Source organism: Pseudomonas sp. ERMR1:02 (assembly GCF_002277815.1).
Taxonomy (GTDB): Bacteria; Pseudomonadota; Gammaproteobacteria; order Pseudomonadales; family Pseudomonadaceae; genus Aquipseudomonas.
The window spans coordinates 115344-164708 of record NZ_NKJI01000014.1; the positions used below are offsets into that span (position 1 = coordinate 115344).

The 49365-nt window shown below is 54.7% G+C and carries 37 protein-coding genes and 14 pseudogenes (1 of these 51 cut by a window edge); 31 read left to right on the plus strand and 20 right to left on the minus strand.

All coding sequences use genetic code 11. The features are described from left to right. Together CES87_RS22490 and CES87_RS22495 are read right to left on the minus strand one after the other, a co-directional pair. Positions 1–655, minus strand: the 5' portion of a protein-coding gene (locus CES87_RS22490; RefSeq protein ID WP_128607836.1) for a transporter substrate-binding domain-containing protein. It extends 101 nt beyond the left edge of the window; 655 of the gene's 756 nt are visible here — the first part of the coding sequence; it begins with the start codon at positions 653–655; its stop codon lies off the left edge, out of view. A 13-nt stretch (positions 656–668) separates the two neighbouring features. Next, positions 669–1544: a MurR/RpiR family transcriptional regulator gene (locus CES87_RS22495; RefSeq protein WP_128607837.1), complete on the minus strand. Its 876-nt coding sequence runs from the start codon at positions 1542–1544 to the stop codon at positions 669–671. A 563-nt stretch (positions 1545–2107) separates the two neighbouring features. Here CES87_RS22495 and CES87_RS22505 point away from each other — a divergent pair. Further along, a pseudogene (locus CES87_RS22505) lies at positions 2108–2248 on the plus strand (RidA family protein); the annotation flags it as partial. A gap of 62 nt (positions 2249–2310) precedes the next feature. Here the strand turns inward: CES87_RS22505 and CES87_RS33500 are convergent. Beyond that, positions 2311–2674, minus strand: a pseudogene (locus tag CES87_RS33500) (LysR substrate-binding domain-containing protein); the annotation flags it as partial. A gap of 65 nt (positions 2675–2739) precedes the next feature. Here CES87_RS33500 and CES87_RS22515 point away from each other — a divergent pair. From CES87_RS22515 to CES87_RS22525, 3 genes are all read left to right on the plus strand, one after another. Further along, a complete protein-coding gene (locus CES87_RS22515) occupies positions 2740–3336 on the plus strand; it encodes an alpha/beta fold hydrolase (protein ID WP_256591043.1) in 597 nt (198 codons plus the stop codon). A gap of 244 nt (positions 3337–3580) precedes the next feature. Beyond that, a complete protein-coding gene (locus CES87_RS22520; RefSeq protein WP_128607838.1) occupies positions 3581–4639 on the plus strand; it encodes an aromatic ring-hydroxylating dioxygenase subunit alpha in 1059 nt (352 codons plus the stop codon). 86 nt (positions 4640–4725) lie between these two features. After that, positions 4726–5676, plus strand: a complete 951-nt coding sequence (locus tag CES87_RS22525) for a PDR/VanB family oxidoreductase (RefSeq protein ID WP_128607839.1) — start codon at positions 4726–4728, stop codon at positions 5674–5676. A 9-nt stretch (positions 5677–5685) separates the two neighbouring features. Here CES87_RS22525 and CES87_RS22530 read toward each other — a convergent pair whose 3' ends face one another. The 3 genes from CES87_RS22530 to CES87_RS22540 all read right to left on the minus strand — a co-directional run bounded on the left by CES87_RS22530 (position 5686) and on the right by CES87_RS22540 (position 9138). After that, positions 5686–6399, minus strand: a complete 714-nt coding sequence (locus tag CES87_RS22530) for a GntR family transcriptional regulator (protein ID WP_128607840.1) — start codon at positions 6397–6399, stop codon at positions 5686–5688. A gap of 87 nt (positions 6400–6486) precedes the next feature. Next, complete coding sequence (locus CES87_RS22535; RefSeq protein WP_128607841.1) at positions 6487–7692, minus strand: OprD family porin; 1206 nt, start codon at positions 7690–7692, stop codon at positions 6487–6489. Between the two features lie 111 nt (positions 7693–7803). Beyond that, positions 7804–9138 (minus strand): MFS transporter, encoded by a 1335-nt coding sequence (locus CES87_RS22540; protein ID WP_128607842.1) that lies wholly within the window; start codon positions 9136–9138, stop codon positions 7804–7806. A 398-nt stretch (positions 9139–9536) separates the two neighbouring features. Between CES87_RS22540 and CES87_RS34505 the strand changes: the two genes are divergently transcribed. Next, the gene (locus CES87_RS34505; protein ID WP_371858250.1) at positions 9537–9647 is read left to right on the plus strand and encodes an integrase core domain-containing protein; all 111 of its coding nucleotides are present in this window, start codon (positions 9537–9539) and stop codon (positions 9645–9647) included. 62 nt (positions 9648–9709) lie between these two features. Here the strand turns inward: CES87_RS34505 and ltrA are convergent, their stop codons facing one another. The 3 genes and pseudogenes from ltrA to CES87_RS22560 all read right to left on the minus strand — a co-directional run bounded on the left by ltrA (position 9710) and on the right by CES87_RS22560 (position 13756). Then, complete coding sequence (gene ltrA / locus CES87_RS22545) at positions 9710–11002, minus strand: group II intron reverse transcriptase/maturase (protein ID WP_128606251.1); 1293 nt, start codon at positions 11000–11002, stop codon at positions 9710–9712. Between the two features lie 530 nt (positions 11003–11532). Continuing rightward, positions 11533–12689 (minus strand): annotated as a pseudogene (locus CES87_RS22555) (alpha/beta hydrolase family protein). 152 nt (positions 12690–12841) lie between these two features. After that, entirely contained in the window at positions 12842–13756 is a 915-nt protein-coding gene (locus CES87_RS22560) for a LysR family transcriptional regulator (RefSeq protein WP_128607843.1), read from the minus strand. Positions 13757–14045: 289 nt separating this feature from the next. Between CES87_RS22560 and CES87_RS22565 the strand changes: the two genes are divergently transcribed. From CES87_RS22565 to CES87_RS22625, 12 genes are all read left to right on the plus strand, one after another. Next, complete coding sequence (locus CES87_RS22565) at positions 14046–14984, plus strand: VOC family protein (protein ID WP_128607844.1); 939 nt, start codon at positions 14046–14048, stop codon at positions 14982–14984. Between the two features lie 13 nt (positions 14985–14997). Continuing rightward, entirely contained in the window at positions 14998–15354 is a 357-nt protein-coding gene (locus CES87_RS22570) for a Rieske 2Fe-2S domain-containing protein (RefSeq protein ID WP_128607845.1), read from the plus strand. 171 nt (positions 15355–15525) lie between these two features. Beyond that, entirely contained in the window at positions 15526–16650 is a 1125-nt protein-coding gene (locus tag CES87_RS22575; protein WP_128607846.1) for an FAD-dependent oxidoreductase, read from the plus strand. Between the two features lie 129 nt (positions 16651–16779). Continuing rightward, on the plus strand, positions 16780–18459 hold the full coding sequence (locus CES87_RS22580; RefSeq protein ID WP_128607847.1) for a DUF1302 domain-containing protein: 1680 nt from the start codon (positions 16780–16782) through the stop codon (positions 18457–18459). 12 nt (positions 18460–18471) lie between these two features. Next, positions 18472–19845: a DUF1329 domain-containing protein gene (locus CES87_RS22585; RefSeq protein WP_128607848.1), complete on the plus strand. Its 1374-nt coding sequence runs from the start codon at positions 18472–18474 to the stop codon at positions 19843–19845. A 71-nt stretch (positions 19846–19916) separates the two neighbouring features. Further along, the gene (locus tag CES87_RS22590) at positions 19917–21020 is read left to right on the plus strand and encodes a YCF48-related protein (protein ID WP_128607849.1); all 1104 of its coding nucleotides are present in this window, start codon (positions 19917–19919) and stop codon (positions 21018–21020) included. A 4-nt stretch (positions 21021–21024) separates the two neighbouring features. After that, positions 21025–23505 (plus strand): RND family transporter, encoded by a 2481-nt coding sequence (locus tag CES87_RS22595; protein WP_128607850.1) that lies wholly within the window; start codon positions 21025–21027, stop codon positions 23503–23505. A gap of 141 nt (positions 23506–23646) precedes the next feature. Further along, positions 23647–24846, plus strand: coding sequence for an MFS transporter (locus CES87_RS22600; RefSeq protein ID WP_128607851.1), 1200 nt, complete (start codon positions 23647–23649; stop codon positions 24844–24846). 248 nt (positions 24847–25094) lie between these two features. After that, positions 25095–26075 carry a fumarylacetoacetate hydrolase family protein gene (locus CES87_RS22610; RefSeq protein ID WP_128607852.1) on the plus strand — a complete coding sequence of 327 codons (981 nt, stop codon included), beginning with the start codon at positions 25095–25097 and terminating at the stop codon, positions 26073–26075. Positions 26076–26085: 10 nt separating this feature from the next. Beyond that, positions 26086–27087: an NAD-dependent epimerase/dehydratase family protein gene (locus CES87_RS22615; protein ID WP_128607853.1), complete on the plus strand. Its 1002-nt coding sequence runs from the start codon at positions 26086–26088 to the stop codon at positions 27085–27087. Further along, positions 27074–27859, plus strand: a complete 786-nt coding sequence (locus CES87_RS22620) for a cyclase family protein (protein ID WP_128607854.1) — start codon at positions 27074–27076, stop codon at positions 27857–27859. Before CES87_RS22615 ends, CES87_RS22620 begins: the two co-directional genes overlap by 14 nt. A 55-nt stretch (positions 27860–27914) precedes the next feature. Continuing rightward, positions 27915–29570, plus strand: a complete 1656-nt coding sequence (locus CES87_RS22625) for an arylsulfatase (protein WP_128607855.1) — start codon at positions 27915–27917, stop codon at positions 29568–29570. A gap of 380 nt (positions 29571–29950) precedes the next feature. Here the strand turns inward: CES87_RS22625 and CES87_RS22630 are convergent, their stop codons facing one another. The 3 genes and pseudogenes from CES87_RS22630 to CES87_RS22645 form a co-directional block, all read right to left on the minus strand. Then, complete coding sequence (locus CES87_RS22630) at positions 29951–30391, minus strand: nuclear transport factor 2 family protein (RefSeq protein ID WP_128607856.1); 441 nt, start codon at positions 30389–30391, stop codon at positions 29951–29953. 436 nt (positions 30392–30827) lie between these two features. After that, complete coding sequence (locus tag CES87_RS22635; protein WP_218196365.1) at positions 30828–31667, minus strand: alpha/beta fold hydrolase; 840 nt, start codon at positions 31665–31667, stop codon at positions 30828–30830. A gap of 355 nt (positions 31668–32022) precedes the next feature. Then, positions 32023–33258, minus strand: a pseudogene (locus tag CES87_RS22645) (gallate dioxygenase). A gap of 826 nt (positions 33259–34084) precedes the next feature. On the opposite strand from CES87_RS22645, the pseudogene CES87_RS33505 reads away from it, so the two are divergent. Further along, positions 34085–34204 (plus strand): annotated as a pseudogene (locus CES87_RS33505) (GntR family transcriptional regulator); the annotation flags it as partial. 15 nt (positions 34205–34219) lie between these two features. Continuing rightward, positions 34220–34681, plus strand: a complete 462-nt coding sequence (locus CES87_RS22650) for an FCD domain-containing protein (protein WP_256591051.1) — start codon at positions 34220–34222, stop codon at positions 34679–34681. A 246-nt stretch (positions 34682–34927) separates the two neighbouring features. Here the strand turns inward: CES87_RS22650 and CES87_RS22660 are convergent, their stop codons facing one another. After that, positions 34928–36130: a LysR substrate-binding domain-containing protein gene (locus CES87_RS22660; protein ID WP_128607859.1), complete on the minus strand. Its 1203-nt coding sequence runs from the start codon at positions 36128–36130 to the stop codon at positions 34928–34930. A 135-nt stretch (positions 36131–36265) separates the two neighbouring features. Here CES87_RS22660 and galB point away from each other — a divergent pair. The 5 genes and pseudogenes from galB to fdhA all read left to right on the plus strand — a co-directional run bounded on the left by galB (position 36266) and on the right by fdhA (position 40977). Beyond that, positions 36266–37002 (plus strand): annotated as a pseudogene (gene galB / locus CES87_RS22665) (4-oxalmesaconate hydratase). After that, a complete protein-coding gene (locus CES87_RS22670) occupies positions 36999–37712 on the plus strand; it encodes a 4-carboxy-4-hydroxy-2-oxoadipate aldolase/oxaloacetate decarboxylase (protein ID WP_128607860.1) in 714 nt (237 codons plus the stop codon). Before galB ends, CES87_RS22670 begins: the two are co-directional and overlap by 4 nt. Before the next feature lie 2 nt (positions 37713–37714). Then, positions 37715–38808: pseudogene (locus tag CES87_RS22675) on the plus strand (4-oxalomesaconate tautomerase). A gap of 26 nt (positions 38809–38834) precedes the next feature. Continuing rightward, positions 38835–39728: an NAD(P)-dependent oxidoreductase gene (locus CES87_RS22680; RefSeq protein WP_256591044.1), complete on the plus strand. Its 894-nt coding sequence runs from the start codon at positions 38835–38837 to the stop codon at positions 39726–39728. Positions 39729–39778: 50 nt separating this feature from the next. Then, a pseudogene (gene fdhA, locus CES87_RS22685) lies at positions 39779–40977 on the plus strand (formaldehyde dehydrogenase, glutathione-independent). Between the two features lie 9 nt (positions 40978–40986). Here fdhA and CES87_RS33510 read toward each other — a convergent pair. Continuing rightward, entirely contained in the window at positions 40987–41388 is a 402-nt protein-coding gene (locus tag CES87_RS33510; protein WP_256591045.1) for a hypothetical protein, read from the minus strand. 236 nt (positions 41389–41624) lie between these two features. On the opposite strand from CES87_RS33510, the pseudogene CES87_RS34510 reads away from it, so the two are divergent. Next, positions 41625–42027: pseudogene (locus tag CES87_RS34510) on the plus strand (DUF3597 domain-containing protein). Between the two features lie 263 nt (positions 42028–42290). Next, complete coding sequence (locus tag CES87_RS22700; protein ID WP_256591046.1) at positions 42291–42710, plus strand: VOC family protein; 420 nt, start codon at positions 42291–42293, stop codon at positions 42708–42710. A 115-nt stretch (positions 42711–42825) separates the two neighbouring features. Here the strand turns inward: CES87_RS22700 and CES87_RS22705 are convergent, their stop codons facing one another. Continuing rightward, the gene (locus tag CES87_RS22705) at positions 42826–43047 is read right to left on the minus strand and encodes a DUF2934 domain-containing protein (RefSeq protein ID WP_218196367.1); all 222 of its coding nucleotides are present in this window, start codon (positions 43045–43047) and stop codon (positions 42826–42828) included. Positions 43048–43338: 291 nt separating this feature from the next. Between CES87_RS22705 and CES87_RS33520 the strand changes: the two genes are divergently transcribed. After that, entirely contained in the window at positions 43339–43785 is a 447-nt protein-coding gene (locus tag CES87_RS33520) for a hypothetical protein (protein ID WP_256591047.1), read from the plus strand. Further along, complete coding sequence (locus CES87_RS33525) at positions 43772–44047, plus strand: hypothetical protein (protein WP_256591048.1); 276 nt, start codon at positions 43772–43774, stop codon at positions 44045–44047. The genes CES87_RS33520 and CES87_RS33525 overlap by 14 nt, the downstream gene beginning before the upstream one ends. Before the next feature lie 7 nt (positions 44048–44054). Here the strand turns inward: CES87_RS33525 and CES87_RS22715 are convergent. From CES87_RS22715 to CES87_RS22725, 3 genes and pseudogenes are all read right to left on the minus strand, one after another. Beyond that, positions 44055–44380: pseudogene (locus CES87_RS22715) on the minus strand (hypothetical protein). A 212-nt stretch (positions 44381–44592) separates the two neighbouring features. Beyond that, positions 44593–44984 (minus strand): annotated as a pseudogene (locus CES87_RS33530) (GFA family protein). An 82-nt stretch (positions 44985–45066) separates the two neighbouring features. After that, positions 45067–45312, minus strand: coding sequence for a hypothetical protein (locus CES87_RS22725; RefSeq protein WP_128607863.1), 246 nt, complete (start codon positions 45310–45312; stop codon positions 45067–45069). A gap of 404 nt (positions 45313–45716) precedes the next feature. On the opposite strand from CES87_RS22725, the gene CES87_RS22730 reads away from it, so the two are divergent. After that, the gene (locus CES87_RS22730; protein WP_128607864.1) at positions 45717–45941 is read left to right on the plus strand and encodes a hypothetical protein; all 225 of its coding nucleotides are present in this window, start codon (positions 45717–45719) and stop codon (positions 45939–45941) included. A gap of 72 nt (positions 45942–46013) precedes the next feature. Further along, the gene (locus CES87_RS22735) at positions 46014–46379 is read left to right on the plus strand and encodes a histone-like nucleoid-structuring protein, MvaT/MvaU family (RefSeq protein WP_128607865.1); all 366 of its coding nucleotides are present in this window, start codon (positions 46014–46016) and stop codon (positions 46377–46379) included. Between the two features lie 124 nt (positions 46380–46503). Here the strand turns inward: CES87_RS22735 and CES87_RS22740 are convergent. Next, a pseudogene (locus CES87_RS22740) lies at positions 46504–46863 on the minus strand (transposase); the annotation flags it as partial. On the opposite strand from CES87_RS22740, the pseudogene CES87_RS34090 reads away from it, so the two are divergent. Further along, positions 46855–47238: pseudogene (locus tag CES87_RS34090) on the plus strand (GGDEF domain-containing protein); the annotation flags it as partial. The pseudogenes CES87_RS22740 and CES87_RS34090 sit on opposite strands and share 9 nt — an antisense overlap. Before the next feature lie 187 nt (positions 47239–47425). Here CES87_RS34090 and CES87_RS22750 read toward each other — a convergent pair. Beyond that, positions 47426–49365, minus strand: a pseudogene (locus CES87_RS22750) (putative bifunctional diguanylate cyclase/phosphodiesterase); the annotation flags it as partial.

The following is a 49365-nucleotide window of genomic DNA, read 5'->3' on the forward strand; positions in this document are numbered from 1 at the left end:
CGTCGCCCTTGCGCACCGCGATGGACGCATCGGCGGTGGTGCCGTTGACGTCACCGATGATCTTGCAGCAATCCTTGCCGGCGCTTTCGGTCCAGGCCAGCAGCGGGAATTTGTCTGCAATCACCCCGTCGACGCGGCCGGCAGCCAGGTCGCTGTTGGCTTCATCCAGGGTGGGGTAGAACTTCACGTCGGCTCCTGCCGGGCCGTAATGTTCTTCGGCATAAATGGCTTGGGTCGAAGACGCCTGGGCACCGACCGAGAGGCCCTTGAAGTTGGTCTGGGCGTCGGTAATGTTCGAGTCCTTGGGCACGGCCACGGACAGGGGGGTGCGGTAGTAGTGGTGGGTGAAATCGATTTTCTGTCTGCGCTCATCGGTGGCGATCATCGAGGCCACGACCGCATCGTATTTCTTGGCCATCAGCGCCGGGATAATCCCTTCCCAGTCCTGGGCAACGATGCTGCATTGAACGTTCATGCGTTCGCACAGCGCGTTGGTGATGTCCACATCAAAACCGCGCAACTTGTTGTCCGAGTCAACGTAGTTGAACGGCGGGTAAGCCCCTTCGGTGGCGATTTTAAGTACTTCAGCCTGCGCACCGGTTGCCCCGGCCAGGACGATTGCGCATATACCGGCAAAGCGAATGACGTGTTTCATCTAGCACCTCGTTTTATTGTTTTGAGCTTGGTGACGATGTGTATCCAACGAACTCGTTGTGTAAGGCCGCAATTGCTTCAAGACGCTTTTCGACCTCCGGACCCAGCTGTTTGCAGACGTCGTTGACCAGCAGATGCACCAACGACAGCATCGCCGCCGTCGATTCCCAGAACAGGTTGAACTCAGTGGGCACGCGGAACACTTCATCGGCGTTCTGTTCGGCCCAGTCGCAAAAGGTGTCGGTGATCAGCGTCACAGGGATTCCGGCATCGCGGGCCTTGCGGCACAGGGTCAGGGCGTGGCGGGAATAGCGGCGGGCTTCGAACACCACCAGCGCACTGTCTTCGGGGGTACTGAGCAGCACGTCGGCGTAATGCCCGGCGGCACCGTCGACCCAGTGTGTGTCATCGCGCAGGTACTGCAACAGATGCACCATGGATGCAGCGATGCCACGCTCGGTCTGGAATCCGGCGACGAACACCTTGCGCCGGGTGGCCAGGCGCTGGCTGACGCTTTGCCAGGTCGGGGTGAGGCTATATTCGTAAACCTTAACCAGGGCCGCGACTTCTAACTCGAAGCTGCGCGGTAGGCCTTGCGGGCCCTGGCTGGCTTGATGGCGAAACTCCTGCAAGCGATCGCCCACCAGCCATGGGCCATCGCCTAGGTCGACCTTGAGGTCGTTTTTCAGGTCTTTGAAGTGGCTATATCCGAGGGAGCGACAGAAGCGCCCCACACTGGATTCACTGACGTTCAATTTCGCGGCAATGTCAGCGGCAGTCTGGAACGGCAGTTCATAGAGGTTGGCCAGCATATAGTTGGCAATCACCCGGCCAGAGGCAGCGGCGGTTGAAAGACTGCTTTCAAGGCGTTTTTTGATGGTCTGGCTCAAGGCTGCTTCCTGTTGTTTTTCAGCGCTTAGGAAAGAAAATGCGTGTTTTCTGGCATTAAGTCAATATATGACAGATAACTGTCACGACCGATGGTCATCACTCTGGTACGCAGCATCGACAACTCGGTTGGAGGTTCAGGATGCCCCAAGCACGACTTTGTACAGTGAGGAAGCCAAGAATCCCATGTGAGCCATCCTCTTGGTCACCTGGCACTACATCAATCATTTTCTAATGCATCGTCGGCAGGACACCTGAGGAGGGAGAAACGCAAAGTTCTGAAACGGTCAATTGTGGATGAACGTCCAGAGATCGGTATTCAGTTTGTCGATAGCGGCATTAAAGTCCTTGGCGGTGATTTGCTGACACTCGTTCTCTAGCTGGCTGCCGAATAAGCGAGGCGATCAGAAGATCGCCTGTTGAATGTTGGTGCTTGCTGTTGGCCGATTGTTGTCTGTCGCCAAGGAGTCATGACCAGAGTTGCCCGTTTATTCAAGTTGATGGCCTTTTTACAGTGGCTCCATCGTAAACAGCGGGCCGCGATGCGCCCCGAAGGAGGTATGCAATGACCAGCAAACGTGATGTCGTTTTTCCGCTTGACCGCCCTGCACTGTGCGAGCTCCACCGCTACTCGCCGGCGATTCGCTCCAACGGTTTTCTGTTCGTATCCGGTCAGGTCGGCAGCCGCAAGAATGGCACGGCCGATGCCTTTGCCCGAGTGGTGGAAACCGGCAGCTTAACCAAGGCGGCAGCTACCCGGCACATGAGCAAGACCACCGTAACGCAGTCGATAAATACCCGCACCTTTGCGCGCTGACATGACGATTCGGCGGGAATGGCAGATACATCGGCATTGGCGCCATGTGCCAGTCCTCAAACAGCGCAGCAGCTCGCCGCTGACCAGGTGCGGTTTGGCCATGTACTGCGGTAGCCAGAGCATGCCCAGACCAGCCAGGCCAGCGGCGAGATACGCATTGCCGTCGTCGACCATCATTTGCGGGCGGCCCTGAGCCTCGATGCGTTCCTCACCCCGCTGCATCGCGTAAGGCAAGGTTTTGCCTGTACGAAACCAGAGGTAGCCGACGGTACTGTGTCTGCGGAATTGATGGCCAAGCATGCGCCGGTGATCGGGCAGGTTTGAAGGTGGAAAGGGCTTTCGACTATCGGCAGAAGTGTCGGGTAGGCCAAGGGGAAACCATGACAACTCAGAACTTAACCATCAAAGGCTTGCAGTTGAACGTTTCAATCCGCGGCCAAGGCTCACCGCTGCTCTTGCTCAATGGCCTGGGTGGTTTGATCCGTACCTTCGATCCCTTGCGCGATGAACTCGTGGACTACACGACCATTACGCTGGACGTGCCCGGGGTCGGCAAATCGCAAATGCCCCGCTGGCCGATGCGTCTGCCGCGCCACGCCGACCTGATCGCCGAGATGCTCAAGCAATTGGGAATCGACCAGGTCGATGTGTTCGGCGTGAGTTGGGGCGGTGCATTGGCGCAAGAGTTCGCCCTGCGTTACCCGAGCATGGTGCGCCGGCTGATCCTCGCGGCGACCTCGGCCGGCCCGGCGATGCTGGTGAAGCCCGCCGACATTCTGGACTTTTTTGGCAGGAGCAAAAGCGCCAGACGGCGCACGCAAGAAGGCTCGCGCCATTCGATACAAACGCTGCTGCGCTTCGGTGTGGTGAACGGCATGCTCACCGTCAACCCGCGAAGCTATTATCACCAACTCAGCGCCCTGATCGGCTGGACCAGCCTGCTGCGGCTGTTCCGTCTGCGCCAGCGCAATGGCTAGGACAACGATCCTTTCATTCAAATCTTTACGCTTAACAGCGTCGAACGCGTCACTCAGTGCCCAGCGTTTATCGCGATCCCAAATACAGCCTTGGCATTTCGGACGCTAGTCACGGCACTGATCCAGGTCTTTTGTCAAATACCAATGGATCCACTAGTGTCTGTAAATAGGCGTAATGCTTGACTTTAACGCGGATATACAGATTTAATGGATCCACAAAAACAAGCCTGCGCTGGAGATCTTCATGTATCCGAGAAACACCTGGTATGTCGCCTGCACCCCGGACGAGATCACTGAAAAGCCCCTGGGGCGGCAAATTTGCGGTGAGAAAATCGTCTTCTATCGAGGCCATGAGGGGCGTGTTGCCGCCGTCGAGGATTTTTGCCCGCATCGCGGCGCCCCCTTATCGCTTGGGTATGTCGAGAATGGCAACCTGGTCTGTGGGTACCACGGTCTGGTGATGGGCTGTGACGGCAAGACTGTTGAAATGCCGGGTCAACGCGTACGGGGCTTTCCGTGCAACAAGATTTACGCGGTCGAAGAGCGTTACGGTTTTATCTGGGTCTGGCCTGGGGAGCAGGACAAGGCTGACCCCGCGCTGATTCATCACTTGGAATGGGCTGTCAGTGATGAGTGGGCCTACGGCGGTGGGTTGTTTCACATCGGCTGCGACTATCGCCTGATGATCGATAACCTGATGGACCTCACCCACGAAACCTACGTGCACGCCTCCAGCATTGGCCAGAAAGAGATCGATGAAGTGCAGCCGGTCACCACGGTTCAGGGGGACGAAGTTGTCACGGCACGCCACATGGAAAACATCATGGCGCCACCGTTCTGGCGCATGGCCCTGCGTGGCAACAACCTGGCCGACGATGTGCCGGTGGACCGTTGGCAGATCTGCCGCTTCAGCCCGCCCAGTCACGTATTGATCGAAGTGGGCGTCGCCCATGCCGGCAAGGGCGGTTACCACGCAGAGCCGCAACATAAGGCGGCGAGCATCGTGGTCGACTTCATTACCCCGGAAACCGACACCTCGATCTGGTACTTCTGGGGCATGGCGCGCAACTTCAAACCCCATGACCAGGACTTGACCGCCAGCATTCGCGAGGGCCAGGGAAAGATCTTCAGCGAAGATCTGGACATGCTCGAGCAACAGCAGAAAAACCTACTGGCCAATCCTCAACGCAACTTGCTCAAGCTCAACATCGATGCTGGTGGGGTGCAGTCCAGGCGTGTGCTGGAACGCATCATTGCCCGTGAGCGCGCACCGGAAATTGAGCTTATTACGTCGGTCAAATAGCGAAGGGGAGTTCCCTTGAACTCCGTCTGACCACTCCCATTCCTATTGTTCGCGGCTACTGCGGTAGCTGGTCCTGAAGGTGCGACATGATTGAAGTCGTCGTGACATCCCGCAACAACGAAGCATTGGATATTTGCAGCTACGAGTTGACCTGCGCACGAGGAGGGCCATTGCCCAGCTTCAGTGCGGGGGCTCATATCGACGTGCACTTGCCCAGCGGACTGATCCGCCAGTACTCACTGTGCAATCATCCGCAAGAGCGCCATCGCTACCTGATCGGCGTGCTCAAGGATGCCGCCTCGCGCGGTGGTTCTCAGAGCATGCATGAGCTGATCAACAGTGGCGATCGGCTGTTCATCAGCGAGCCACGTAACCTTTTTCCGTTGGTGGGAGAGGGAAGGCGCAGCCTGTTGTTCGCCGGCGGCATCGGCATTACCCCGATTCTGTCCATGGCCGAGCAACTGGCCCACAGCGGTGCCGATTTCGAATTGCATTACTGTGCTCGCTCCAGTGGACGTGCGGCTTTTGTCGAACGACTGAAAGGGTCATCTTTTTCCGATCGCGTGCATTTGCACTTCGATGAGGAAGTCGAGTCGCGCCTGAACGCCGCCGAGGTTTTGGCAAACCCGGCGCCGGACGTGCATCTATATGTCTGTGGCCCTTCGGGTTTCATGCAGCATGTGCTTGACAGCGCCAAAGCCCAGGGTTGGAGAGACGGACAGTTGCACCGTGAATACTTCGCTGCGGCACCGGTGGACGCCAGTGCCGATGGGGCGTTCCAGGTCAAGCTTGGCGGTAGCGGGCAGGTGTTCGACATTCCGGCCGACAAGACGGTGGTCCAGGTGCTGGAGAGCTACGGTGTAGAGATTCCTGTTTCGTGCGAGCAGGGTGTTTGTGGAACCTGCCTGACCCGTGTGCTGGAAGGGGTGCCCGATCACCGCGACCTGTTTCTCACCGAAGACGAGCAGGCCGCCAATGATCAATTCACGCCCTGCTGTTCGAGGGCCAAATCGGCGCTGTTGGTGCTGGACCTCTGAACCAGTCGTTTACTCGCCGCGCGCGATCACCTTTATCCGTTCGCTAGTGCTGCCAGCACCAAACACCTCGGCGTAGCGCAGGGTCGCATTGGCATGCTCGCGCATGATGGCTTCCGCGCGGGCGCCCTGGCGGCTGACCAGCGCATCGAACACCGAGTGGTGTTGCATGTGGGCGAAGTTGAAGCGCCGGTATTCGCGCACCATGTCTTCGCGATCGATGGCCAGCGCCGATACCGAGGCAAAGGGGCGATGGTCGTTGCGCGCCAGGGCTTCGGCGATGGCCGGGTTAGCGCTGCTTTCGACGATCACCTGATGAAAGCGCATGTTGAGGTCATGGAATACCTCAAGGTCCTCTTCTGTCACATAGCCTTTGTCGAACAGTGCGTCGCCTTGCACCAAGCACTCGCGCAGCGCCGCCTGCGCCTGTTCGCTCAATCCACGCTCGGCACTCTGCCGTGCGGCCAGCCCCTCCAATACCCCACGCACTTCCACGGCCCCGGCGATATCGTCGGCGCTCAGCGAGCGCACCTGATAACCCCGTCCGCCATGGCGCACCAGCAAGCCTTCCTGTTCGAGGGTAAGGAAAGCCATGCGTACCGGCATGCGCGAGACACCGAAGCGTTCCGCTGTAGGTATTTCCATCAGCCGCTCGCCGGCCGCCAGTTCGCCCGAGGCAATCATTTTGCGCAGTGCGACCAGCACCATTTGACCGGGTTTACTCATGCAGGCGACTTCCAGAGAGGTGGGTCGCCATAGTAACGCAAGGAGGGGCAAGCTGCAGGGGCGACGAGCGCCCCTGGAGGAAGGCGATCAGAGGGACAACGGGTAGCTGATGATCACGCGGGTCTGGTCGAGGTCGCTATTGAAACTGCGACGGTTGGTGGCATTGTTGACACGCACGCTGAGGTTTTTCAGCGGGCCACTTTGCAGGGTGTAGCTGACTTCGGTGTCACGTTCCCATTCCTTGCCATTGCTTCCAACCTTGGTGGTGGCGTTGTCGCCGTGGCCGTAGCGGGTCATCAGCAAAAGGCCGGGGATACCGATGGTGGCGAAGTCGTAGTCATAGCGAGCCTGCCAGGAGCGTTCATCGGCGTTGCTGAAATTGCCGTTGAACATGTCGTTGCCCAAAGTCCGACCGCTACTGCCATAGACCGACATCCAGCCGGTATCGCCGCTGACCTTCTGCAGGCCAAGGTACAGGGTATGACCGCCGAGCCTGGCCGAGAATAACCCGTAGGCGGTGTGGCTTTGCACATTGCCGATACGTGCGCTGCCGTCTTCCTTGTCGATGAAATACCCCAGGTTGGCGGCGAGGGCCCAGTCACCGAACGTCTGCTTATGCAGCAGGTTCAGGTAGCTTTGCTGGTAGATGTCTTCGAGTTGCGAGTGCCAGGCGCCGATCTGGGTTTGCTGGTCATTGAAGCGGTAATCGGCGCCTGCATACTTGAAACTGTTCGACGTAACGGCAGGAGCAGCCCAGGCAGAGAGGTCTTGCATGTCGGAGGAGTTGCGCAGGCTCACGGCGGTGTATCGACCCGCCTGCAGATTCAGCCCTGGAAGCTCCCGGGACACCAACTGGGTACCCCGGAAGGTCTGGGGCAGCAGGCGGCCGTCATCGTAGCGCAGCAGCGGAATGTCCGGCATGAGCTCACCGTGCAGCAGCTCGGTGGCGGATAAACGCATTTTTGCCGCCACGCCAGCGCGCCCGTAGTTGTCGGCGGAGCGCCCATCGTCGTGCACCGGCAACAGTTCCGAACCGCTGCGTTGCGGGCCGCTGTCGAGCTTAATGCCGAGCATGGCTATACCATCAAGGCCAAAGCCGAGCGTGCCAGGTGTATAGCCGGAATTGAATTTGAGGATGGCGCCTTGAGCCCATTCTTCTACCTTGCTCTTGCTGGCGCCCGGGTCCCGGAAATCACGATTGAAATAGTAATTTCGCAGCATTAGGCTGGTCTTGGAATCTTCGAAAAAACCTTCGCTTTCGGCATTGGCGCAAGGTATCAGGGCAAGCGCCATTGCACCGCCGAGCAGGGCCCGGGAGGGAGGGGGAAGCTAGTCATTATTGTTATGTTCCTGGGAGGACGTAGTCTGTAGCGGGGCGGCCCCCGCTACCTCTTTGCAAGGGTGTCAGGCCCGGCTGAGTTGGGTGTCAGGCTGTGGTTGGGCGCCTGGCCGAAGTGCCAGAAGCACAACGGCGGCGATGACGAAAACCACGGCAAACACCCCATACAGGTGCAAGGGTTGCCAGCCGCTGTCCAGCAACAGACCGGCGACGGTCGGCGAAAGAATCGCGCCAATACGCCCGATACCGATGCCCCAACCAACCCCCGTCGCGCGCACCGAAGCGTCATAGACAATCGGCGACAACGCGTACAGCCCCGCCACGCAGCCGTTGGAAAACAGGCCGATCAACAGACCCAGGCCGAGCGCCATTGACACCGATGAAGCCGAGCCGACGAACAACACCAGCAAGCCTGCGGTCATCAGCATGAACAGCGACAGCACGCGAGTCAGCCGCCAGCGCGAGGCCATGCCGCCAATCAGTGCCGCGCCGAAAATACCGCCGACGCTCAGCAACACTCCGCCGCTGATGCCTTGTTGTGCCGACAACCCTGCCGCTACCAGCAGCTTCGGCGTCCAGCTCATCACGAAGTAGAAGCCGAACATCACCAGGAAGAACAGCAACCAGATCAGCAGGGTGGTGCGCCGCGAGGCCGGTGAGAGCAACTGCGCCACGCGTCCGCGGCCCGAGGTCGGCGCTGTCGCGGCGATGGGCAAGTCGCGCAGGGCGGGCTGGCCGAGGTGGGCGGCCAGACGATTGACCCGTGCCAAGGCGTTGACGGGACGGCGGGCAATCAGAAAATCCAGCGACTCAGGCAAGTACAGCAGCACCAGGGGAATCACCGCCAGGGTCACGGCGCCACCGAAGATGAACACCGAGCGCCAGCCAAAGTGCGTCAGCAGCCACACCGACAACAAGCCCCCAAGGGTCGCGCCCAAGGCATAACCGGTAGATTGCAGGCTGACCGCCAATCCTCGCCAGCGTTTGTTGGCGTACTCACTGGCAATCACGTTGCTGCTGGCCAGGATCCCGCCAATGCCCAGCCCGGTCAGCCCGCGCAGCATCGCCAGTTGCACGGGGGTCTGGCTCAGCGCCGACAACAGCATGCCGACCCCGGAGAGCAGCAAGCAAAACAGGATCAGTGGGCGACGACCAAAGCGATCCGCCCATGGCGCAATGAACAGAGAGCCTGCCGCCATGCCAAACAATCCGGCACTCAACAACAAGCCGATCTGTGCCCCGTTCAGGCCCCATTCGGCAGACACCGAGGAGGCCGTGAAGGCCATCACCAGCACGTCGAAGCCATCAATCATGTTCAGAACAATGCAGATGCCCACGGCCAGCCACTGGAATGGCGCCATTGGCCGCTCATCCACCACGCTCTTCAGATCGACAGTCATGGTCGCCCCTCGATACGAGGTTGCGTACAGGTAAAGCTGCAATGGCACACGAAGGTGGGTACAAGCCAAGGCTTGAGCCCGATTGAGAAGTCACTCATCACGACACCCTTGTTATTTTTATGAGCGGGCAGGCGTAGTACCTGACACCGGTTGGCGCCAGTCAATCAATTTATGGATCCATTGAAAAGTACTTGCTAGAAAAAACTTATCTGTATTTTTCTATAAATAGAAGAAAACCGTTTTAAAACAATAACATACGCAAAGTTTAAATGGTTCGATTATCGAACAATGCAGAATTTATTTTTCAAAGGGATCCATTGGTTGGAGGCAAACTCGCAGGTGGCTGCTTTCATCTGGTGACCGAGTCCGTTCCGAAAAGCATTCACTGACAGTGCTCAATGCCGAGTGAGCTGGCGCAAGCGGAGCAGATGGTTCGGGAGGTGATCTTGATCTACAACCAGGAGCGCCCGCACTTGGCTTTAAATCGGCATAGGGGGCGGCCTTCATAGGCCGCTCCCCTGCCACACCACCCGGCATGCGGGTCCGCACCGGGCGGTTCGAGAGATTGAGGTTATGAGAGTCGCACCAGACCCAGTCTGTCGAACCACGCCACATTCAACACTCGATTGAGCTCAAAGCGGCTGTTACGCCACCAGCTATGAGAGTTGGCCGCCACTTTCCGAGCCGTTTGGCTGCTGGCTCCCAACCCCCGCAGTTCGCGGTAAATCGTCGGACCACGCCTCCATTGTTTAAGCTGGATCGCTCGCAATCGGTGTCGCATCCACTCGTCCAGCTCTCGCCAGATTTTCGGCGTTTGTGACAACCCGAAGTAAGTTTTCCAGCCCATAAGATAAGGGCGTAGGTTCTCGACAACTTGTCGCAGACTGCGACCGCCTGAGCGACGGGTGAGTTCGCGTATCCGTTGTTTGAACTGCTTGCGCGCCTTGACCGCCACTGCTCTTTTGACGCCTTGTGGAGAAGCCCAGAAGGCGTATCCCAGAAACTTGCGGCCAAACGCGCTCGCCACCGCACTCTTGCTCTCGTTGACGCTCAAGTGCAGCCTTTCATACAGACGCTTCAGCAAGTCCATCACCCGTTGCCCCGCCTTATGACTGCGGACATACACATTCGCATCGTCGGCATAGCGCACGAAGCAATGACCTCGACGCTCAAGCTCCCGATCCACTTCGTCCAGCAGCACATTCGCCAGCAACGGCGACAGCGGACCGCCTTGCGGCGCCCCGCAGCGGCTTTTCTCGACCACGTCATTGATCAGCGTTCCCGCATCCAGATAAGCCCGGATCAAGCGAACAACCGCCCGGTCCGCGATCCTTTTGCCTAGACGATCAATCAAAATGTCGTGATCGACCCGGTCAAAGAACTTCTCCAGATCAACATCCACCACCACTCTGCGCCCTGAAGACACATGACGCTGAGCCGCTAGAACGGCATCCTGCGCCGAGCGCCCCGGGCGAAAGCCGTAGCTATGTTCACTGAACGTCGGATCGAGTATTGGCTGCAAGACTTGCAGGAACGCTTGTTGGATCAAGCGGTCGGTGACCGTGGGAATACCCAACTCGCGCTGACCGCCGTCAGGTTTGGGAATGACCACTCGGCGTACCGGACTGGGCCGGTAGACACCTGATAGAAGCTGTTCACGAATTGTTGGCCATCGAGTCAGCAGATGCTCGGCGGTCTGTTCAATATCCAGACCGTCGACTCCCGCCGCACCTTTGTTGGCCTTGACCCGCTTCCACGCCCGTTTCAGGTTTTCTCTCGCAAAGGCCCGCTCCAGCAGCCCTTGCCCTGCGTTGTCGGGTTCATTTTGCGGGCGATTGACCTCGTCGCTGACGGAGCTTCTCACGGTTTCACCGTTCGCAGTCTCTATCCGCCCCGCGTTTGGCAGGCATCTGACTTCCGGTCGTTCGCATCAACATGGCCTATAACGCTTTCTCTCGTTCGGCCCTTCGTCAAAAAAAAGACTACTACGGCCTCTGCTGACTTCTCGCTCCGGCTTACGCCGTCGCCCTTTCAGGCACGAGGCGAGATCTCCCCAGGTAAGAACGCAATCCTTCCCCGCACAACCGCCGGATTTACGTTGCCGCCCTTTGACCACAAGAGCTTTGCGATTTATTGCCCGCTCGCCCTGGTCGGCATCGCCTTATATCCGGTTCTTGTCCATCGGCTCACGGTTTCGATTCACGCTTCCTCCCCACACTCGGTCACCCTCATGCAGTTGCGCTTCACTTCGTTCGCTGTGGTCAGCTCACGGCGGGACTTTCACCCACAAGATTGCGCCCATGCTGGGCGCACAATACAAAACGCCCGATGCGGTGCATCGAGCGTTGGGGTGAAACAGACCTGTTTCAGGACTAGGCAGCTTGTGATACTCGATCAGGAAGTGCGGCCGCCTAGTGTTTGCGCTACCCAATCAGCGATGTAGTGAGCTGCGTTGATACTGTTATCGAAACTTGCATGCTGCACGCCACCTTCGCGCTCGGTGAAAATCTTCAGCTCGCGTTTAGGGCTATTTACTAGTTGCTCGTAGGTGCGATATGCCCACTTAAGCGGAATCTGTGAGTCTTTCGAGCCGTGAGTAACCAGAAATGGCACCTTAATTCGGTCGAGCACGCCGTCGAGGTGGACGTTTTCGGCAATGCGCATGAAGTCTTCCTGATCTTTTGCGCCCCAAACCCAGCATACGTGCGCCCAATAATGGGGAACTGGGAAAGTGCCCTCATTTTCCATGCGCCGCTTCTGCACGTCACGCCAGTCGTGGTTCGCACCCCAGGAGACGCCGCACGCAAAGCGTGGTTCAAAGGCTACTGCGCGGGGCTGTAGTAGCCGCCCAGGGAGACTCCTTCCATGCCAATACGCTTTGCATCGACGTCGGCGCGGGTTTCCAGCCAGTCAACTACGCGACTTGCCCAATGCTCGCTGTCATAGCGAGCAGTCAGGTTGTGCAGACGCAACGCTTCGCCTGTGCCTGGTTGATCAATGATCAACGACGATACACCGCGCTTGGCGAGCGCCGCCGGCAGCCCTACGAGATACTTCATCTCTTTGGTGGAGTCCAAGCCATTGAGCTGCACCAGAATCGGTGCTGGACCATCAACACCTTCCGCACGCACTAGCAGGCCGCTGATGTGCGCGCCCTCATAAGGGATCTCTACGCGTTCGCAGTTTTCTCTGCCCAGATCGATCCCACGGGCAAAATTCTGCAGCGCGAGTTGGTACATTTCGGCACGGCCAGGGGCACCATGGGCTTGCAAGCGCTCGCCAGTCAGGTAGTAGTTAGACGCGCGTTTGTATTTTTCACCTGCGGACAGAAGTCGGCCTGCGGCCTGGTCTTCTTCAGCCATGCTACAAAGCTTGTTTGCCATCTTCGACCAGGTTTCGCGGAAGGCTGTAGTGCCGGCTGCATCGGGTTGTTTGGCTGCTTCAGTGAGCGGCTGGCACATCTCTTCGATCTCGCCCATTCGGGCGCCCATCTCGATAGACAGATTTACGGAGAGGTCCCAAACATAGTTTGTGGGGAAGTAACGAAACATTGTTTTTGTCCTTGTTATGAACAGTGGCTGGGTCCGTACTCATGCAGACAAGCACGAACAATCAGGACAACAACGGTATACAGCGGCATTGGTATTTGGCCAGTCGAGAGTTTGGATGGCAGGTATCAAAAATTGTGATCGTTGCTGGCTATTTAGAACTGATCGAGGTCGTTGATGAACGCACAGATGCTCTCCCGGAGCCACCGGTGTATTACGTCTTGCTCCATTGTGCGATGCCAGATCATGACTTCGCGCATGACAGGGATTTTCACTGGGGTAGGCAGGATGCGAAGTGGGAGATGTGTGGCATAAAGCTTGGCCAGCCGTTGGTGCATGGTAGCAATGCGCTGGGTTCCAACGATTAGCTGCGGGAGTGTATTGAAGTCGTTAGTGATGACCTCTAATCGCCGATTAAAACCGTATCGGCTCATAAGCCAGTCCTCGATACTTAATTCTCGAGTACGACCAAAGCCAACCGAGACGTGCCCCATCTCCATATATTGCTCCAGCGAAAGGCTGTCGCCGACCCGGTCGTTGTTTGCGCAGACTACGCAGACGTGTTCTTCCTCAAACAGAACCTGTGAAGGATGTCCATCTATGATGTATCGCTCGGGAACGATCATCAAATCAACCTCTCCGCGAACCAGGAAGTCACTTGAGTTGCCGCGAGGGCTAATCATTTCAAAAGTGATGTTTGGTGCTATTTCATGAATGCGCTGAATGACCCTCGCGAACAGTACGCTGATCAGGTAGTCCGAGGTTATTACCCGAAAGTGACGCTTGCTGCTGGCAGGGTCAAACACCTTCCTGGTGGTGATCGAGGAGCGAATAGTGAGCAGCACTTCGCGTACTGGAGCAGCCAGTTCAAGAGCATAGGGAGTGGGCTGCATTTTGCGTCCTACCGGAACCAGTAACTCGTCCTCGAAATACGTTCTCAATCGAGCCAATACGCCGCTGGTAGCGGACTGACTCATGTGCATTCGTTCTGCGGCTCGGGTGATGTTCTGCTCATCGAGCAGAATGTCGAGACCTATAAGTAAATTCAAATCCAGATGATCTAAGCGCATGGATGGGTTCCGCTTCTTCTATTTGTTTTCGCGATACCTTCGCGCGCTAGCATGGCGTCGTCAAGACCTTAGCTGGTCGCGCCAGTCCATCCGTGACACAGCTCCACATTTCTGATGGGCGTGTCGCTAGATATCGGTTTAGTCGATACGTCTCATCCGTACATGCGATTAGTCAGCAATCGCAGGTGTCAGCATTCTATGTCCCTATTCGGTCATGGCCAGCTCGTTACATATCAACGCCGCCCATCGTACTGAACCTAATAATCATAATTTTAACGGAGTGGTAGCCATGAAAATCATTGGCCTTGACGCCCTTGTATTTGGCGTCGATGACATTAAGTCTTGTACCGAGTGCCTGCTTGACTATGGATTAACCTCGGTAGATGCGGACGAGAAGGGCGGTCGTTTCGAAGCCTTGGACGGGACTTCAATCATCATTCGCTCGGCAGATGACACAAGTCTGCCGTTGGCGATGGGGCCAGGCTCATCTATTCGCGAAACCGTGTACGGGGTATCCAGCGCGGCTGACCTTGACGCCATCGAAGATGAGTTGGCGCGTGATCGACAAGTAACCCGTGACAAAAATGGTGCGTTGCATAGCGTCGATGACATGGGTTTTGCCATCGCCTTTCAAGTCAGTGTGCGTCGTGAGTTTTCGGCCCCGGCTGATCTCACCAACGCCCCAGGTAGCACGCCCCAGCGCCCGCACAATCAGCCGGGCATTAGTCTCGACATGCCCGCCATTCCGCGCACCCTGTCACATGTGGTGTATTTCGTTCCAGATGCTGCCAAGGCGGAAGCTTTTTACAAACGCCTGGGTTTTGTTACTACCGATACCTTCATTGGGGCCGGCCCGTTTATGCGTCCAGCGGGTTCGGATGACCACCACTGCCTGTTCATGATCCAGACTCCTCCCCACATGAAGGGCTGCGAGCACTTCACATTTCACCTCGGCAGTGGAACTGAAGTGCTGTTGGCGGGGCGGCGTTTTGAGCAGAAAGGTTGGACCAGCTTCTGGGGGCCTGGCCGTCACCTGTTTGGCTCTAACTGGTTTTGGTACTTCAACAGCCCACTGGGTTGTCATATCGAATACGACGCCGACATGGACAAACATGACGGCGACTGGGAGGCACGCCAAGCGCCGCTCACAGCGGATAACTCGCAGCTGTTCCTTTTCTCCTCGAAAGAGAAGTGGGCGCCGGGCGGTCCCCAGCCAAAACATGCTTAATAGGGCTGCGTGCATGGAGAAGGTGGCGCTGTGCCTGGTTAGTGAGCTCGCAGAGGGGCAGTCCCGCGGATTCGATCCGCTGGGTCTGGGGCGAGATAGCCTATTTGCTTTGGTTCATCAGGGCGAAGTGAGGCTGTACCGCAACAGCTGCCCGCATTTGGATGTGCGTTTGGAGTACCGCAAAGACCGTTTTATGTCCGCCGACGGCCAACGAGTCATTTGCTACGCGCACGGTGCACAGTTCCTTCCTGAGTCCGGTTTGTGTGTCTATGGGCCGTGCCTGGGAGAGAGTTTGAGCGCCCTTGAATATCGGATTGAGAAGGGATGGCTGATGATTTCGATCGATCAACTGCAGGTAGGTGTAGCTTGAGCTTGGTATCGGTTTTTTTGATGCCTTGCATCCTTACATGCGATTAGTCAAATCCTTGATTTGCCCCGAAACTGAAAATCAGCAAGTGCGTAGTGTGAGTTCCGCGGATGACGAAGCCTGATTCGTCAACGCGCAGCTCAATCGAATTATAAGAACAGACGTGGGAACGCCATGAATACAGTGAGCAAGGTGTTGGTAGTAGGTGGTGGTATCGGTGGTCTGTGCGCCGCCATTGCATTACGTCGTAAAGGCATTGATGTAGATCTCGTAGAGCTCAACTCAGAGTGGACTGTCTATGGGGTCGGCATCATTCAGCAGGGCAATGTAGTCCGCGAGATGTCTAAGCTGGGCGTGCTCGACGGCTATCTGGACGCCGCTTTTGCCTTTGATGACGTGACCATCAACACTGCGTCAGGCCAGCAGTTGGCACGCATTCCTGGCCAGCGGTTGGCTGGGCCACAGTACCCGGCCAACGTTGGTATTTCCCGTCTGGCTTTGCACAAGGTACTGAGCGAAACCGCTATCGAGCTGGGCACGAGTGTTCGACTTGGACTGTCTGTTGAAACCCTGAGTGAGGATGCAGAGGGCGTAGACGTGGTGTTCACCGATGGCAGCCAGGATAGTTATAGCCTGGTGGTCGGCGCAGATGGTTTGTTCTCGAAAGTTCGTGGCCTGCTGTTCAGTGACAAATATCAACCGCGCTTCACCGGTCAGTCTGTCTGGCGCTACAACTTTCCTCGTAATGCACATATTGATCACCTTGCTACCTATCAGGGCCCGGCTGGCAACGCGGGCCTGGTACCGCTGGCAGATGATCTTATGTACATGTTTGTGACCTCCCATGAACCGACTAATCCACGGATGAATAGGACCACTCTGGCTGCAGAGATGCGTCAGCGCCTGCATGGCTTCGACGGTTTGATCGGTGAGTTGCGCGAGCAAATCAACGACAGTGCAAAGGTGGTCTACAAACCGCTGGAAGTGGTGTTCGTCGATGAGCCTTGGTACCGCGGTCGGGTGCTGCTGATTGGCGATGCTGCTCACGCCACTACACCACATCTTGGGCAGGGCGCCGGCATGGCTATTGAAGATGCCGTGGTGCTCAGCGAAGAGTTGACTGCTGGCGGCAATATCGAACATCAGCTTCAGCGCTTTATGGCGCGTCGGTTTGAGCGCTGTAAGTGTATTGCGCAAAGCTCGGTCATGGTCGGTGAGAAAGAAATCGCCAAAGACCGCAGCTTTGACAGTGTTGCACTGGTCAAAAAAATACTCGCGCTCACCGCTGAACCGATCTGACTGTTTGCGGCGTCTAGCCGCTCCTCTGGAAACTTATTGAATACCCGGCCAAGGGGGGCTAAGTGCCCCTGCAAGAAGGCTGTGCCCCCTTAAGAACCACCGCATAACAATAATAATGAGGCTAAATTAATGTCATATTGCAACGTCGCTGAGCCTAGGTACGCACCGTTCATCCTGACGCTAGCGGCTCTCTTGGTACTTGGCGCGCCAACTGCTGAGGCCTTCCAAATTGATACGGGTAACCCAGATATTAGTCTTCAGTGGGATAACACCCTCAAATACAGCTCTGCTTGGCGTCTGAAGGATCAAAGCAGTCGACTGACTAAGGGGCCGGTAGCCCTTAACCAGGATGACGGTGACCGCAACTTCGATAAGGGGCTGATCTCCAACCGCCTGGATATTTTGTCCGAGTTAGATATGTCTTTTGGAGATTTCGGTGCCCGCGTCAGCGGTGCCACGTGGTACGACACCAAATACCAAGATGACAACGACAATGATGACCCCACCCGTTCCAATCAGCGCTCTGTGGCATATAACCACTTCACTGATGACGTTCGTCACCTGCATGGTGGCGATGGTGAAATTCTCGATGCTTTTATTTACTGGAACGGTGAGTTAGCGAATCGGGCAGTTTCAGTCCGTGCGGGCCGGCATGGCCTGATTTGGGGTGAAAGCTTGTTCTTCGGTGCCAACGGCATTGCTGGCGGTATGGCGCCAGTTGACGTAGTCAAGGCAGTCTCGGTACCCAACACCCAGTTCAAGGAAATCACCCGGCCGGTCAATCAGCTGTCAACTACTTATCAGCTAACCGATGACTTGTCGGTAGGTGCTTACTACCAACTTGAGTGGGAAGAGACCCGTCTGCCAGGTTCCGGTAGTTACTTCTCGACCGGTGACAACATCGGGGAAGGTAATGAACGAATAATCGTTGGAGGACCGTTCCCGTCATTTTTGGGCGGAAATCCTGACAGTCCAGCCGCGTTTTTTCATGGCAAAGACAAAGATGCTAAAAGCTCAGGCCAGGGCGGGTTGCAGCTTCGCTATTCTGCGGAAAGCGTCGATTACGGCGTGTATGCCATCCAGTACAACGACAAAACGCCCAAGCTTTACCTGAAGCCCACTGCTGGTGCGCCTGAATTTAGCACCGGCAAAATCGGTGAGTATTACTGGGTTTACCCTGAAGATATCCAAGCCTTTGGCGCTAGCTTTTCTACCACAGTTGGGAAATTCAGCTGGGCCGGCGAAACGTCGATGCGCTGGAACATGCCACTGGTATCTAACGGTGTAACCATTGCTCCTGGCCAAGCAGCGGATAACAACAATCATGCGTTGTATGCAGTGGGCCGTACTGCGCATGTCAACCTCAACTTCCTCGCATCGTTCGGTCCGTCCTTTATCGCCGAAGAGTCAGCAATGGTAGGCGAGATTGCCTGGAACCGTTTGCTCAGTGTTACCAAAAACAATGAGGCGCTTAGCCCCGATGCCACTGATGATGGTGTGGGCATGAAGTTGGTGTTTACCCCGACCTATCGGCAGATATATCCCGGCCTCGACCTGAGCGTTCCAGTCGGTATCAGCTATTTCCCGATGGGCAAATCGTCGGTAGTCGGCTCCTTCGGCCCGGACCGTGGCGGCGATATGAACATTGGAGTCAGTGGCACCTACCTGGATAGGGTGACTGTCGGGCTGACCTACACCCACTATTACGGCCCTGAGAATACCAATGTCAGTGCGGCCAGCACTTTCAATTTCGAACAGTCGCTGAAAGATCGGGACTTCCTTGCTTTTTCCGTCAAGACCACTTTTTAAGAGAGCGTGAGTATGACTATCCAGTTCAAACTTAAGTCGCTGTGCTTTGCCTTGGTCAGTGCCATGGTTATTAGTGTTTCACCCGCCATGGCGGCGACTGCACCAGAAGCTGCCCAGTTGGGCAAAACTCTGACCCCCCTGGGTGGAGAAAAAGCCGGCAACGCCGATGGCAGTATCCCTGCCTGGGACGGTGGTTATACCAAGGTGGATCCAGCCTACAGACAGGGTGGAAAACGCCTTGATCCTTTCTCCGCAGAAAAGCCTTTGTTCAGTATTACTGCCAAAAACCTGGCTCAATATGCGGACAAGCTAAACGATGGCACCAAGGCGATGTTTGCCAAGTACCCGGAAACTTATCGGGTTGATGTTTACCCTACCCACCGTACCGCAGCAGCCCCTCAATGGGTCTACGACAACTCTGCCAGGAATGCTGTCAACGCCAAGTTAATCGACAGCAGCGCGGGAGTCATCCCGGACGGTGCTTACGGCGGGATTCCGTTTCCGATTCCAAAGACCGGCGAAGAAGCTATGTGGAACCACCTGCTTTCCTGGCGTGGTACCTCGGTTTCCATGCATTTTCGTCACCACTTAATGACCGCTGATGGCGTTCAGGTAATGACCACAGACGGTAAAGCCATCCAGGAGATGCCGTACTACTACCCGGAAGGTTCTGCGGAAACTTTTGATGGCTTTTACTGGATGTTCCGCCTGCTTAATATTGGTCCGCCTATCCGAACTGGCGAGCAGGTCCTGGGCCGGGCCAACCTTAACGGCGACAAGAGCCAATCTCACGTTTACCTAGCGGGCCAGCGACGGGTCCGCAAACTACCTAACGCCTGCTGCGACACGCCTACACCGGCTACTGCTGGGGTCATGAGCTTCGATGAACTGTCGGTTTACTCGGGACGGTTGGATATCTTCAACTGGAAGTTGGTAGGCAAACAAGAAATGTACGTGCCCTATAACGGCAATAAGGTCCAGACCGCTGCCAAGCCTGAAGACTTGTTCGCCAAGCACCACATGAATCCAGATTATGTGCGATGGGAGTTGCACCGTGTCTGGGTGGTCGAAGCTAACTTGGCTCCGGGCAAGCGCCACCAACTGCCTAAAGGACGGTACTACCTGGACGAGGACAGTTGGCAAGCTCTGCTGGGCGACCGTTGGGATGCTAGTGGTCAGTTGGCAAAAACCTTGTGGGCACTGCCTGCGGTGATGCCGGATATCCCAGCTCACGCGACCTTGTCGTCCGGCTTTTATGACTTGACATCAGGTGCCTGGTTTATACAGAACGTCTATTCGGGGCTCCCGGAGCAATACGGCATCGTTGATCGATATAAAGGTTCCGAGTTTTCGCCAGCCGCCATGGCGGGGCAGGGCGTGCGTTAACGCTGTTGCTTGATGTTCTGGGGCTGGCGTAGGCCGGCCCCACTGCAAGACGCGATTTTTTGAGGCCAATAATGAAAATAACACCTCCTGCAAAAGGCTTGATGCTCGCATTGGTACTGTCAGCCAACAGCTTGATCTGCCAAGCGGCAATATCTGCTGTCGGCTCTCCTTTAAATACCCCTGCCATGCACGTAACAGTACCTAGTAAAGCTGTGCTGATTGATCTGGCACGAGCAGGGCAGCGTTTGGTCGCGGTGGGTGAGCGGGGGGTGGTGTTGCTTTCAGACGACGATGGTCAGAGCTGGCGACAAGTACCTGTTCCGGTATCGGTTAGCCTCACGGCCGTACAATTTGTCGACGCTCAGCACGGTTGGGCGCTCGGTCATGCCGGTGTGGTTCTAGCGACTGTAAATGGTGGCGAGCAGTGGGCGGTGCAACTTAGTGGACTGGCTGCAGCCAATATTGAACTGGACAATGCACGTAAAGATGAGGCTTCCGCTTTAGATATAGAGGCCGCAGATTTACGCATCCAGAATGCCGAACGTTTGATTGCCGATGGGCCGGACAAACCTTTTCTAGCACTTCACTTTAGCGATGCCAAGCGCGGCCTTATTGCAGGTGCGTATGGCATGTTATTGGAAACCACAGATGGTGGCGCCAGCTGGAATTCGCGGATGGGCAAAAGTGATAACCCTGCAGGGGCTCATTTATATGCCATCGCTAAGCAGGGGACGCATTGGTTCATTGTCGGCGAGCAAGGTTATATGGCCCGTTCCGACGATGACGGCCAGTCCTTCGTGCAACTCGAAAGCCCCTATGAGGGCAGCTTTTTTACCGCGCAGTTACGTGATGACGGCGCGCTGGTTGTGGCCGGCTTAAAAGGTCATGCTTTCCTTTCCCGCGATGCTGGGCAGAGCTTCGAGCTAATGCCAGCGCCCATGCCGGTGTCTTTCAGCGATGCCACACGCCTAGCCGATGGCCGCACGTTGCTTGTCAATCAGGCAGGGGCTTTGTTTTTCAATAACTCTCAGGCCGGAACTGCCCTGCAGTTCTATGGCAAGCCTTTGGGCAAGCCTGTCACGAGCGTGGTCCAGGCTTCCGACGGCAGTGTGGTGGTTGCTGGATTTACAGGGCTGTTGCGTATACCGCAGCTATCCACAGCAGTAGCGGAGTGAGGTTATGAAGTCCTCTAACAGTTTTAACGCCAGTGATCTTGCCCATTTTGACCCGCGCTCTGGCTCGGTGCTCGAGCGCGCACTGTTCAATCACCGTATCTGGGTGCTGGTCTTGTGCCTGCTAACCACGCTGGTGCTGGGCTTTCAGTCGAGTCGAGTAGAGCTCAATGCCAGCTTCGAGAAAATGATTCCAACGCACCATCCTTATATTGCCAACTATCTGAATCACCAACGCGAGTTGAGTGGATTGGGTAATGCTTTGCGCATCGCAGTAGCTAATAAGCACGGCGATATTTACGACGCCGAGTACCTCAAAACCCTGCAAAAATTGAGTGATCAGGTCTACCTGCTACCAGGCGTCGATCGTGCATATATGAAGTCGCTGTGGACCCCAGCAACCCGTTGGGTAGCGGTCACTGAAGAAGGGTTGGACGGTGGGCCGGTAATTCCGGATGGCTACGATGGCCAAAGCACCAGCCTTAATCAGCTCAAACGCAATGTGCAGCTATCCAACGAAATTGGTCAGCTGGTAGCTTTCGACCAGCGCTCTAGCATCATTTATGTGCCACTGCTGGCGAAAACAGCAGATGGAAAACCGCTGAACTATTCCGTGCTGTCTGAGCAACTGGAAGTGCTACGGACTCAGTATTCAAGCGACAACATCAGTATTCACATCACCGGTTTCGCCAAGAAGGTCGGCGATCTGATCGCCGGTCTCGAACAAATCGTGCTGTTCTTCGTCATGGCAATTGTGATTACCACGGCGGTGCTCTACTGGTACACGCGCTGTGTGCGTAGCACCCTGTTAGTGGTGCTCTGCTCGCTGGTAGCGGTGGTTTGGCAAATGGGCTTGTTGCCGATATTGGGCTATCAGCTTGATCCCTATTCGGTATTGGTTCCGTTCTTGGTGTTTGCCATTGGCATGAGTCACGGCGCACAGAAGATGAACGGCATCATGCAGGACATTGGCCGCGGTATGGGCCGTGTAGTGGCTGCTCGCTTTACCTTCCGACGGCTGTTCCTGGCCGGGCTTACCGCGCTACTTTGTGATGCGGTGGGCTTTGCGGTGTTGACGATCATCAAAATCCAGGTCATTCAGGATCTGGCCCTGATCGCCAGCATCGGTGTTGCGGTATTGATTTTCACCAACCTGATACTGTTGCCGGTGTTGTTGTCTTACATCGGTGTCAGCCCGCGGGCTGCCCAACTGAGCCTGAAAGGTGAGCAGGCCGAGGAGGCCGGCCGGCAGCGTCACCTATTCTGGCGTTTTTTGGATCTATTTACCCAACGCCGTTGGGCAACTGTGTGCGTGGCAGCAAGCCTGGCGTTAGCCGTATTCGGTTTCACGGTCAGCGAGCACCTCAGCATTGGTGATCTCGATACTGGAGCGCCAGAACTGCGCCCGGACTCGCGCTACAACCGTGATGATGCATTCCTCACGCAGAAGTACGGTGCGAGCAGTGATCTGTTCGCGGTAATGGTCAAAACCCCGGCCGGTGCCTGTGCCCGTTACGACATTCTCAATAAGGTTGATGCCCTTGACTGGCAATTGCGCAACCTGCCAGGCGTGGACTCGACCAACTCGCTGGCCTTGCTCAGCCGCCGCATGCTGGTTGGCCTCAGTGAAGGAAATGCGAAGTGGTATGAGCTGCAGAAAAACCAATCTATGTTGAATATGATCACTGCCGGTGCGCCGCGTGGCCTGTACAACGAAGACTGCAGCTTGCTCACTCTCTACGTCTATCTGACAGATCACAAGGCCTCGACATTAACCCTTCTGGTTGATCATGTTGAGCAGTTTGCCGCCGCCAACAACACCGAAGAGGTGCAGTTCCTGCTCGCCGCTGGCAGTGCCGGGATCGAGGCTGCTACCAATATTGTGGTTAAGCAAGCCAACCGAGAAATGCTGATCTGGGTCTACGCCGCCGTAATCTTGTTGTGCCTGATTACGTTCCGCTCTTGGCGCGCGACGGTTTGTGCAGTGATTCCACTGATGTTTACCTCTATTTTGTGCGAAGCACTAATGGTCTGGCTGAACATCGGCGTCAAGGTGGCGACGTTGCCAGTAATCGCCTTGGGTGTGGGCATCGGTGTGGACTATGCGCTGTATGTCATGAGCATTTTGCTCGGTCATATGCGCAAGGGTGAGAGCTTGTCCGAGTCTTATTACCAGGCGCTGCTATCCACGGGCAAGGTTGTGATACTGACGGGTGTGACACTGGCCATCGGTGTCGCCACCTGGGCTTTCTCACCGATCAAGTTCCAAGCCGACATGGGGATTCTGCTGGCCTTCATGTTCATCTGGAATATGGTGGGTGCTCTGGTCTTGTTACCTGCCCTGGCGTATTTCCTGATGCCTGTGTCCAGACTGCGCGAGGCTGGCTCCAATGCCTGTCATAAAGCCCAGGGCAAGCGCATCGAGCCCGTTACTACTGCCTTCGAAAAACCACAGCAGCAGAACCCAATTGCCAGTCACGCGCGGTGAGCGCGTGCCCATAACAAAAAGAGAGAACATGACGATGCCACGACTGCAGTGCTTTGGACAGAAATTCAGGTTGGCGATCAGCTTAGGCCTGATCGCCTTTGCTGCAGCATTTACCGGACTCGGCCAAGACGAGGCCAAGCGATGAGCCCGCCACGTCAGGCGGGATTGCCGCAATCCATGTTGCTGTTATTCGGTAGTTGCTTACCCGTACTAGGTGCGGTGCTTCTGGCTCCAGTACTGCCGCGCATGCAGCAGCACTATGCCGAGACGCCTGGCGCAACTGTGTTGGTACCCATTGCATTGACTTTGCCCGCGCTGGTGGTTGCCATGCTCGCACCTTTTGCCGGCATAATTGCCGATCGCCTAGGGCGCAAGCCACTGTTGTTAGTCGCGATGTTGCTCTATTCAGTATGCGGCGTCTTGCCGTTGTGGCTGGAGTCCCTGCACGCCATCGTCCTCAGCCGGGCGGGTATCGGTTTGGCAGAAGCTTCGATTATGACCTGCTGCACCACGCTAATAGGCGACTACTACAGCGGCGCTCGCCGTGATCGCATAATTGCTTTACAAATGGTAGCGACTTCCTTATCTGCCGCTGTTTTTATGGCTGTTGGCGGCGCGATGGGCGAGATCGGATGGCGCACTCCTTTTGCACTATATGCCGTGGGTCTTGTGTTTCTGCCGTTGATGGCCAAGTACTTGTGGGAGCCGGTTGCACAGCGCGCCGAAGTTAATGTCGGCGAGGTCCCCACCAAGCATTTTCCTTGGCCAGCCCTTACTCCGCTGTATGTGCTTGCTGTTTTGGCTGGACTGAGCCTATTCATTGTGCCAGTGCAGGCTGGTTACTTGCTCATTCTGTTGCATGTTGATGCGCCGCAACAGATCGGCATGACCATGGGCGCCAACCAACTTGGGGTGTTGGCTGGGGCCTTGGGTTTCCGTCTGCTGAGCGGCATGCCAGGGCGCCGTCAGTTGCTGTTGGCCTTCGTCTTGGCAGGCGCTGGTGGCTTGCTGATGGCTATGGCCGGCAACCACGCAATGGTGGTTGTTGCGGTACTGATCAATGGTATGGGCCTCGGTCTGATGCTACCGACCTTGATAACCTGGATCATGTCGCTGGTCGATTTCTCTCAACGCGGCCGTGCAGTAGGCCTATTCACGGCAACGTTTTTTGCCGGTGAGTTTTTCAGCCCTTTGGTGGTGTTAGCTATTACTCAGGGCGTGAACAGTGCTTTGCCCACTGCGCTATTCGTTATAGCTACCCTTCAGTTGTTAATTGCCTTGGCCTGTCTGCGACTGCGTAGCTCCAAGCGTGTCAGCCATCACGCCTCAGCGAATAGTTAGTTAATAGATACAGCGTTCTCCCCTAATGGCGCTGGAAAAGTAATTTCCTCTGCAGCCTTGGCTTTGGCAGTACAAATAAGTTGCGCGCGGCTGGTCCACGTCTTTCGTTCAAACAAGTCTGTCGTCTGGTATAGCCGTGTGGAGTAAAGCCATGTGCGCAGCGTTGTTTCTATTGGCAAGTTTTTGAATGTCATCCTTCTCGATGGTCAGTATTCACCCGTTATTGCGACATTACTTGGAGCACAAAAATGAAACTTGCAACACTGAAGGACGGCAGCCGTGATGGTCGTCTGGTCGTAGTCTCACGTGATCTTAGCCGTGCAGTCGCTGCAGACAATATTGCAGCCACCATGCAGTTCGCCATCGAGAACTGGGCAGCTGTAAAACCAAAGTTGGAGGTGTTATCTGGAGAATTGAATGCTGGGCGTATGCAGGGCAGCTTTGCCTTTAACCCTGCGGAGGCCATGGCGCCACTGCCCCGTGCGTATCAGTGGCTGGACGGTTCGGCCTTCCTCAATCACGGTAAATTAATGCAAAAGGCCTTCAACCTTGATCCCATAGATGGTGCAGATACTACGCCTTTGATGTACCAAGGAGCGGGCGATGACTTCCTCGGCGGGCGCGATGATATCCCTCTACCCAGCGAAAGCCTCGGTATCGATTTTGAAGGTGAATTCGGCGTGCTGGTCGATGAGGTGCCAATGGGTTGTCCCGCTGAGCAGGCGGCTGCCCATATCAAACTGATCCTGCAGATCAATGATGTCAGCTTACGTGCCTTGGCACCGCGTGAGATGAAAACAGGTTTCGGCTTTATCCAGGCCAAGTCTTCCTCAAGCTTCGCCGCCGTGGCAATTACCCCTGACGAGTTAGGCGATGCCTGGCGCGATGAGCGTGTGCAACTGCCCTTGCAGTTGAGTTGGAACAGTGAGTGGTTTGGGAACCCGAATGGCTCCGAGATGAATTTTAGCTTCGCCCAACTGATTGCCCATGCAGCGCTTACGCGCAAATTGGGGGCTGGGACGTTGATAGGCTCCGGAACCCTTTCTAACGCCGATCTTCGCGCAGGCTCAGCCTGCATTGCAGAGCGCCGGGCTATCGAAATGATTCAGCAAGGCGCACCCCAGACAGGATTCATGCGTTTTGGTGATCGCGTGCAGATGGACGTTTTCGGAGTCGATGGCCAATCGCTGTTCGGTGGTATTGATCAACAGATAGTTGCTGCCTGCTAAGGAGATTCAAATGCGGGTAATGATTACGGGGGCCAACAGTTTTGTGGGTCGTGCATTGGTTCAGCGGTTGTTAGCCGATGGCGCGTTAAGAGGCAAACGCATCGAGATATTGAGGCTACTCGATGACCAGCTGAGAGGATTTCCCGAAGATCAACGCTTGCGTTTTCACATTGGCAGTATTGCTAATGCCGCGCTCCTGCGCAGGTCCATCGCGGATGGTATTGATGTAGTGTTTCATTTAGGGAGCATTCTAGATGGCACGGCGGAAGAGGAGTACGCGCTCGGTTATCAGCTCAACTTGTTGGCCAGCCTTGAGTTACTCAATCAATTACGCGAGCAATCCGTAGCGCCTGTGATTGTCTACGCCAGCAGTGTCGCGGTGTATGGCGATAACTTGCCTGCACGCATGGACGAATGCGCGGCTCCGCGTCCAGCGCTGTCTGGTGGTTCACACAATCTGGTGGTGGAAACTGCCCTGGAAGACCTGGCACGGCGCGGTGATTTGGATGGGCGAGCCGTCCGCTTGCCCGGAATCGTTACCCTTTCGCGCGAATCTAATGGCTGGCGCTCGGCCTTCATGAGCGAGTTGATCCGCGCCTTTGTTGATGGCGAGCCTTATAGCTGCCCGGTGTCAGCAGCAGCCAACTGCTGGTGGATGTCAGTCCGTTGTTGTGTAACGAACCTGGTGCATGCAGCAGAGCTAGATAGCTCAGTGCTGATTGGCAGGCGAGTTTGGCAGTTACCTTTGCTGAAGTTAAGAATCGATCAGTTGATAGACGCTCTGGCAGCTACCTTTGGGCAAGAGCGACGCAATCTAATTAGTTTTGCCCCAGACGCGCGACTCGAAGCGTTACATGGGAACTTTCCTACCATGAGAACACCCCAGGCCCGAGCCCTTGGATTTTGCCATGACGGCTCGGCTGCCTCTCTGATTCGTCACACCCTTAACCCTGTGCCTGGCGTTAATGCACGCAAGGCCAAACGTGGAGATACTCCTCATGAAACAGACTAAACGCCGCTTGGTTGATATTTCGGTCACCCTTGAGAACAACCCCTATACCGATCCACCAGTGATAGCGCCGACAATCGATTACATGGATCACCAGCAAAGCTGGCCGCAAATGGAGGAGATGTTTCCAGGGCTTACTCAAGACCAGATGCCAGGCCGGGAGTCCTGGGCTGGAGAGTATCTCCATATAACGACTCATAGTGGCACCCATATGGATGCCCCTTGGCATTACGCCTCGACAACGGATGGTGGTAAGCCGGCGTACGGTATCGACGAGTTACCGCTTGATTGGTGCTTGCAGCCGGGAGTGAAACTAGACTTTCGTGGCTTCCCTGATGGTCATGTAATCACTGCGTCTGAAATGGAAGCTGAATTGGCCCGAATAGGTCATGAGCTCCAACCCCTGGATATCGTACTGATTAATACCCGTGCCGGATCGCTGTTTGGACTGCCAGGTTATCTGGACGCCGGTGTCGGTATCGGTCGTGAGGCCACCTTGTATCTCCTGGAGCGCGGTGTGCGAGTTGTTGGTACTGATGCCTGGAGTTGGGATGCCCCATTCAAGTACACACGTGAGCGCTTCGAGGCCACTGGTGATGCCTCGATTATTTGGGAAGGGCACAAGGCCGGGCGCGACATCGGCTACGGCCAAATGGAGAAACTGGCCAATCTGGACCAACTACCTGCCAATGGTTTTATGGTGTCGTGCTTCCCCTACAAGATCAAACATGCCTCAGCAGGCTTTGTTCGCGCCGTGGCAATTTTCGAAGAGTAAGTGCTGATTCTTTGACAGTTTGCGATGCGGCCTGAACATATCAAGAGAGGTTTCAATGCGTATCAACCGTGTAATCCAAGTGTTGCTGTTCGGGCTGCTTAGCACAGGAAATGCAGTGGCTGCAACCAGCGCGCAACCAAATATCCTGCTGATTTTAGCTGATGACCTGGGCTATTCCGATCTGGGCGTTTTTGGTGGAGAGATCAATACCCCAAGTCTGGACGCCCTAGCCAATACTAATCTGCAATTGACCAATATGTACGCATCCCCCACATGTTCTCCAACCCGTTCGATGCTGATGTCAGGCACTGACAACCACTTGGCCGGTTTGGGGTCTATGGCTGAGGGTCTACAGCCGTTTCAACAGGGCAAGCCGGGTTACGAGGGTTTTCTCAATCAGCGCTCCTACTCCATGGCGCAGTTGCTACAAGAGGGTGGCTATCACACGCTGATGGTCGGTAAGTGGCACCTCGGTATGCAGCCTGAGCAGGGACCGGCTGCACGCGGTTTTGAGTATTCGTTTACGTTGCTTGACGGCGGCGGCTCACATTTCAAACCCTCGATTGATGAACCCAGCAAGATCGAGCAACTGAGCTACCGCGAGGACGGCAAGCCGGTGGAGTTGCCGGATAATTTTTATTCGACGGATTTCTACACCGATAAACTGCTCAGCTACATAAAAGAGAGCAGCAAAGACGGCAAACCGTTTTTTGCGTACGCCGCGTATACATCGCCGCATTGGCCGTTGCAGGCACCGGATGCCTACCTGGATAAATATAAGGGCCGGTACGACGGAGGTTACGATAGCGTGCGTACTGCCCGTATCGAGCGCATGAAGAAAACCGGCGTGCTACCAGCCAACTTCGAAGCAGCCAAACCGATCCCGACCAATCCGCATCTACCCGCGTGGGAACAGCTCACTGCTGAGCAGAAGCAGGTGGAAGCGCGCAAGATGGAAATCTACGCGGCGATGGTCGACAACCTTGACCATAACGTTGGTCGCCTGCTGGACTACTTGAGAGAAAGTGGCCAGTACGACAACACCCTGATTATATTTATGTCGGACAACGGCGCGGCCGGGGAAAATCACAGTCAGTGGTATCCCAGTGGGAAACACACCGACAACAGCCTGGCAAATTTGGGCCGACCACATTCGGAAGTTGATTACGGCATTCGCTGGGCTGAAGTAAGTGCCGCACCTTTCCATCTTTTCAAGGGCACCACGGCGGAAGGGGGCATCAGCGTTCCGGCCATTGTCAAACTGCCTTTGGCTGAGGCACGGCAGGCGAGAGTCGACGGCGTCGCCCGGGTTGACGATTTGTTACCAACCTTCCTGGCGGCGGCGGGTCTACCGTTACCTACTGTTAACCCGGAGAAAAATCCGGTAACTGGCACTTCAATGCTGCCAATGCTGACGGGTACACAGGCTGCGGACAAACAAATACGGGTAATGGCCGGCGAGCTCTTTGGCAATGCCTACTATCGTGAAGGCAACTTGAAGCTACTAGGTATGCGTCCGCGAGTGGGGCTTGGTGATGCACCACAGCCTCCCAAATGGACCTTGTATGACTTAACTCGAGACCGTGGTGAAAACACCGATGTTGCGTCTCAGCAACCGGAACAGGTGCAGCGATTGCTTAACGCTTGGCAGGGGTATGCCGAGCAAGTTGGCGTAGTCTTCCCACCAGTTGTACAAGCGATATCTGAGTAATGATCCAAAGAGCGAAATTCCCAGGTTGTAGGCATTCATGAGCGGCTTGGGTATGGGTTTGGTGTGCGTCAATGTACACCTACAGATGCAATCCTGACGAAGCTTCGCTCCAATCAACCTATAACTGTTACTTGATTGGTAGCCCGCCCATACTCCAACGCCGCGGCTAGGCTGCACTTTGTCGGTGCTCCCTATAGAGTAAGACTGAGTGCGCTTTTGCATGCGAGACCCTGAAAGACTTGCAATCAAGCTCCTGTGATTTTGAGGCTTGATTATCTCAGATATAAATGTATCGCCATGACTGAGGTCTCGGCTCAACACTCCCCCAGTAACCAAGCGGGATTCACGCTTCGAACCCCTTGTCAGTCGATTTAATGATACTATGCAGAAATTTTTAAACAAATACTGCCGGCTCGCTCGCTGAAGAGCCAAATTCCTTCTTGAAGTATTAGGGTGTCGTTGAATGTGCCTATCAGGTGGGGAGGAGATGCCACCGCAGTAGATAAATTTCCCGCCGCTGAACAAACCAACAATATATTACTGCTAGCTTTAGCCTCAGTTTCAGAGACGAGTTCGACCACGGTATTACATACAAAATGAGTGCTTACCCTGGATGGGCGGGATTTGAAAGCATCTAATATGGCTAGTCGTCCTTTAACAGGTGTCTCAGGGCTGCTCGGTCTGATAAACACGCCGTCATCAGTGAAAAGCTCAACAAGCGCTGCATAATCGCCGGCGTCATTGAGAGTTGCGAATTTTTTGATTTGGCGTTCACACGCATGCTCGGCCAGCATTCGATCTATTGGGGTTACTGTGTACATTTGAATCTCCGTAATGGAATCGTCTATTTAGAAAACATGAGTTAGCCGAATAAACACTCTCTCATCAAACTTATAGCCACCATCAACCTCTAAATTTCGTTCGTAAAGCCTAGTGATGTTTTGTGGCTTGTTGGAGCGCGTAGGTGAGCAAATGTTGCAAAACATATGTTAAATCGTATTCTAATGATCTTTTATTAATTGCAAATTTGATATTGTCATCGTAGAAGGGGCGAGCGATTATGCTTTCATTCGGGTACATGGCGTATCAGGGCCATGTTCGGGGATGAACATCTCTTGTCTTGCGCTGAGAGAAAACATTACAGTTGTTTAATCATATTTAACTCACTTCTATTTTTGTTTGAGATTATTAGCGCTTAGGTAGTATGCTTTTTACACGAAGATCTTAAGTCAAACAAATACAGATACATTGTAGGTACTAGTTGGTATGTAAAAGCCATTCTCGCATCGCTGTGCTTACAGCTATCGGAGCCTCATAGGGAGCCATATGCCCACTTCGCTCAAAAATGACTAATCGAGATCTTTCAATAGCGAGGGCCATTAATTCGTGCTGAGCTATATTGCTCCAAGTGTCCTCCCGTCCGACTCCGATCAATGTTGGGCATTGGATCGAGGCGAGTCCCAAGCTAGCATCGGGGCGATTCAGAAGAGCGCGGATCTGCCCCTCAAACGTCTCAAGGCTCATACTGCACACCATTGTTTTCAAGGGATCGAGTAACGAAGCATTTGAAACGTTCTCCGGACTCATCATTGGAGGGAGCCACTGGCTTGCGAGGGCCTCCATACCATGCTCGCGAGCCAGATCAAGCAGTTTTTGGCGAGCTTCTTTCTCGCCAGCTTTAACCGGGTGGGAACCGGTATCAAAAAGAGCTAGCCTTTCTACCCGATGGGGGGCCAGACGGACTATTTCTAGCGCCACCCGTGCGCCCATAGAATGTCCCGCTAGCGCAAAGACCTCCGGTGTCTGGCTCAGAACATGCTCAGCCATGGCGCTTAAATTATCAAAACCCTGGAAATCCAGTGCGTATATATCGCGTATGCCTTTCAAAGCATCTATTTGAGCTTGCCAGACTGTTTGATCGCACAACAGGCCGGATAATAAGTATAACGCCGGTTTCATATTTTCTGCCTTCAAGTTGTCTTTATTCAGTTTTGGGATAGCTCTGCAGCCCCAGGGCCACTCGTAACGTCGTCTTCTTTGAACATGACTAAGTGCCAGTACCAAAATGTTACTTAGCCAAGGCCTTTCCTTCGCCATTTACATTCCCGCTAAAAATAAACCGGAGATCGCCCTTATCCGACCCACGCTTATAGTTAAACCGGTTCATATGCTTAGTAACGTCGCTGGAACGAATTTAAGGGACCTAATCGGATTCAACCTTTGTTATGCAGCCGTCACCTGCCCATTCTGGGTCATCAAACCCACCGAGATCGGGAATCAAACCGGGATCTGCCAAAGCGGGCCAACTGCGGTACAGCACGATGTCCCTTGGCCGCAGATCGTGTGCATCAGAAGATGTCGACCAACCTCTGCATTCCAAACGGCTAGATACCATGCGTTGTTGGAAAAGGTTTGATTTGTACTGTTAAAGTTCATATTAGGCCCCTACTGTTCAACGCATTTCGGGGACAAGTCGCGTCTTAAGAAAGTCTTCAAGAGATTCACCGCGCATAATCGCGTACACCTGCATATTGCTCAGCTTCACAACGCGGGCAAATTTTTCAACAACGAAAAAATTGGCCCCGTATTGGACGAGGCTCAACCAATCCCGACAACGAACCATTTCTTTTTCTGCTTCTGTCAAGCCAGCATCCGCCATGAGCTTTTCCTCGTCTTCAAGAAAGCGCTCCCGCCACTTTGGCGTAATCATGTTCCAGAAAAAACGGTTGAGCTTTAGCGTCTTACTGCTTACACGTAAGTCAAAGACATAGGTGCCGCCGAGTTCTTGCATTCCAATAACTTGTGGATTCATTTGAGCTCCTCAAGCAACCGACTTTGAGTCAGTCGTCACGCTAACAGGTTCATAAAGTACGACTGTCATGGCGGTGGTCGTAGCCAGATAATAATTCTGGTGAATCTTGCGCACAGGTCCTTCAACTGCACCCCGCATCGCCAGCCACATGATCTGCTCTACACTCTCGGCACCGCCTAGTCGGACGTAATCGGCGTGCGTCATAAGAGTTAACTGTTGAGGGTCGTGCTCCAAAAGCTCCAGGAACTCCATATCCCACTCGGTGTTGTTGAATCCGGTACGCTCACCATGAATCTGATGTGACAGTCCGCCCGTTCCCACTACTACGACATTTAAATCTTCTGGGTAGGACTCAACGGCTCGACGAATGGCTTGACCCAATCGATAGCAACGTTGCGCGGTCGGCAATGGGTACTGCAGAACATTGATTGCTACCGGTACCACTACCCCTGGCCAGTCGGGATCATGTGGCCACAAAAGCGGTAACGGGGCCGCGCACCCATGATCGATCGGTTTGTCCTGGAAGACTGTAATATCGATTTCATCATTCACGAGCGATTCGGCAATGTGAGCTTGGAGCGCAACGTTTCCGCGAATCGGTGGTAGCGGTCTCAGGCCCGCACCTTCGTCCGCAATCTGAAAGCTTTCCCCCACACCCAACGCAAACGTTGGGTACATATCAAAGAAGAAAGTCGTGCAATGGTCGTTATAAAAAAAAACCAGGACGTCGACTTCTTTCTCTTTTAACCAAGATGCGACAGGCTTGTAGCCTTCAAACAGTGGTTTCCATGCGGGATCATCCTGCTTTCCTTTGTCGTAGGCGAGTCCGATAGTAGGCACATGCGATGTGCCAATCGCGCCAATGATCTTAGCCATTATATTTCTCCTGGAACGGTGTTCTGGTTGTGAGCATTTTTAGCTTCTACCGCTGGCTAAATGATGCAGGTTGCGGCGTATGAGATGCCCGCCTTATCTAGGGCTAAGTTGACGTCGAATTGCGTATCGGCATCTTTCTGAACGACTTCTGATATCAACTTCAAGGCATCGACATCTTTCAAGTAGGCCTGTTCTGAGGCCTTTTATCATGAAGGCGTCGACTTCAACATCGGGATGTTTCAAGTCGCGGGAATTGAACCCCCGGTAGTGAATTGTGTTGTTTGTTTCGGGAGTGATTACATGCGAAACGTTGAAGCGATACTGACTCGGGCCGCCTGGGTCAGGCTGGTGGACGACAGTTCGAGCAAACGCAAAATGCATTGCTGGAGGAACAAATCGAGCTTCTGATAGGTGACCCCAACCGTCATTGGAGACCAACAGGTATTCGTTAACACGACGGGTTAGTCGGCGGATGCCTCCGACCAGAACGTTAAGCATCGGACTATGCACGGGTCAGCTCCTGATTGTTTTGTTTTCTCGTTGGGATCCCATAGTCGGAATTAGTGCAAATAATTCAGGAAAAATGTGTTTGTTGGGATCCGATACTAGGTTTTACTCGTGCTTGAGTCAATCTACTGGCAAAGTATTTTTTCGTTGGGATCCCAAACACAAAGGCCTTGGATTCCGGGTAAACTTGAGCAGTCACCATTGCACCATGGGCGCCATTCCATATGTCAAACACCGCTGAGTTAAGCCCTTCGCTCCAAAAGCAACACTCTCTTGCAGCCCGCAAAATTCGAGAATTGATCCTTAGGGGACGCTCGCGCCTGGAGAAAGGCTTACGGAAGCTGCTATATCGGAACGGCTTGGTCTATCACGTACACCAGTGAGACAGGCCCTGCCTACTTTGGCGCAGGACGGGTTGCTCGTTCCGGTTGGAAAAAGAGGTTACGCCGTCAAAGTGTTCACTCATGACGAGAGCTTGGTCGCGCTGGAAGCGCGTGCTGTCCTCGAAGGCATGGCTGCTCGCATTGCCGCTGAGAAAGGCCTGACAGACGAATTGAGTCAAGCATTTCAAGCCTGCCTTGAGGAGGGCGATCGAATTGTTCATCAGCTGCATATAAACGAAGAGGTTGAGCAGGCATACGGCACGATGAACTACCGTTTCCATGAGTTAATCCTGCAGGCTGCTGGAAAACCGCTCCTTGAGGAACTCGTCGCTCGTTGCCACTCCGTTCCTTTTGTGCACCCTTCGGTGATGACGTTTAACGACCCAAACTTAAGTTTGAGAAAAGACGAGTTGATCTATGCGCACCGTCAGCATCACTCAATTGTTGAGGCACTGCGCAGGCGTGAAACAACCAGGGTAGAGATGTTACTGAGGGAGCATGCTGCAATCCAACGACACAGTATGAATCTTTAAACTATCCAAGGTGGCTCTGTTGTGCGGACGGCAATTCTCACTGCATCGCTCACTGATCTGTCAATGACAATCCTTGATAGAGGCGACTCAGCTGAGTGATTTCTTTCTGCTGGGGAAGCTGGGTGCGGTTGTCAGTTGTCGGTTGTCCAACCTGCACATTTCCGCTGCCATGAAGGGCTTGTCGTTAGAAGACTTGCAGAAGACCCGCAATCCGGGTCACGTCTTCGGTAGCTGGGAAGAAGTAGATCAGGGCGCTTGTTGGACCACCGCTCGGATCTGCTGAATCAATGCCTCCGCTGCTGGAGAATGCAAGCCATTGGTTCGGTAGATAAGGCCTATGGGGCGGTTGGTGTCGTGCAGTTGCAGTTGTAAGCGCTGTAACTCTTCTGAAGCAATTTCGTGTTCAAGCTGATGCTCGGAGACCACCGCAAGCATGTCCGAGCGCAGCAGTAATCCGCGGATGATTGCCAGATCGCCCGTTTCTACAACCGGTTCGGGAGACTTGTCGCCCAAGCGTTCAAAATGGGCATCCATTATCAGCCTGGCAGGTGTATTGGCTCGAGGTAATATCCACTGTGAGTTGCTCAGGTCATTCGCCGTGACGTGCTTTCCTGATAAAGGATGCCCCCTCCGGACCAACACCACCATTTCTTCTGTCAACAATTCCTCGCCATGAAGATCATTGGCATAGCCCGAGGGCCTCAATGCCCCAAACACAAAATCAACATCGCCGGCGCGGAGTTCCATCGCCAGTAGATTGAAAGGGCTTTCGTTAGTCGCGACTCGAACTCCGGGATGATTGCTGATCAACTGCACAATGGCTTGTGGAAGTATTCGGGTGCGTCCTAGCGGCAGAGCCCCCACCGTCACCGTTCCTTGCAGGGAACCCTTGAGTGCGGCGATGTCGGCGTCGATATGCCGGAGCTCATTAAGGGCTCGACGAATCGGGTAGAGGATCTCCTGGCTCGCTCGAGTCGGTCGCAAACCACGGGCAGTGCGCTCGAACAGGACTTTGCCGGTACCGCTCTCGAGTATTTTCAGCGCGCTGCTGATCGCTGGTTGAGAGAACCCAAACGCATTGGCCACAGTCCGCATGTGCTGCGTTTCGCACAGTTTGACGAAAATTTCCAGGCGTCGGGTGTACAGCAGGTAAAGCTGTTCATGCACGGTTACTGGCGGCTGGCCGAGCATCGCTGGGATCACTGCGAGCTCGGCCAATATCCGCCTTGCCCGGGGCAGGATACATTTTCCGTAGGCTGTTAAAAGCATGCCATTGGCATGTCGCTCGAACAGTTGCACGCCCAGCCGTGCTTCCAGGTCATGGACCGAGCGAGTCACCACCGATTGAGCACGCAACAACACTTCCGATGCACGAGACACGCTTCCATGGTCCGCTACCCTAATAAAGGTCCGGATTTGCATCAAGTGAGGTAATTCAATCGCGGACATTCAAAAACTCTTTCGCTTCAGACAGGCATTCGACAAGCCGATAAGTAAAAAGTATAGCGTTGTAATTCAAACGCATTAGTCGCTTCCAGGTAGCTGTGACAGCATTCTCTTAAATAAGAGAGGGGTCAACAGAACATGAGTGACATTAGCGAAAAGGCCGCATTGGTCGTCAGCGCCCATTCCGCGGACTTCGTGTGGCGTGCCGGTGGTTCCATCGCACTGCATGTCGAGCAAGGTTATGGGTCCATATCGTCTGCCTGTCCTTCGGCGAGCGAGGCGAGTCCGCAAAGCTTTGGCGCAAGGGCGAAATGACTGAAAGTAAGGTCAAGGCCGCTCGGCGAGAAGAGGCCCAGGCTGCCGCCGACATTCTCGGTGCTACGATCGAATTCTTCGACATCGGCGACTACCCGATGCGCGCCGATAAAGAAACCCTATTTCGCCTGGCCGACGTGTTCCGCCGCGTGCAACCAGAGTTCGTCCTCAGTCACTCCTTGAAAGACCCCTATAACTACGACCACCCTCTGGCCATCCACTTGACCCAGGAAGCGCGGATCGTCGCCCAAGCTGAGGGCTATAAGCCAGGCGAGAAAATCGTTGGAGCGCCACCGGTGTACAGCTTCGAACCGCATCAGCCTGAACAGTGCGATTGGAAGCCTGATGTTCTGCTGAACATTACCGAGGTTTGGGATAAGAAGTACGCCGCCATCCAATGCATGGCCGGTCAGGAACACCTGTGGGAGTACTACACCCGGGTGGCCTTGCAGAGGGGCGTGCAGGCAAAGCGCAACATCGGAATCACCTCGAAGAAAGACATCGTTTACGCCGAGGGTTACCAGAGCATATTTCCACGAGTCACGGAGAATTTGGGATGAGCCTTGTCGGTAGGACTGCTGTAGTCGTGCGCAACATTGAGCGCGCCGACAGCGTGCTGATCCATGAGCTGAGCCAATACGGCGTCGCTACGGTTCACGAGTCTCAAGGTCGAAAGGGACTGCTGTCGTCATCGATACGACCGATCCAGCGAGATATCGCCATTAGCGGTTCCGCTGTAACAGTGTTGGTCGCCCCCGGCGATAACTGGATGTTCCATGTGGCCGTGGAGCAATGCAAACCGGGCGATATCCTGGTGGTTGCGCCGAGTTCGCCATGCAGCGATGGCTTTTTCGGCGACCTGTTGGCTACCTCGCTGAAAGCTCGTGGCGTACGCGGCCTGATTCTGGACGCTGGTGTGCGAGATACCAAAACCCTGAGGGAAATGGGCTTTTGGGTCTGGTCCCGCGCCGTACATGCCCAAGGCACCATCAAGGAAACCCTTGGGTCGGTGAATATTCCCGTTGTGTGCGCAGGTCAACTTGTCAATCCCGGTGACGTGGTGCTGGCCGACGATGATGGTGTGGTGATTGTGCGGCGTGAAGAGCTGCCGGCAGTGATCGAGGCCAGTCGCAAGCGCGCTGACCTCGAAGAGCAAAAACGCCTGCGCCTGGCGAGCGGTGAGTTGGGCTTGGACATTTACAACATGCGCCTGCGCCTGGAAGAGAAGGGGCTGAGGTACTACGACAGCCTCGATCAACTGGAGGGCTGAATATGGGCCAGACTCGCATTCCATGTCTGATGATGCGCGGTGGCACCTCCAAAGGGGCTTACTTCCTGGCTGAGGATCTGCCGGCTGAGCAGAACGTGCGCGATAAAGTTTTACTGGCAGCCATGGGCTCGCCTGATCCGCGGCAAATCGATGGTGTGGGTAGTGCTGATTCGTTGACCAGCAAAGTGGCGATCATCCGTCGCTCAGAGCGTCCAGGGTCGACGTTGACTACCTGTTTGCTCAGGTGGTAGTGGGCCAGCCGCTGGTCGACTACGGTCAGAACTGCGGCAACATCCTGGCTGGTGTTGGACCCTTCACTCTGGAGCGTGGGCTGGTTCCGGCCCAAGGCGAGGTAACGCGGGTTCGGATATTCATGGAGAACACCGGTCAGACTGCCACGGCTATTGTCCATACTCCGAATGGAGAGGTTAGTTATCACGGTGAAGCTAGCATCGATGGCGTGCCCGGCACTGCGGCTCCGGTGATCGTCGAGTTCGACGATATCGCCGGTTCCAGTTGCGGTGCCTTATTGCCCACCGGGAACGTGCTCGACCGTTTCGATGGCGTCGATGTAACCTGCATCGATAACGGCATGCCGGTGGTTCTGATGCGTGCTGCCGACTTGGGGCGCAGTGGCTATGAAAGCCGTGAACAGCTAGATGTTGATGAAGAGCTCAAGGCCCGTATCGAATCGATTCGTTTGCAAGCCGGCCCCTTGATGAACTTGGGTGACGTAAGTCAACGTAGTGTGCCGAAAATGTGTTTGATTGCCGAACCCATTGCGGGAGGCGCTATCGGCTGTCGCAGTTTCATTCCCCATAAATGTCATGCATCGATTGGCGTATTTGGCGCCGTGAGTGTGGCGTCGGCATGTTTGATCGCCGGCTCAGTAACTCAAGGCGTGGCTCGTGTCCCGACCGGTGAACATTTACGGTTATCCGTGGAGCATCCAACCGGTGAATTCACTGTGGAGTTGCATTTGGACAATGGTTCGCTAGTCGGCTGTGGGCTGTTGCGTACTTCAAGATTGCTGTTCGACGGTCAGGTTTGCATACCCCATTCTGTTTGGTCGGGCAAGGCTACTGGTAACAAATAATGACCACCTCGATTGATAGCGTTGGCTTGATCGGCTTTGGTGAGGTTGGCGCAATTATCGGCCAGGATCTGGCCGCTCAGGGCGTGAGAGTAATGGCCTTTGATCGGTTGATTGAAGATCCCGAACGTCGCGTGGCTCTTCAGGAAAAAGCTCGGATCTGTGGCGTAATCCTAATGGAGTCACTTGAACGCACTATCGACCATGTTCCTTTGATCATCAGTGCAGTGACCGCTGGTTGCGCCTTAGAGGTGGCTAGAGCCATAGCAACCCGACATCCCCATGGGCAACTGTTTGTGGACCTCAACTCGGTATCGCCCCGAACCAAACAATTGGCCGGTGAAGCTATCGAAGGCAGTGGTGGCCATTACATCGACGCGGCGGTGATGGCGCCGGTGCCGCCTCAACGCTTGAAGACGCCGATTTTGCTGGGGGGCGGGCAGGCACGTGCCCTGGTGGGTGCGCTGCAGCCGTTGGGGTTCAATGTGCGAGCATTTTCCGACAAGGTCGGTGTGGCCTCAGCAGTGAAAATGTGCCGCAGTGTAATGATCAAGGGCTTGGAGGCATTGACCACGGAGTGTCTTTCCGCTGCCCGGCAATACGGTGTCGAGAAACCAGTGCTCGAGTCGTTGCACCAAAGTTTTCCGAGCATGGGTTGGAATGCAGACCTTCCCCATTATCTGATCAGCCGCGTTGCGGAACACGGTCGTCGTCGCTCTGAAGAAATGATCGAAGTGGCCAAGGCCGTCGAGGAGTTTGGTATACCGCCGCGCATGAGCCAGGCCATAGCAGCAGTGCAGGCGGGGATGCTAGACGCCATGGATGAGGCAGAAATTCAGTATTGCGACATGGTGCCTTTCGACTGGACCTATCTGGTTGATGCCTTATATGGCGAGCATGTCGATCCACAGCAAAAGTCTTAATGCATTGCCCCCCATTTCAGCGGGGCCTATTCACCTGAGGAAAAACAAGAATGATCGAAAATCGTGGAGTCGTATATCTCGGCGGGGGCAAAGTCGAGGTCCAATCGATAAGCTACCCGAAAATGCAGGACCCGCGTGGTCGCAAGATTGAGCACGGTGTGATCCTGCGCGTGGTGTCCACGAACATCTGTGGTTCGGACCAGCACATGGTACGCGGTCGTACCACTGCTCAGACCGGTCTGGTGCTGGGTCACGAGATTACCGGTGAAGTGATCGAGAAGGGCAGTGACGTCGAGAACCTGAAAATCGGCGATCTGGTCTCTGTACCGTTCAACGTTGCTTGCGGTCGCTGCCGTTCCTGCAAAGAGATGCACACCGGTGTCTGCCTCAGCGTTAACCCGGCGCGTCCGGGCGGTGCTTACGGTTATGTCGACATGGGCGACTGGACCGGTGGCCAATCTGAGTACGCCATGGTGCCGTATGCCGACTTCAACCTGCTGAAACTCCCGGATCGCGATCGTGCCATGGAGAAAATACGTGACCTGACCTGCCTCTCCGACATCCTCCCGACCGGTTACCACGGCGCAGTGACCGCCGGCGTTGGCCCGGGCAGCACGGTGTACATCGCCGGTGCCGGCCCGGTTGGCCTGGCGGCTGCCGCTTCCGCTCGCCTGTTGGGCGCCGCGGTTGTGATCATTGGTGACGTCAACCCGATCCGCCTGGCGCACGCGAAGGCTCAGGGTTTCGAAATCGCTGACCTGTCAACAGATACCCCTCTGCACGAACAGATCGCTGCATTGTTGGGGAACCAGAAGTCGATTGCGCCGTCGACGCCGTAGGCTTCGAAGCGCGCGGTCACGGCCATGACGGCGTGAAACACGAAGCGCCGGCTACCGTACTCAACTCGTTGATGGGCGTGGTTCGTGTGGCCGGTAAGATCGGAATTCCGGGCCTTTACGTCACCGAAGATCCAGGTGCAGTGGATGCCGCCGCAAAACTTGGCAGCCTGAGCATTCGCTTCGGTCTGGGCTGGGCGAAATCCCACAGCTTCCACACTGGGCAGACGCCGGTGATGAAGTACAACCGCCAGTTGATGCAGGCGATCATGTGGGATCGTATTCATATTGCCGACATCGTTGGAGTGGAGGTCATCAGTCTGGATGACGCACCACGTGGCTACGGCGAGTTTGATGCGGGCGTGCCGAAGAAGTTTGTGATTGATCCGCACAAGATGTTCAGCGCGGCATAAGCGTTCAATTCAATATTGAGAGCTTAGAGTTTTGGAGAGATCCCCCTGCTGATTGGCAGCACGTGTATCCAGCTCATCGTCTCGCAGGTGAGCTGTTTTTTTGCATGTGAACGTGAAGACACGGCGACTGCCTTGGCCGACTGTGGGTTCTGGCCGGAAACGACTTCGCGGTCTTCGATTACGTTCTTGGCCGCCGCCGAGGAAACCTTTGGCCTGCTCCTCTTCCGCGTCGGTGAAGGCGGTAACTTGGTAGCCCTTGTAAATCCGATTGGCTGGCGCTGTTGGCTGTTTGCCTGATTCCAGCGCGAAGACAAAATTTTGCGCGTCCGTGATCGCCGGCACCATGGCTATGGTGCCATGGCAGATGAAGCACCCGCCGCGCTTTTCCAGAATTGACGTAGGGGCGCGCACTTCGATTTTTTGTCAGCGTTTTTACACACTCTGGGCCGTTCTCTGCCGGTCATTACCACGATTTTTGCTGGTCAAATCCGATGCAAATGACTGGTTAGGTCGAATGCAAATGGGTGGGCAAGTCCGTGCAATCGCGCAGCTGGGAAGAGCGATAAAACTCTATCGGAAGGCCGGGGGTCATCCATAGGTATCCAATGCCATCAGGGCGTTGGCAGCTAAATCCTAGGAGTACTCTCATGAGCTTGTTCTGCACGATATTGGAAAAACTAGGGTTTGCTAATTACGCAGCCCCGTCAGCTGAGGCTGCTCCGTCTACTCCCGTCAATGGCGCATCCCCGGCTCACCCCAGACGGCACCTTCCACTTCTACAGCTGCGATTAGCGAAGTAGATGTAGCCTCAAAACTGGAAACGTTGGCCAGCCAGCACGGAGAGCAATTGAATTGGCATACGTCGATTGTAGATTTACTCAAACTGTTGAACATCGACAGTAGCTTGTCCGCTAGAAAAGAGCTTGCTGCTGAATTGCACTACACAGGTTCACTGAGGACGCTGCAGCGATGAACGTCTAGCTTCATTCCGCAGTCATGAAAAAGCTGGCAGACAATGGCGGTAAGGGTCCTGCGGATTTGCTGGATTAGATTTCCGGGAAGCCTTGCACTGAACACCTGCCTAGTCGACGAGTCTGTACACGGCAGACGCGCCCATCATCCTCTTATTCGAACGAGAAACATCCCTGACCTTCAGCCACGCTTAGCTAACTCCGCGCACGTGCCTGGGTTACCGCCTTCTCCTGCATAGCTACTGCAGTGATTTTGATGGGTGCGCGTGTGTGCAGACGGGAGGCCGACTGGTGCGCCAAAGCGAGAACTGACACAGGCTGGGGAATGGAACTCACTGTGCATTGGAATACCACTTCGAGGACGAAATGATGCTCAGCTATTTATTCATAGGTGCCAATGATGTCGAAGATTCTGCTCACTTCTACAACGCTATTCTTTCGCCACTCGGATATGCAAAGGAGCGCTCCGAAGGACATTACTGTTTCTCGCTACCCGATACGGTAGATAAGTCCAATGGGCCGGGAAGCATCCACATCGCCAAGCCTTTCAATGGCCAACCTGCGTCTGCTGGCAACGGCGTCATGCCTGCTTTTCAGGCATGTTCTCGGAGTAAGGTGGATGAGGTACATGCGGCTGGCCTTGCCCATGGTGGGCAGGAGGAGGGTAAGCCGGGTATCAGAGAGGCCTACACCGATGACTTCTATGTCGCGTACCTTCGCGATCCGGTGGGAAACAAGATCGCCGTATTTTACAAAGGCTGACTGGCACCTCGATCAAAGCAAGAATAGCTAGACTACCGCATTACGAAGCGCGACATAGGAGGGAGAGCTTTCGATGGAAGAGAATCCAATAGTGTCCTTTCATACCGTACTGACTTTACCGTCCGTTCCTGGTTTTTGCTTTTCCGCCCGAGCCCGAATTTTCTCCAGAGGAGTGAGGTCGTTTGTTGCTTGTTTTCATCGGAAAAGATGAGTCGTCAGAATCGTCTTCGCCGACCGTTTGTTCAGCAGTGTACCAGTGTTCAAGATCTTGTCCCTGCGGCTTTCCTTGCTTTTCCCAAAGCCGGTAGGCGGCTTCTCGTATTTTTTGCTCATCCATTTCGTCTCCTCCTGTTTCCACGAAATTCATTAGGGGCGAAATGGAAGAAAGCGTCGCCTCCTAATTTTGTTCAGGATTAATAATAGTTGTCATAACAAGCTTGGTTAGGCCTGTTGATCGCAAGTCTCGGTATTTATAAGCCAATTACGGCCAGAGTTTTGATGGGTACCTGTTCAAGTGGCGCAACGCCTGGCGCGGGCCTAAACCGCGCTTCGTCGCCTAAACCTAGCTTGTGATGGCTGACTAGACTACTGTTCATATGTCCAGTAGTGATTCAGCGAATTCCTGTCCATGAATTTCGATCAGGCCAAAGTCCTCAGACTTCAGCAATGGCGTTCAACCCTTGATGATCATGATTTCCGTATGGAGAACCCAGAGGTACACCGGCAAACCCTCCGCGCCATGGCCGCCACTCTAACGTCCGAAGGACTCATCGATGAGCTCCAATGCTTCGACATGTGCGAGTTGGCGGATGCCGCTTATTGGCACACTGTAGAAGCGTTGATTGACGCTCCAGCCCGTTACTGCGGTGCATCCGCCTATCAGGTTGTGAGACATGGCAGTTCAGAGGTGCTGGGGATGGTAAGACGGTCGATTTTTACTACAAAAGTACGCTCGCTGACGCCAGCAAATCGACCTACGACGGAAGATTTATCGGGATGCGGAAGGCGCGAATATAATCTTCAGTTCATCAGGAGTTATTGCGAGGATCACAGGACTGACGATGGTGCTGCCTGACGGGCATCAATACGAGCTCGTCGAAACCGGACGTACTATCGACGGCATTGCTCTCGAGCCCGTGGATGATCCTGATATCTTCCGTGCCCTGATCGATAACGGCCTGGTAGCTCAAGAGTGTCGCGACCTGCACTCGTTCGAAAAGTTACGCCCGTTGATAGAACTCGCCAAATTTTGTGTTTGCCCCACATGTCTTGATCGTTTCGATTCCCGAGAAGACTGTACCGCGTGTAATGGCCAAGGTTTTGTGGCGAAACTTTAGCGGTGGGTCAATGACTGGCATTGATACTCAGGGAGTGAAACCACTCTGCATATGGGTGTTGGAAATTTGTCGTCTATTGAAATCAGGGCTGCCATCGTCCCACCAAACAGGCCCGCGCTCCCCTAGCGCTACCTTGGCCTTCTGAACCTTTGCTCTTACTGCCAACAATTGCTCAGGATCATCCGAAGCTTTCGCGGCCTTTACCTCACGACGCGCTGCCATGAGGTCATCTACCAAGCGTTGCCGCTCATCCGCAGGTAGTAATGGATTGCTACAACGCCATAGCTGCCCTTTGACTACGAAGTATCGACCATCGGGTGTAATCGGATTCATTCAATACGCCCCATGACCTTCTTGCGTTTCGCAGGACTTTCCCCAGCAACATCGATGTGAGTGGGCTGATCGTCTGTCGTTTTTAAAGCTGCGAGATGACATCGCAGAAATTGGGATTGCTGACTACTATCGCTGACGCGACCGGCGAGATTCCTAAATCATGAGCACAGAACGTTGAGATTGGCAGAATGCTGTCATGGCTCAGCACAGGCTTAGGGCGAGGGCCAAGGCCCGCCATCCGCAACGGGTATGTCGTCTAAGTCGTACGGATTCACACCTTCTAAGCAGGCGACGTTGAATCCGAATTCCTTTGGGTTAGTGCTTCGTCTGTGATGGGTGTAGATGCCGCAGTTTCCACAAAAAAGTGTTCTGCCACGCGATCGCCAAACTGATATTTCATCAACGCAGCTTCCCCTCGCATGACCTTTAAATCCGATGCAGAGACTGCCGCTACGATGGCGCCTTTGCGCTTGCAGAACGAGCAATCACAGCGATGAGGCGTTGGGACGCCGTTGGGCAAATGGACTTCCAGAATGACGGCGCCGCAATGGCAACTGGCTCGATGATGAGTGTGGATTTTTGCGTTCCCGATTTGCTTTAGCATGGGTCACCCTCAGCGCATTGTTAAAAGAAAGCTTGCGCCGCAATCGAGTTAGCAGACATCCAATGGGAGCTAAGGACGCTGACTAACGAACCTTTGGCGTCACAATCTCGCGTTTGATTTCGGCTGCCTTGCGATTGAGCTCCTCGGCATCTTGTTCTTTCACTCTGGTGGACGAAGGTGTGATGGTTTTATCAACACCTTTGGTGTCACTGTTTGCATCGTCTAAATCTCTTTCGACTACATTCACCGTGTTGCCCGATGTATCGGTGGGTGGCGCATTCGAAGGCGATTTTGATTCATTTTGTTGATCACGGTCAGCGGTGCTCATCTTTCATACCTCCATTGGGTTTCACATTGGAGGTGGCGAAAACGGGTGGAGTTCGACATTTCTTTGCATGTGTTTTGGCAATCTGAAACTCACCGAACCGGACTACTGTTTTTTGCCGCTCGAAACGATCGCCCGTTTCGCGCCGCACGCTCTAGGCACCCGCAGCGTCACGACACATACCTTCGCGACCGTCAGGCGTTACGGGATTCAGTTCGTGACATCGGTGGGCACAGCCCATGCTGAGGTCCCTTGTGCGGCACATTCTTTCACCACGTCATTGAGAGCCGCCTCGTCGCGCGCCCCCCAACTACACGGGCGCCTTGGCGTGCAAATGCGTGCGCGCCTGCACGGCCTATACCGATCAAACTTCCCAAATACATATGACTAACACTGGAGCAAATCTATTGCCCAACGCCCACTACAGTCTCGGCAGTTGGTGTGAGACTTGGGATGCCAATGGTGTTTGCAACTGGAACTCAAGTATCGGCCTTTTTGGCGTCTATCCATGGGTGGAAAAAAAGACAAAACGCTATGGGGTAATCTTTGTGTATCAACGTGATGATGCCTTCCGTTTGTGGCCAGAGAGAGAAAGCATTCGCGACGCGTTTTTGACTGCGTATGAGCTATGAAAACTAACTACAGCTAATCCAAGTCGATGATTTTGGTGTAACGTTAGAACACTAATCACGAAGAGATTTCTCATGTCAAAACTTGCCGAATTCCGCCAACTAGAAAAGCACTTAGCCGAACAGCTTCAAGCCCTGGAAGCGCTTAAGGGTGATGCTGGCCTCAAGCAGGAAATTGAATTCGAAACCAAGCTCCGCGCATTGCTTGCCAAATACGGCTACAGCTTGAAGGACATTATCAATCTGCTAAATCCGCAAGCCGGTCGTCGCGCTCCCGCAGTCCAATCGCAATCGGGCGCACGCAAGCCACGCCAGCTTAAGGTCTACAAAAATCCGGAATCTGGCGAAGTCGTAGAAACCAAAGGTGGCAACCACAAAACTCTGAAAGAATGGAAAGAGAAATACGGTTCCGACACCGTCGAGTCCTGGCTGACAAAGTGAGTTTGGTTTGAGTACAAGGGGCCCTTCCAGACTGTGTGAAAACGCACTGATGGTGGTTCTGGCAAACGCCCCGACTTGTTCGGGGCGTTTGCTTTTGTGCGCACAGCAGACCAAAAAGGGCGTTTCAGCCCATCAACTCCATCAGATGGCGTGCGCCGAGCACGTTAATCGCTCTTTTCAGGTTATAGGCGCTCAGCGCCAGGGCCATTTCGGCCCTCGTGCCTTCGAGTTGTCGCAGCAAGAATCGAGCATTCCCAAATAGCCACTGTTTGAGGTTGCCGAAGGGGGGCTCCACGATGGATCTTAGGTTGACCATCATTTCGGGATGCGCCTCCATTCGCTCCATTCGCTCCATTCGCTCCATTCGCTCCATTCGCTCGAAAGCCTCTTCGTGAGCATGACGTGAGACGTATCGGCGCCGTGCCTCGGTGCATTGCGTTTTCAGCGGGCAATCGGTGCAGTCGCTGATCGCCGCCTGGTAGATATCGATCACTTCAAGCAATTTAATGATCAGTACGGTCACCAGTTAGGTGATCGCGTGCTGCAACACGTTGGTCAGGTGTTGCGTAACTTGCTACCACCGCACGCCAGGCGGCCCGCTATGGCGGTTAAGAGTTTTGCGTGATCTTGAAGGGTTGCGCCGATCTCGAAACTGTCCATGCGTTCGCTGAGCAACTGCGCTTGAAAATCCAGTCGTTGCGGATAAGGGGTCGTAGCAGCGACAAAATGCTCGACACGATTACGGCGTCCTTCGGTTTCGCACTCTTCGAGGCTGGCGACAACCTGGAAACGCTGCAGACTCGGGCCGATAATGCGCTCTCAAGCCAAGCGCAATGGACGCAATCAGGTGCATCGGTAATACGACCATCCCATAGAGAGTTGTCGCTCGCCCAAAAATTGACCTTCGATTAAAAGAAGCGAGGCCGGGGCGAGGAGGGTGCTTTGCCCAGAGAAAACGCCGCATCACTCACCGCTCGGGCAGGGAGAGCAATAGAATCTGTTTTAATCTGCGAACATCTTCTAACACCTTTCTTTCATAGGGGTGTTTACGATGCGCTCGGTTGCGCCATTGCGCTGGGCTTGCTTAAAAACATAAGGCCTTCACTCTCGATTTTTACAGTGTTCGTCGTTAGTAGGCGCTCGAACTCGATCAGCGGCATTGGCCGGCCGAACAGGTAGCCTTGGAAGCTCCGGCAGCCGAGCTCCAGCAGAGCGATGTGTTGCTCATGATTCTCCACCCCTTCGGCAATCACCTCGAGCTGCAGACTACTGGCCAATGCACAGATGGCTCGGATAATTGCAAGACTGTTTGAATCACCTGGCAGCTCGCGAACAAAAGACTGGTCGATCTTCAATTGATCTAGCGATACTTGCTGCAAGTAGGCCAGCGACGAGTAACCAGTGCCAAGTCGTCGATTGAGAAGCGAATTCCCTGCGCCTTGAGTTCACATATGCGAGCAATGGCACCTCGCAAGTCGTCAAGCAGTAGCGTCTCGGTAAGCTCAAGTTTCAGTCTGTGCGGGTCTGCGCCAGTTCGCTCCAAAATCTGAAGCACTCGATCGACAAAGTTTGTCTGATAGAGGAGCGTGCACTTAGGTTGACGGACAAACTGAGCGATGCCGTAGCCGACCGGTGGTGCCACAACGCTAGCTGATGGCAAGCCTTCTGCAGCATTTGCAAATCCAGCGTCTCAATCAAGCCGGCGTGCTCAGCCACCTCAACAAAGGCAGCTGGACTAAGCAGGCCGCGTTGAGGGTGTTGCCAGCGTGCCAATACTTCAGCGCCAACCAGGCGACCTGTGTCATCTAGCTGCGGCTGCAGGTAGGGGATGAACTCTTCGGACACTAGCCCCGACGGATGTCCTGTTCCAGGTTCAGGCGCTCGTTAACGGCCTCCTGCATGCGCGGATCGAAGAACCGCACAGTATGCTTACCCGCAGCTTTAGCCTCGTACATCGACAGGTCAGCGCGTTGCATGAGTTCATCTATTGAACAAGACCTGTCGTTGAACAGTGTTACGCCGATACTCGCACTGCTGCGCAGTTCTAGTCCGTCAATTTGGTAAGGTGCGGCCAGAGTCGCTAGCAATGATGTAGTGACGTGCTTGGCCTGCATAGCAGCCTGCTCTGGTTGCTTGTTGAGATGCTCAAGCAGCACCACGAACTCATCGCCGCCAAGGCGTGCCACTGTGTCTCTCACCCGCACTGCGCCGTTGAGCCGTGCAGCGGCTAGGCACAAGACCTTGTCACCAATTTGATGCCCATGCAGATCATTGATGTTCTTAAACCCATCTAGGTCGAGAAACATCAGCGCCGCACACTCACCATTACGCACACAACCATCCAACGCGTGCTGCAAGCGATCGAGGAGAAGGCTCCGATTGGGTAGGTTTGTCAGTCCATCAAAAAAGGCAAGGCGCTGGATACGCTCCTCGGCCGCCTTACGCTCGGATGTATCGTCAATGGATGCAACATAATTGATAACCTGGCCCTGGGTATTTCGCACCGCGCTGATTGACAGCCATTCGGGGAAAATTTCTCCGTTTTTACGCCGATTCCAGATTTCGCTTGCCAGCGATCGACCGCCCTGAGCTGTTGCCACATGCTCTGATAAAACTCCAGGCTCTGGTGTCCAGAGCTGAGCAGGCTGGTTCGCTGTCCAACAGCTTCCTCGCGACTGTAACCGGTTATGGTACTGAAGGCCTGATTGACTCGCAGAATGCGATTGAACTCGTCGGTGATAATCATGCCTGCTGCGTTTCAAAAGCGGCGGCTGCGATGCGCAATTCATGTTCGTCGTCGACCCGCTGCGTTACATCGCGGGCGAGTATCACCACCGCCTGCTTACCATTGAGTTGAATATCCAGACGCTGGGCATGACCCTCAAGTACCTTCATGCCCTCTGCACTTGCAGTGTGTATTCGATGAGTTGCGGGCTATCACTGGCCAGGGTCTGCCGTATGAAGTCCATAAAACGCTCTGCTTCGC

Coding starts and splice junctions, on each gene's coding strand:
- CES87_RS22515 (WP_256591043.1), top strand. CDS start 2,740: ATGACAACTCAGAACTTAACCATCAAAGGCTTGCAGTTGAACGTTTCA.
- CES87_RS22520 (WP_128607838.1), top strand. CDS start 3,581: ATGTATCCGAGAAACACCTGGTATGTCGCCTGCACCCCGGACGAGATC.
- CES87_RS22525 (WP_128607839.1), top strand. CDS start 4,726: ATGATTGAAGTCGTCGTGACATCCCGCAACAACGAAGCATTGGATATT.
- CES87_RS22530 (WP_128607840.1), bottom strand. CDS start 6,399: ATGAGTAAACCCGGTCAAATGGTGCTGGTCGCACTGCGCAAAATGATT.
- CES87_RS22535 (WP_128607841.1), bottom strand. CDS start 7,692: ATGGCGCTTGCCCTGATACCTTGCGCCAATGCCGAAAGCGAAGGTTTT.
- CES87_RS22540 (WP_128607842.1), bottom strand. CDS start 9,138: ATGACTGTCGATCTGAAGAGCGTGGTGGATGAGCGGCCAATGGCGCCA.
- CES87_RS34505 (WP_371858250.1), top strand. CDS start 9,537: ATGCCGAGTGAGCTGGCGCAAGCGGAGCAGATGGTTCGGGAGGTGATC.
- CES87_RS22560 (WP_128607843.1), bottom strand. CDS start 13,756: ATGCGCTTAGATCATCTGGATTTGAATTTACTTATAGGTCTCGACATT.
- CES87_RS22565 (WP_128607844.1), top strand. CDS start 14,046: ATGAAAATCATTGGCCTTGACGCCCTTGTATTTGGCGTCGATGACATT.
- CES87_RS22570 (WP_128607845.1), top strand. CDS start 14,998: ATGGAGAAGGTGGCGCTGTGCCTGGTTAGTGAGCTCGCAGAGGGGCAG.
- CES87_RS22575 (WP_128607846.1), top strand. CDS start 15,526: ATGAATACAGTGAGCAAGGTGTTGGTAGTAGGTGGTGGTATCGGTGGT.
- CES87_RS22580 (WP_128607847.1), top strand. CDS start 16,780: ATGTCATATTGCAACGTCGCTGAGCCTAGGTACGCACCGTTCATCCTG.
- CES87_RS22585 (WP_128607848.1), top strand. CDS start 18,472: ATGACTATCCAGTTCAAACTTAAGTCGCTGTGCTTTGCCTTGGTCAGT.
- CES87_RS22590 (WP_128607849.1), top strand. CDS start 19,917: ATGAAAATAACACCTCCTGCAAAAGGCTTGATGCTCGCATTGGTACTG.
- CES87_RS22595 (WP_128607850.1), top strand. CDS start 21,025: ATGAAGTCCTCTAACAGTTTTAACGCCAGTGATCTTGCCCATTTTGAC.
- CES87_RS22600 (WP_128607851.1), top strand. CDS start 23,647: ATGAGCCCGCCACGTCAGGCGGGATTGCCGCAATCCATGTTGCTGTTA.
- CES87_RS22610 (WP_128607852.1), top strand. CDS start 25,095: ATGAAACTTGCAACACTGAAGGACGGCAGCCGTGATGGTCGTCTGGTC.
- CES87_RS22615 (WP_128607853.1), top strand. CDS start 26,086: ATGCGGGTAATGATTACGGGGGCCAACAGTTTTGTGGGTCGTGCATTG.
- CES87_RS22620 (WP_128607854.1), top strand. CDS start 27,074: ATGAAACAGACTAAACGCCGCTTGGTTGATATTTCGGTCACCCTTGAG.
- CES87_RS22625 (WP_128607855.1), top strand. CDS start 27,915: ATGCGTATCAACCGTGTAATCCAAGTGTTGCTGTTCGGGCTGCTTAGC.
- CES87_RS22630 (WP_128607856.1), bottom strand. CDS start 30,391: ATGTACACAGTAACCCCAATAGATCGAATGCTGGCCGAGCATGCGTGT.
- CES87_RS22635 (WP_218196365.1), bottom strand. CDS start 31,667: ATGGCGAAGGAAAGGCCTTGGCTAAGTAACATTTTGGTACTGGCACTT.
- CES87_RS22660 (WP_128607859.1), bottom strand. CDS start 36,130: ATGTCCGCGATTGAATTACCTCACTTGATGCAAATCCGGACCTTTATT.
- CES87_RS22670 (WP_128607860.1), top strand. CDS start 36,999: ATGAGCCTTGTCGGTAGGACTGCTGTAGTCGTGCGCAACATTGAGCGC.
- CES87_RS22705 (WP_218196367.1), bottom strand. CDS start 43,047: ATGGATGAGCAAAAAATACGAGAAGCCGCCTACCGGCTTTGGGAAAAG.
- CES87_RS33520 (WP_256591047.1), top strand. CDS start 43,339: ATGAATTTCGATCAGGCCAAAGTCCTCAGACTTCAGCAATGGCGTTCA.
- CES87_RS33525 (WP_256591048.1), top strand. CDS start 43,772: ATGGTGCTGCCTGACGGGCATCAATACGAGCTCGTCGAAACCGGACGT.
- CES87_RS22725 (WP_128607863.1), bottom strand. CDS start 45,312: ATGAGCACCGCTGACCGTGATCAACAAAATGAATCAAAATCGCCTTCG.
- CES87_RS22735 (WP_128607865.1), top strand. CDS start 46,014: ATGTCAAAACTTGCCGAATTCCGCCAACTAGAAAAGCACTTAGCCGAA.